Genomic DNA, 55,285 nt, shown 5'->3' with positions numbered 1-55,285 from the left:
CCCGGCTCCTGGACCGGATGGTCACTGCCGGTCTCGTGGAACGCGTTCCCTGCCCCACCGATCGGCGGGTCAGCTTCGCCGCCCTCACCTCGGCCGGGCGGCAGAAGCTCGAGGAGGCGGCCAGGATTCACGTGCGCAACCTCGAGCGCGTCTTCGCCGACCACACCAGCGACGAGATCAAGACCTTGGACGACCTGCTCGACCGGCTCCTGCGGCGCGACCGCGAGCGGCCGGCCCACGAGGCCGCACCGTGTCCCACGCCCGGCGACGCCGCAGCCCCGGCCGGCTGACCGACAATGCCCTGACCGGGCCCTTCGGTGTACGGATCACCTCGGGGGGACCGACGTGGTCCGGCCTCCGTCCTGCTCGACCGGCCGAGCGCAGTCCTGCGGGCGATCAGGACGTGGCGGGCTCCGGCAGCACGTAGACGCTTCCCTGGACGGTGAGGCGGACGCTGGTGCCCGAGGAGTAGTGGGTTGGCTGGCCGAGGATCCGTGCGGTGATCCGGGTGCCGTTGTCCAGTTGGACGTCGATGAGGGCGTCGTGGCCCTGGAACAGATGATGGCGGACGGTCGCGGGTACCCCCGGTGCGTCGGCGTCGTTCAGCCGCAGCTGCTCTGGCCGGATCAGGACCGTGACGTCCCCGCGGTGTGGGCTGGAGAGCGGGAGGGTGCCGAGTTCGGTTTCCGCAGCCTCGCCGCTGGCGGTGGCCCTGAGGAGGTTGGCATCGCCGATGAACGTTGCCACCCACGGGTCCGCCGGACTGCGGTAGAGGTCGGACGGGCTGGCCTCCTGCCGCACCCTGCCGTCGTGCATGACGACGACCTGGTCGGCGATGGAAAGGGCTTCGGCCTGGTCGTGCGTGACGAGGACGGCGGTGGCGTCGTCGGCGTGGAGCGCGGCGCGCAGGTCGGCGCGTAGTTCCGTGCGGAGGCTGGCGTCGAGCGCGGTGAACGGTTCGTCGAGCAGGATCAGCGGCGGACGTGGTGCCAGGGCTCGGGCAACGGCCACCCGCTGCTGTTGCCCGCCGGAGAGTTGGTGGGGCATCCGCCTGCCGTACCCGGCGAGACCGACGAGGCCGAGCACCTCCTCGACGCGGCCGCTGCGCCGGGCGGCGCGGTCGAGGCCGTAGCCGACGTTGCCGGCCACGTCCATGTGCGGGAAGAGCGCGCCGTCCTGGGCGACCACGGCGACCCGTCGCCGGTGTGGGGCGACGTGCAGGCCTGGCCCGGCCACCGGCGTGTCACCGACACGGACCTCCCCGCCGTCGAGGCGCTCGAACCCGGCGATGCAGCGCAGCAGCGTGGTCTTGCCGCAGCCGGACGGGCCGAGTACCGCGGTCAGGGTGCCGGCCGCCACGGTCAGGTCGGCGGCGCGGAGTGCGTGGACCGGCCCGTAGCTCTTGCTGGCGCCTCGGACGGTGAGTGTGGTCATGGTCGGTCTTTCGGGTTGAGGGTGCGCCGGGCCAGGATCAGGGCGGGGCCGGTGGACAACAGCACCAGCAGCGCCGCGTACGGTGCCCCGCCGGCGTAGGCGGCCACGGAGGTGTGCGTCCACAGTTCGGTGGCCAGGGTGTCGGTGTCGGTGGGGCGTAGCAGCAGCGTCGCCGGTAGTTCCTTCATGCAGGTCAGGAACACCAGTGCCGCGCCGGCGCCGATGCCGGGCAGGGTGAGTGGCACGGTGACGGTCCGCAGCACTGTCAGCGGCCCGCGTCCCAGTGACCGTGCGGCCTCCTCCAGGCTTGGCGGGGCTTGGGCGGCGGCTGTCGCGACGGCACCGACGGCGAGGGGGAGGAAGAGGGCGGCGTAGGCCAGCGCCAGCAGCCAGGTGGTCTGGTAGAGCGGGTACGCCACCTGGATGCCGAAGAACACCAGGGACAGGCCGATCACCAGCCCGGGCAGCGCGTGCGTGAGGTAGGTGAGCCGGTCGATGAGGATGGCCAGCGGTCCGGGAGCGCGGGCCGACAGCAGGCCGATCGGCAGGGCGAGGAGCATTGTCAGGGCGGTGCCGAGCGCGGACACGGTGAGGGAGTTGCCGGCAGCCGTGGCGATGTCCGTCAGCGACCCGGGCCGGGAGACGCCCTCGCCCACCCAGTGCAGCAGCGCTGCGGTGGGCACCGCGAAGCTCCCGGCGGCGACGGCGAGCAGCGCGAGGACGGCCGGGATCCGCCACGCGCCGAGTGGCAGCACGGCGGCCGGGCGGCGTACCCCGCTGCCGATCTTGGCGTAGCGTGCGTCGTGCCGCCGGGTCGCGAGTTCGGCGCCGAGGATGAGCAGCGTGACGGCTACCAGGGCGGTCGAGAGCACGAGCGCGCCCGTGCGGTCGAAGCCGAGGTTGAACGAGGTGAAGACGGCGCTGGTGAAGGTCGTGACGCGGAGCATCGCGACCGCGCCGAAGTCCGACAGCACGTACAGCGCGACCAGGAGGCCACCGGCGACGAGCGCGGGGCGGATCTGGCGCAGCGTGACCCCGGTGAAGGTCTGCCACTGGTTGCGGCCCAGTGCCTGCGAAGCCTCCTCGGCCGCGGGGTCGGTGCCGATCAGGGCGGCGGCGGTCGGCAGGTAGACGTACGGGTAGCAGCAGGACGTGAGCACGACGACGGCCGGCCAGAAACCGTAGAAGCCGTCCAGCATCGAGATCCAGCCGTAGCTGCCGACGTAGGTGGGGATCGCCAGCGGTAGGGCTGCGAGCACTCCGAAGAACCGTCGGGCAGGCAGGTTCGTGCGGGTGACCAGCAGCGCGGCGCCGGCGCCGAGGATCAGGCAGGCACCGGTGGTGACGGCGGTCAGGGCCAGGCTGGTCGCGGCCAGGCGCAGCAGCTCGGTGGTGAGCAGTTCGGCGCGTACCCGGTCCCAGCCCGCCTCGGCGGTGCGTACGCCGAGGTAGACCAGCGGGATGAGCGCGACCGCGACGGCGGCTGTTGCGGTCGCGAGCAGTGCCGGGCGGGGCGCCAGTCGATGCCAGCGGCGCCGCCACCGGTTGCGAGGGGACGGTCGGGCGGGCGCTACCGGCTGCGCCCGCCCGACCGGAGCGGTGGTGGTCAGGACGTCAGCCCCGAGGCCTGAATCATCTCGACCGACGCGGTCAGGGTGTCCAGATCGTTCAGGTCGATCTTCGGGGCGTGCAGGTCGGCCAGCGCGGGCAGGCCCGGAGCGGTCGGCACACCGGCGACCAGCGGGTACTCGAACGTCTTCTCCGCGAAGTAGGTCTGGCCCTCGGTGCCGAGCAGGTGGTCGACGAACGAGCGGACCTTGCTGTTTCCGGCGGAGCCGGACAGCACGCCGACGCCGGAGACGTTGAGCAGACCCCCGGTGTCGCCGTCAGCGAAGTAGTGCAGCTTCACCTTGAGCTGCTCCGGGCTGACCCCGAGCTCCTTGGCCTTCTCGAAGAGGTAGTAGTGGTTGACCAGGCCCGCGGCGAGCTTGCCGTCCTGAATCTCGCCGACGATCACGATGTTGTTGTCGCGGATCTGGGGGGAGTTGGCAGCGACGCCGGCCAGGAACTCGCGGGCCTTGTCGTCGCCGTGCTGCACCCGTAGCGCGGTGACGAACGACTGGAACGACGCGTTGGTCGGGGCGACGCCGAGCTTGCCCTTCCACTTCGGGTCGGTCATCTCCAGCACGGTGGCCGGCAGGTCGGCCGGCTTGACCTGGTCGGCGTTGTACGCCAGGACCCGCAACCGGCCGGTGACCCCCACCCAGTGCCCGCTGCGCGACCGGTACGCCGCGGGAACCTTCTGCAACACCTCGTCGGGCAGCGCGGTCAGCAGTCCCGCCTTGCTCACGGCCCCCAGGGCCCCGGCGTCCTGCGAGAGGAACACGTCTGCCGGGGACTTGGCACCCTCCTCCTGCAACTGCGCGGCCATCTGCGCGGTCGTGCCGTAGCGCACATCGACGGTGATGCCCGTCTTCTTGGTGAACTCGTCGATCAGCGGCTGCACCAGCGACTGGGTGCGGCCGCTGTAGACCGTGATGTCCTTGTCCGGCTCGCCGCTGCACGCGGTGAGCCCGGTGGCGAGGGTGGCCGCGGCGACGAGTGCTGCTGCGGCGCGCAGGCTGAGCATGATGGCTCCTAGCGGTAGGGCAGGTGTGCCTAACCTAATTTAGGCCACCCTGATTTCGTCGGGGCGGCGGCGCCCCGACTCCCGCTGGGATCGGCGCCGAGGGCGGGGGTCGGGCAATCTGCGGATAGGTTAGGGTAGGCCACCCTAACTTAGTCCACCCTAAGGTGCGCCGTGTCCCTCCTCGTCGACCATGCACTCACCGCCCGGGGCGTGCCCTTCGCATGCGGCCTGGCGCGGCACGGTGACCGGCCTGCCCTGCTCACGCCCGCGGGAGCCGTGTCGTACCGTGACCTCGCCGACCGGGTCCGGGAACGGGTCGCGACCCTGGGCCCCGGACGTCGTCTCGTCCTGCTGACCGGAGCCAACCAGGTCGACACGATCGTCACCTACCTCGCCGCGCTCGCCGCCGGTCACCCGCTGCTGTTGGCGCCGACGGACAATCCCGCCGCGCTCGCACGGCTGACGGCGACCTACGACCCCGACGTCACGTTCACGGACGACCACGCGCACCCGAGCCGGCGCCGCAGGCGCAGCGCCCACGACCTGCACCCCGACCTGGCGCTGCTGCTCAGTACCTCCGGCTCGACCGGGTCGCCGCGCCTGGTCCGCCTGTCCCACGACAACCTGCAGGCGAACGCGGAGTCGATCGCGGACTACCTGGGGATCACGTCGGCGGATCGGCCGGTCACGACCCTGCCGATGCACTACTGCTACGGGCTCTCCGTGATCAACAGTCACCTGCTGCGCGGTGCCTGCCTGATCCTCAACGACCTGTCGGTGGCCGATGCCGCCTTCTGGCAGCGGGTGCGTGACACGGGTGCCACCAGCTTCGCCGGCGTCCCGTACACCTTCGACCTGCTCGACCGGGTCGGCTTCGCCGACATGACCCTGCCCACGCTGCGCTACGTGACCCAGGCCGGCGGACGGCTCGCGCCCGAGCGCGTACGCCGCTATGCCGAACTCGGCCGCAGCAAGGGCTTCGACCTGGTCGTCATGTACGGCCAGACCGAGGCCACTGCCCGCATCGCCTACCTGCCCCCGGACCTGGCGGAGCGTCACCCGCACACCATCGGTGTCGCCGTGCCCGGTGGAAGCCTCCACCTGCATCCCCTGCCCGACGACGAGGGTGCACCGGACACCGGGGAACTGGTGTACCGCGGCCGCAACGTCATGCTCGGCTACGCCGAGCACCCCGCCGACCTCGGCCGTGGCCGCACCGTCACCGAGCTGCGCACCGGCGACATCGCTCGCCGCACACCCGAAGGCCTCTACGAGATCGTCGGCCGCCGCACGGACTTCCTCAAGATCTTCGGCCTCCGGCTCGACCTACGGCAGATCGAAAGCATGCTGCGGACGAACGGGTACGCCGCCTTCGTCACCGGCGACGACGAACGGCTGCTGATCGCCGTCGAGGGCGACGCCGACCGCGACCACCTGCACGCGCTCGTCAGCCGCCACTACGGGCTGCCGCGCCACGTCGTGGACGTCCACCTGTTCGACCGCCTGCCACGGCTCGCATCGGGCAAACCCGACTACCCGGCCATCCGGGCTCTCGCCGCGACCCCGCCGCAGCCCACTCCGGCAGCCGCTGCTCCGGACCTGACCGCGCTGTTCGCGGAGGTCCTCGGCCAGAAGGAGGTCACCGCCGGACACAGCTTCGTGGACCTGGGCGGCGACTCCCTGTCGTACGTCGAGATGTCGATCCGCCTCGAGCGGGCCCTCGGCCACCTGCCGCCGAACTGGCACACCACACCGATCCGCGACCTGCGGCCCGCGCCCACCCCTCCGCCGCCGCCAGCTCAGAAGGACGGGCCGAGTCCGACCGTGCCTGATCGCCGGCGCGGTTGGCGCAGTCGCGTCGACACCACCGTGGCGCTGCGCGCCATCGCCATCGTCCTCATCGTCGGCAGCCACATCCAGGTGTACGACCTACCCGGCGGCGCGCACCTCCTCCTCGGGGTGGCCGGCTACAACTTCGCCCGATTCCAGCTCACCCCGGCACCCCGACGCCAGCGCATCGCCACCCTCGCCCGCAGCACCTCCCGCATCGTGCTGGCCGCCACGACGTGGATCGGCGCGATGTACCTGCTCACCGACGACTACACCCTCGGCAGCGTCTTCCTCGCCGGCTATCTCACCGCCCCCGCGGACGGCACGAACTACTGGTGGCACTTCTGGTTCATCGAGGCGCTGGTCTACTACCTGCTCATCCTTCTCGCCGCGCTCAGTCTGCCGTTCGTCGACCGGCTGGAACGCCGCCGCCCGTTCGCTCTGCCGCTGACGCTGGCCGCTCTCGGGCTCGTCTCGCGCTACCAACTCGTGCCCGACGTGCACCTGCCCACCCCGGTCGTCGTGTTCTGGCTGTTCGCCCTCGGCTGGGCGGCGGCCAAGGCCACCAACGTCGCCCAGAAACTGTGCGTGACGCTCGCGATCGTCGCGACCGTGCCGACGTTCTTCGGGGACCCCGGACGCGAGGCCGTCATCATCGGCGGCCTGCTCCTCATGATCTGGGTGGCCGACCTGCCCAGCGTGCCCCTGCTCAACCGGGCCGCCGCGGCCCTGGCCGCGAGTTCGATCTACATCTACCTCACCCACTGGCAGATCTTCCGGCCCGTCGATGACATCTCACTGCCCCTGGCGCTGCTGGCCAGCCTGGCATTCGGCATCGCGTACGCCATGCTCGTCCCACGCCTGGCCGGCAAGGCGGGGACCGTGGCGGTGCGGTGGTGCACCCGAGCTGCTCACCGCGTATCGCAGCGCCGATCGTCGCCACCGGGCTCATGGGCACGTCGATCACCTCGGGCGGCGACGAGAACCGACTGGAAAGGCGCTCGCTCGGCGGGTGGTGCAAGGGTGGCAACGCGACCCTCTCATCCGGTGCGGCGAGGATAATCAGGCGACGGCGACGTGGCGGGTCCTCAGAATCGTCAGTCATGACCATCGCCGTCCCGGTCGGTGACTTCCTGGTGCTGCCGCCGCGCCTCGACAGGACCGCCGAGCTACTTGCTGAGTCGGCCCGGCGACGGGGCCTGGCAGTGGAGCATCTGCCCCACCCGTCAGTACCAGCTCAGCTGCGGCAGGCCCGGGGTGGGCACCTCTACGGCGGGCCGGCCTTCGCCGCTGCCGTCGCCGCGGACCTCGACCTGGCAATGCTCGAACCGACCGACGACTGGCTGGTGCAGCTGCCGTACGAGTACACCCGCCGCGACATCACCCTCACCACTCTCGGCGACGCACGCTGGTCCCGTACGCCAATGTTCGTCAAGCCGCCCCGAGACAAGACCCTGACGGCCGGCGTCTACGCCGACGGCTCCCGCCTGCCCCATGCCGAGCGCTACCCCGCCGACACTCCGGTGCTGGTCAGCGAGATCGTGACGTTCCTGGTGGAGTACCGGTTGTTCGTCCTCGACGCCACAGTGCACGCCGCCAGCCGCTACGCCACCAACGGCCGGCTCGACCCGGCCCCCCTCGCTGCCTGCCCGCACCGCGCCGCCGTGCTCGACTTCGCCGCCGGCCTGCTCGACGCCTGCGCTGACAGCCTGCCCAGCGCCGTCGTTGTCGACGTCGGCCTCGCCAGCAACGCCGACCGCGGCGACGAACACTGGGCCGTGGTGGAGGCGAACATGGCCTGGTTCAGCACAAGCTACGCCGCCAACCCCGACCAGGTCCTCGACGTGGTGCTTCGGGCGGCCGGACCACGCCACCGCCTGGCTCCCCGCGACCATGCGTTCACAAGACCGCGCATCCGCTCGGCGGCAGAAGCGGATGGGCCGCATCGCGCAGCCAAGGCGTAACGACCTGCGGCCGCGTTCGGCGGTGGTCTGTGGTCCGTCGTCCAGTGCCTCAGCACCAGCAAGCGCATGTTCTCCGTCGCGGGTCTTCCGGACGCAATTGGATTGTTCCATGAGGGCGTACGGGTGACGATGGTCGGCATGCTGGGGGACCGGTCGTGAGATCGCCGCTTCAGGGCGGGCTACCGCCGGCGGACGCGGTGGTTGGCGCCGTTGTGGAGATCGCCTGTGACGAGTCCGGATTCTCGGGCACCAATCTGCTCCATTCGACCGCCCCGGTGATCACGCACGCGAGTGTCGATCTGGGCGCGGACGAGGCCATCGGGCTGATCACAGCGCTGCGCTCCGGGTTCCGGTTCCCGCCGCACGAGTTCAAGTCCGGGCAGTTCCTTCGCGGCCCGGGCGCGGGTGAAGCGCTGGAATGGTTCCTGACGGAGCTGAAGGGCCGCGCGCACGTCCATCTGGTCGACAAGGAGTTCTTCCTCGTGACCCGGATCGTCGACCTGCTGCTGACCGAGCCGTCGTACGCGGCCGGTACCCGCCTGACTCAGGACCACCGTCCGGCCGCTCTCGCCTTGTACCGGGCCGGGCGCTCAGCCGGAAGCGACTGGGGTGTCTTCCTGGCAGCCTTCGTCGACCTGGTCCGGATCAAACGGCGGCGTCCGGGTCGCCGGACCCTGGAGCGGTTCTTCCAGGCCCGGGACGCGCTGGTACGACACGGGCTCGGCACGCAGGCCGATGGTGTCCTCAACGGGCTCAGTCCGACCCATGTGTGGGCTGTGTTGACCCGGCTCGACAACGACGACCGGTCGATCCCGCCACCGCTGGAACCGATGCTGCCGGCGCTGGCGGAAACGATCCTGACCTGGAGCGGCGGACAGCGGCAGGTGCTGGTGATCCACGACGAGCAGAGCGCCCTCACGGCCGACCGGTTGACCCGCCTCCAGCAGGTGCTGGCCAACGGCGGTGGACCATCGGCGGCAGACGCCGAGAAAGCTGGGGCGCTGCCGGCCGGCGTATCGCCCCTGGCCGGGCTGGTGATGGTCGACTCCCGCGACGATCCGCGGGTCCAGGTCGCCGACCTGCTCGCTGGGGTAGCCCGGCGGCTGCCGGCGATCATCAACCCCGCTCTACTTCAGCCGCTGCTCTCCCCGACCTCACTGCACGATCCCTGGGACACGATCCTGTCGTACCCGGACGGCATGATGCTGGCGTAGCGATCGCGACGGCTCCCGCCGTCGGCGCGAGGAGAGGACGAGCCGGATGAGGGTCGGACCGCCGCGCCGTCTCGCCATCGATCATGACGACTATCATGCCGAGCACGTGGGGCGCACCGCTGACGGCAGGCAGTTCTTCCTCACCACTCCCTTCGAACCAGCCATCCGAGGCGACGACGACGGCCAGGAGTTCGTCGCTCTGTACCTCTTCGACCCCGAGGGCCGGTTCCTGGAGGCCAGGATCGACGCCTTCGGTCCCAGAGCCCGGATGGACCGGATGGCGCGGCGGGCGGCGTGTGACGCTCGGTTGAAGGAGCTTGGGGAGGTTACGTTCACCCGCATCGAGGTCGAGCCCTTCGCGATTGATCGGTTCGGTACAACCTTCGGCCTGATTCCCAGGGAGCCGGAGGACGACGACGACACATGGTGGGTCACCGTCGAGCCCGGCGACTACATGGCCTTTACCGAGCCATGGGACAGCGGCGAGTACGACACCTGACGTCCATTCGCGGGTGCGCTCAACGCGGCGCGTCGGCACGGCATCGGGCCCGCTTGGCATGACGCTGCGTAGCCACCTTCGTCTTGCTCGGCCGCCTGTAGGTGGTCAGGGTTGAACTCTGCGGGGGTTCTCAGGGTCACGTGCGGGGGTTCCGCCGGAGGCACCATGATCCGGTGCGCGACGATGATCTTCAGCATGACGAAGGCAGCAAGGTTCGCTCTGATCGCCGGGCCGCTCGCGGTGGGCGGCTACGGCGTGGCCCGTAACATCGGCAGACTCGACAACATGTACGGGCCGGGTTTCGACTGGCAACTCGCCCACTTCCTCGGCTTGGCCGGCTTCCTCCTGTTCGTGCCGCTGGTCCTGGGGCTGCGGACGCTACTGCCCGCCGGAACGGTCCGCGAAGTGGTGGTCGGCGCGACTTTGCTCGGTCTGGCGACATCCGTGGTCCAGTTCGGGGCAGACATCGTGCAGGCATTCATGGCTGCCGACAAGGAAGAGCTGCGGAACCTGCAGCACGAATTTTCCGGCCTCCCCGGCGTGCGACCCGCAATCTACGACGTCGGTCCACTGTTCTTCTTCGTCGGGATCGTGGTGGTCGCCGTGCTGGCCGCCAGGGCCGGCCGGCTGCCGTGGTGGAGCCCGGTGGTCATGCTCGTCGGGGTGCTGCTGCCGTCGGTGAGCTTGGATCTGATGCCGTTGGCCGGGCTGTTGATGCTGGTGGCGTTGCTGCCGCTGCGGCGTTCGCTTCGGCCGGTGTCGGCGGGCTGAGCCCGCAGAGCCCTTGACGCTCTATCCCCACGATTAAAAGCCGGGGGTCTGCGCGCTACGCATTTCGATCAGGGGACGAGTTGGTGACGTCGTTGCGGTTGTCGCCGGTGAGGATCACGACAAGGGGGGATCCCGCTGGCGCGGCTGCTGCGGGGACGTCACTCAAGCTGTTTGATGCGTGTCAGACGATGAACTGCACTTCCGGGAAGGCCGGGTTCGGGCCGTTGAGCAGGTGTCCCCGGTGGCGTAGGTGCAGGTCGAAGAACGCGAGCGGGTACGCCTGCTGGATCCGCACCGCCCGGGCCGGGTCGAGGGTGCCGATCCAGCCCGCGAGGTCCTCCTCGCTCATCCCGATGAGCCTCGCCAGTTGCGGGATCAGCCACTGGTGGTCGCAGTACGACGAGTGCGCCGCGCCGGTGGCCTGCACGTTCAGCCGCCATCCGCGCAGGTACGACCAGAACTGCTCGACGCTCGGCTCGGCGGCCCGGGTGAACTCCGCGGTCATCAGCATGAACGGCCGGGCGATCTCGGCGACCGGTGGCACCGACTGCATCGGGCCGTCGAAGCCGAGCCCGGCCTGCACGCGTCGGTCCTGGTTCATGACGAGGGCGGTCGCGGTCGTGCCCTTCGACCAGCCGAACATGCCGATGCGCCGCAGGTCGAGCGCGGCGCCCAGGCCGGCCGGCAGCGGACGCTGCTCGGCGTCGGGGTTGCGGCCGGCGGCCAGGTCCTCGATGCGGTCGAGGACGAACCGGGCGTCGTGGGCGTGGTCCCACGGCGTGAACGACAGATCCTCGGGGACGGTGAGCCGGCCGTCGGGGAACTCGCTGAACCCGTCGTACGTGTGATCCACCGTGACCACGACGTAGCCGTGGCTGGCGAGTTCCTGAACCACGATGGTGGCCTCGGCGCGGTGACCGTCGTTGCCGTGGGAGAACACGATCACGGGCAGCCGTCCGGGTGCCCGGAGTGCCGGAGCGCCCTCGTGGCCGGCCGTGAGGGGCGCCGCCGCGGCACCGGCGTCGAACCCGGCGGACACGAGCAGCGCACGCAGCGGCGCGGCGGGCATCCACGGCACCACCGGATGACGCCGGACGTCCCGGACGGCGGGGTACCAGACGCTGGCCATCAGTTCGCGATAGTGCCCGGGGCCGGCGACCGGATCCGGGCGGGATCCGTCGACGAGGTGCAGCGACACGGTGCCGACACGGTGCGGCCCGGTGGGTGGGGGCAGCGTGAGCCGGGTCGGGCCGGGCGCGGCCGGCGCCGCCCAGCCGCGGCCGGGGTCGCCGAGCGGCACGGCGACCCCGGTCGCGAGCGCGGCTGTGAGCAGGTGTCGACGGGTCAGCGGTGGTCATCGGTCCTCCCGGGTGTCGGTGGTCTCGACCCGCGCGATGAGCTGCTTCAGCCGCCCGATCTCTTCGGCGAGCGCGGTGCTGCCGGCAGCGGTGAGCGTGATCCAGGTACGGCCGCGCCGGCCGGCGAACCCCTTTTCGACCTCTACCAGGCCGGCGGTCTCCAGCACGCCGAGGTGCTGGGAGAGGTTGCCGGCGGTCAACTGCAGCTGGGTGCGCAGGTAGCCGAACTCGACCCGGCGGGCCTCGTGTGCGATGGTGAGGATGCCCAGCCGGACCCGCTGGTGCACCACGTCGTTCAGGCCGTTGACCGGATGGGCGGACGGCGCGTGCGGGTCCGGCGTCCCGCTCTCGGCGGTCATCGGTGCCGGCGGCGGGCCATCGCGAAGCCGGCCGCGCCCAGCAGCAGTACGGCACCGTTGACGATTTGCGGCGGCAGGAATTCTCCCAGGATTCCCGCGTATCCCCAGGAGGGGTGCCAGAAGAAGTTGATCGGCACCAGCACCACCGCCAGATACCCGAGGGTGAACACCAGCAGCGCGACGTGGCGTTCCAGCCAGACCAGCACCAGCAGCGCGACCCCGATCGTGCCTGCCGGTGCGACCAGACGGTCCAGCAGCATAACCCAGGACGAGAGCGGATGGGTAGGCACCGGGTGGCTGGCCAAGTACAGGCGCGCCAGCAGCCACAAAACGGTGAACAGGACCGTCAGCGTGACGCCGGTGAGCACGTACGGCAGCACCCGGGCGCCCAGCCCTCGCGCCCGGGCGACCCGCACGGCGTACACGGCGATCGCCGTGTACGCCAGCAGCAGTGCCGACGGCCAGTAGAACATCGCGCCCTCACGCCGGACGTGGCACATGAAGCCGCCGTTCACGTCCTTGACCCACGCGCTCGCGGACCCGCAGTCGGCCTGGAGGGAGTACCAGTCGATCGGGATCGCCGCGAACGTCACCGCGGCCAGCACCAGCAGCGCGAGCCAGGTCACCCGCTGGTCAAGACGCACCCGGCGGGCGAGGGTGCGCACGTCCGACAGCAGTCGGCGGGGATCGCCGCTGGCGGGTACCGAATCAGTGGTCATGCCAATAGGTTTGCATAGCAAACCTGTTTCCGCTAGTACAGGATTCGGTGGTTACGCGCGATCAGCCCGCAGCAGTACCAGCCCGTGTGGGTCTCGGCTCCGCGCAAGGGCGCGACACTTTAGTCATCGCACACCGACACCGGGCCAAGATCAGATATCCGCTCATCGGCAAGATCGAACGCCGCCTTGCCCGACTGTGACCCTAAGTAACGCCCGGTCTGCGGCAGATTCGGATGCGGGTAGCGTCCGACACGTCAGGTGGCGGGCGCTACCGGCAGGGTGGGAGTCCGTCCCTGTCGTAGCGGATCACGTCTCCGTCCGTCTGCCGGAACGGTGGGTCAGCGCACGTGTTCGGGGCGTACGCCGATACCGACCAGCCGGGCGGGGAGGGCTTGCAGTGCCGGGAACCGCTTCGCCAGGCGTATCGGCGCCGGGGCGTCGATCCGGCCGGTGGCGTGCAGCAGCGGGTCGACGACGCGCCGCTGCGCGGCGCGCTGGATGTTCTGTATCAGCACCGTCGGGAAGTGCCGGCGCTTCTGCACCGCGGCGAGGTCGGCTTCGGTGACCGGCTGCCCGGCGGCGAGGTTCGGGCCCAGAATCCGGGCGGTGGCCGCGGCATCCTGCACCGCCAGGTTGATGCCGACGCCGCCGATCGGGGACATGGCGTGTGCGGCGTCGCCGATGAGCAGCGTGCCGGGCGCGTGCCAGCGCTGCAACCGGTTGACCTTCACCGTCAGCAGTTTGATGTCGTCCCAGGTGGCGAGCTCATCGACTCGGTCGGCGAGGACGGGATGCCGACGGGTCACCTGTTCCCGCAGTGCCTCCAGCCCGGCCGCGCGGATCTCGTCGTAGCCGCCCTTGGCGATGACGTACGCGCACTGGTAGTAGTCGCCGCGGTCGATGGCGAGCATCAGCCCGCCGGCGCCGACCCGCATCGCCAGGCCGTCGCCGTCGCCTGCGCGGCGCGAGATCCGGAACCACAGCACGTCCATGGGTGCGCCGTAGTCGACCGGCCGCAGGCCGAGTTCCCGGCGTACCACGGAATCACGGCCGTCGCAGGCGACGGTGAGCGACGCCTCGATCTCCAGTTCGCCCTTCGGGGTCACGGCGCGTACGCCGGTGACGGCGCCGGACGGGTCGCGGAGCAGGCCCGTCACGGTGGTGGAGCGAAGCAGCGTGAAGGTGGGGAACCTCGCCGCCTCGGTCGCGAGCATCTCCAGGAAGTCCCACTGGGGAACGAAGTACAGGTAGTTGTGTGGCGTCGGCAGGCGCGTGAAGTCCGCGACGGTGTAGGTGCCGTCGTCGAAGGTGACGCGCAACCCGCCGGCCTTGCGCCCGGGCAGCACCGCCATCCGTTCGCCGAGCCCGATCTCGTCGAGCATGTTCAGGGTGGAGGGATGCACCGTGTCGCCGCGGAAGTCCCGGAGGAAGTCGGCGTGCTTCTCCAGCACGGTGACCTCCACTCCCTGCCGGGCGAGCAGCAGCCCCAGGACGAGCCCCGCGGGCCCGCCGCCGACGACGCAGACAGTGGCCTTCATAGGTGCCTCCAATCGCAACTCGTGTTGCCTTTTGAGTCTGCCGAATGGGATGGTGTAACGCAACAGTCGGTGCGTTAAAGGAGGTGTCCGATGTCTGCCGGTCAGCGACCGGGCGGGCGCAGCGCCCGTGTCCGGGCCGCGGTCCTCACGGCCGCCCGTGGCCTTCTCGCCGACGGGTACGCCGAGCTGACCGTCGAACGGATCGCCCAGGCGGCCGGCGTCAACAAGACGTCGGTCTACCGCCGGTGGACCGACCTGGAAGGCGTCCTCGGCGACCTGCTCAGCGAGTACGCCAGTGAGGTCGTTCCGATCCCGGACACCGGCGACCTCGGCACCGACCTCGAGGAACTGGCGTTGCTGATCCGGCGCGGCATGACCGGCGAACCCGGTGAGCTGATCACGGCCCTGGCCGCGGCCGCGCCCCGCAACCCGCGCGCCGCGCAGATCGTCCGCGGCTTCTTCGCCGAGCGGTTCGGCCTGGCCGAGGCCGTCGTCGACCACGCCGTCGCCCGCGGCGAACTGGCTGAGGGCACCGATGCCCGGGCCGCGATCGAGGTCCTGGGCGCGCCCTTCTTCCTGCGGCTGCTCGTCATCGACGAACCCATCGACGAGGAGTTCGCCCGACGTGCCGCCGCCGCGGCCGCCGCTGCCCTCCGCGCCGGCGTCTTCAGTCCGGCGTGAGAACCTCGTCCCGCCATGGGTGCGAGTGCTCCGCGCTGTATCGCCTTCTCCAGCGGATCAACACCTACCTCCAGCGCTGGCTGCGGAAGAAGTTCGAACGACTGCGATACTTCAAGAAGGCCAAGGCGACCTGGCAGCGCGTAACCAGCCAGTACCCGAGAGCCTTCGCCCACTGGGCATGGGTCGCCACCTTCTGATGACCAGGATGGCAAGAGCCGCATGACGGGAGACTGTCACGTACGGATCTGTGGGGCGGCGGGTGAGACTCCCGCCGTCTACCCGGCGGTCTTGTTGCGTCCGGGAATCAGTCGCCTGTTTGGACCTCGCCGGTGTCCTCTGCCGGGAAGTCTGAGATTGTCGTCAAGAACTCGCTGGACACGAAGTACGGGTTGTCGGGATCGTTCAGGACTTCGATGAGGATCGCATCGGCGTCGCACTCCAGAACCCGGTACTCGTCACCAGCACGGAGCTTCAAGCCGCTGCTGTCCTCGCCGTCGGTGACGACCCTGAAGAGCTGGCCCTTCGTCGCGCACGGCGTGTTCCTCTTCTTGAGCGCGGCTACCCACGCCTTGAACGCCTTCTTGCCACCCGCTTCAGTGGTCCGACCGATGATGTATCCACTGGCGAGAGTCGCGATCAGAAGCGTCGCTGGGCCACCGACCTTCTTGGCGATGGTCGTCATCAGTTGGTAGTTCCCCAGATTGCCCATCCGCGCCTTCCGCTTCCCAGCCCTATCCGTGCGACTCTATCGACTGGCCTGAAGCTGATTGCCGCCGACGCGCTGCAGCGGCGTGAGCGTGCGGTCGGTCAACGTGCGTTGGGCTGCTGTCCGGATCACGGTAGTGACGTCGGCAGCGCGAAAGCCGGGAAGTGTTCCGCGCCGAGGAACGACGTGATCTCCGCGATGCGCTCATCCCTCAAGGTCAACACGGTGATCGACCAGCCAAGGTGCGGGCCCGTCTGGTCGTTGCCGAGGTAGAACCCGACGGCAGGCTGACCATTCGCAGTCGTCGGACGACACCGCCAACTCCCGCAACCGGTCAGCGGGACCTGAACGGCGAAGTCGGTGACCGCCTCGATCCCGCGATACCAGTGCGCCATCGGGGGCATCGACCACGTGACGTCGCTGGTGAGCAGGGCAACGAGCGCATCGGCGTCACCGCGTTCGAACGCGGTGGAGAATCCGGCGACGATCTGCCGTACGCGAGCGTCGCCGATCTTCCGTAGGGTCTGCTGCTGGGACTGCGGTGGCACCTTCTCCGCGATCACCCGACGGGCGCGGGCGAGGGCGGAGTTCACCGAGGTGGTTGAGGTGTTCATCGTGTTGGCTATCTCGGCCGCAGAGAAGCCGAGGACGTCGAAGAGCAGCAGCGCCGCCCGCTGGTTGCCCGGTAGATGTTGCAACGCGGCGGCGAAGGCAAGTTCGACGGCTTCACGCTGTTCGTACCTTGCGCTGGGAACTGATGGACCGTCGCCGAGGCCGGCGTCAGGGTAGGGGCCCAGCCAGGCGAACTCCGTCAGCGGCCGATCATCGAGCACCGCACGGTCACTGGAGGGGCCAAGGTCGACGGGTAGCGGCCGTCTACCACGGGACTCCACGACATTCAGACAGACCCGGGTCGCGATGGTGTAGAGCCACGAGCGCAGAGAGCTGCGTTCCTCGAATCGCGCGAGTCCTCGCCAAGCCCGCAGCAGGGTATCCTGCACCGCATCATCGGCATCATGGGTTGAGCCCAGCATGCGGTAGCAGTGGGCGTGCAACTCCCGGCGCAGCGGCTGGACCAAGCGGGTGAAGGCCTCGTCGTCACCCTCGCGCGCCCGGCCAAGATCGACATTCTCGTCGGGGACCGCGGCCGAGTCTCCAGCCAACCCAGAAGGATCTCTGCTCACGAGCGACGATTCTGCCCCGCAGCGGCGGTCTCCACTCCGACGGACCTCACCACCGCAGCCGGTTACCGCTGGACCGGCACCTGTCTCGCCCTGATGAACACCGACACTCGACACGATAGGAGACCTCGACATGACCGAGAAGGAAGCAACAGCCCGCATCGATCGTGGAAGCGACACCTGGTCTCGGATCCACGCAGAACGCGCGGCCCTGGCGGCCGACCTCGCGGGCCTGACTGATCAGCAGTTCGCGACGCCGTCGTTGTGCACCGGGTTGACGGTACGCGAGGTGCTCGCTCACCTCACCGCAGGGGCAAGCCTGAACTCCTGGCAATGGCTGGCAGGGGTCATCCGGTGCAGATTCGACTTCGACAAGCAGGTGACCATGCGGCTGAACGAGCAGCTGGGCGCAACTGCGGCCGAGACACTGGAAAGATTCCGCGGCATCGTCATGAGCAGGACCAAACCGCCACTGCCGACCATCGCGATGCTCGGCGAAACGTTCGTGCACGGGGAGGACATCCGGCGCCCCCTGGACATCCGCCGGCCCTACCCGATCGAGACCATCACGCAGATCGCCCGGTACTACCAGGGCTCCGACCAGGTGGTCCTGGCCAAAGGCCGCATCCGCGGCCTGCGACTCGTCGCGAACGACGGCCCCTTCACCACCGGCTCCGGGCCACTCGTGTCCGGCACCACCCTGGCACTGACCATGGCGATGACTGGGCGTACCACATACTGTGACGAACTCGAAGGCGACGGTGTCGCAACCCTGCGCGACCGCTGCACCCCTGCCTGATCGACATCCGTACGCGGCAACCCCACAGCAGCGCCCCACAGCCCTCGCGCACCGACCGCTCATCGGCCAGGCCGCGAGAGGCGCTGTGTCCCGGAGGCCATGTACGCCCTTGGCCCCAGCGAAGGCATCTCGCCTGATTTTCTGGTGGGGTGTCCATCTGGCGGGGTTTCGTCCGTAGAGATTGGGTGCGGCGGCCGCCGCACGAGGCGAGACGGACAGGAGACAGATCGTGAAGTACATGCTGCTGATCAACGCCGGTGCGGTGGACGCGAACGGCGTGAACACCGGCTGCACGGTCGAGGACTGGATCGCGTACGACAAGGAGGTCAAGGACGCCGGCATCTTCGTCTCCGGGGAGTCGCTGGCCGATCTGGTGACCGCCACGACGGTGCGGGTCGAGTCGGACGGCCAGCGGGTCGTGACCGACGGACCGTTCGCCGAGACGCGCGAGGTGCTCGGCGGCTTCTACGTGATCGACGTGCCGGACCTCGATGCCGCGTTGGACTGGGCCGCCCGCTGCCCCGGCGCCCGCGGTGACGGCTCGGTCGTGGTCCGGCCGGTGGCCGAGTTCGGGTTCTGACCGCCGGTGGAGGGACGGGCGGCCGGCGCTGGAGCGCCGGACAACGCATCGGCGCATGAGACGCCGGTGGCGTTGGTGGCGGCGGTGTTCCGCGAGGAACGCGGCCGGTTGCTGGCCGCCCTGGTCCGCCGCTTCGGCGACCTGGACCTGGCGGAGGAGGTGACCTCCGAGGCGGTCGAGGCGGCGCTGGTGTCCTGGCCGGTCGACGGGGTTCCGCCCCGGCCGGGAGCGTGGCTGATGACCACGGCCCGGCGCCGGGCGATCGACCGGTTGCGCCGCGACCAGGCGTACGCGGCGCGGCTGGCCATCCTCCAGGTGGAGGCGGACCGGGCCGGCCCCGTCCCTGCCCCCGAAGGCGGGGACCTGCCGGACGAGCGGCTGCTGCTGTTCTTCACCTGTGCGCATCCGGCGCTGGCGGCCGAGGACCGCGGCGCGCTCACGCTGCGTTTCCTTGCCGGGTTGACCACGACCGAGGTGGCGCGGGCGTTCGTGGTGCCGGCGGAGACGATGGCCAAGCGGATCACGCGGGCGAAGAAGAAGATCAGCCAGGCGCGGATCCCGTTCCGGGTGCCTTCCACGGACGAGTTGCCGCAACGGTTGCCGGGGGTCCTGCAAGCGGTGTATTCGATCTTCACCGAAGGGTACGCGGCGAGCGCCGGCCCGCGGCTGCAACGGATCGATCTCGCCGAGGAGGCCATCCGGCTGGCCCGGATACTGCGCCGGCTGCTGCCCGCCGAGCGTGAGGTGGCCGGGCTGCTCGCCCTGATGGTGCTCGTCCATGCCCGACGCGACGCGCGCACCGGCCCGGACGGCGAACTGGTCCTGCTCGACGATCAGGACCGCAGCCGCTGGGACCGCGCCATGATCGAGGAAGGGATCGGGCTGGTCCGGGTCGCGTTGACCGGCGGGCAGCCCGGCCGGTACGGGGTGCAGGCGGCGATCGCCGCGCTGCACAACGAGGCGGCCGACGTGGCAACCACCGACTGGCCACAGATCGTGGCGCTCTACGACGTGCTGCTGGCACTGACCGGGTCCCCGATCGTCGCGGTGAACCGGGCAGTGGCTGTGGCGATGCGCGACGGCCCGCAGGCGGGCCTGGCGCTGCTGGACGAACTCGCCGGCGAGGCGCTGCTGCGCGGCTACCGCCCCTACACGGTCGCCCGGGCGGACCTGTTGCACCGGGCTGGCCGCCACGCCGAGGCGGCCGTCGCCTACCGGAAGGCGCTCCACCTGGCCAGCACCGCACCCGAACGGGATCTCCTACGGCGCAGACTGAACACGATCGAGCAGCCGGGCACATTTGGGGGATGACAGCGGTGACCGTGAGTAGATGTCCGGTCACAAGACGACGCGACCCGGTCGGCGCACTCAATGCGGCAGTCCGAAACGTGCCCCCACTCGCTGGGTTGCCAACGCCCGATCAGCGGCAGATCTGGGCGATCCATGGTGCGCCGGATCGCTGTGTACTCCGTTCGTCCCTAAAGAGCGTCTCGTAACTCGGTGATGGCGTTGCCCGGCAACGGTTCTGGTGTCACCCGGCGAGGATGATGTTGTGGAGGTGGGCGATGCCGGAGGCGGTGTCGGTCAGTGTGTGGGCGGCGCGGCGGTAGTCGCGCAGGATCTTGAAGCACTTCATGCGGGCCAGTGCGTGTTCGACCTGCGCTTGGATGGTGCGGTGTTGTGTGTTCAGGTCCGCTTTCCACTGGGCGCTGCCGTCGGTGGGTTTGCGGTACGGGATGATCACCTCAGGGTTGCCGCGGTAGGCGCCGTCGGCCATGACCGGCCGCCCGTCGAGTTTCTGCTGGATGCCGCTGGTGCGGTAGACGACGGTGTCGTTGCGGTTGCCTGGTTGCGGGTCGCCGAGGGCGACGACGAGGCGGGTGCGGGCGTCGATGGCGACCTGCAGGTTCGTGCTGTAGCGGTAGTTCTTGCTCGGGGCGGCTAGGCGGTGGTCCCGGGTCGGGATGAGGGTGCCGTCGACGATGGTGATCTGGTCGACCCGACGTCGGCGTCCCGGCGCGAGAGCGAGCAGGGGGCCGACGGTGTCGATGACGCGATGCGCGGCGGAGTGCGATACCCCGAACAGTGGGCCGATCTGCCGCATGGTCAGGTTCGTGCGCCAGTACGCGGCGACCAGCAGTACCCGGTCGGCGAGGTCGAGAGACCATTGCCGGCCTGGTCGGCCGTCAGCGATGGCGTCACCGCCACGCTTGGCGACGAGCCGGACCAGCCTGCGGAACTGGGTGGGCTGCAGCCCGGTGAACGGGAAGATCCAATCCGGGCGGGCCGCCGAGATCACCTGCACCCCGACATGATCCACCATGGACCGACGCCGAGTTACGAGACGTCGTGCGCCACGAGCGCGGGAGGGAGCTGCGGTAGGAAGGGCTCTTGAACGCGGTGCATGGAGGTGGCGTGAGCCTGATCTGCCGCTCTCGTGCGGAACGTGGGAAGACACGACCTGACACCGCTGGGCGTGGTCGTCTTCGCCGTTGAACTCCCGCAGTTCCGCACCGAGCTTGGCGCACACGTCAGCCATGATCTGCCCGCACCGGGTGAGCATGGCGTCATCGCGCACGTCCCGCCGATACTTGGTGACGACAAGATGCACGTGCAGGTTGTGCACGACGCTCCGACCGTGTCGAACATTCGGAACTGGGGTCCATCGGGGTGACATAAACCAGAATGCGAGACTGTGGATGTGAAGATCGTCGTGCAGGTGCGCCTGTTCCCCGACGCTGGCCAGGAGGCGGCGTTGCGGAACACGCTGAGCCTGTGCAACGAGGCCGCCAATGTCGTCTCGGTGGAGGCGTTCCAGCGGCGAATCCACGGGAAGCAGGCGCTTCAGCGGCTTACCTACGGCCGTTTGAAGGCTCTGGGTTTGTCGGCTCAGCCGGCGATCCATGTTGCCCGTAAGGTCGCCGGCGCGTACGCCACCCTGAACGCCAACATTCGTGCCGGAAATCTCGGCAAGCCCGGGTCGAAACGTCGCCGCACGGCCGAGGGAAAGCCGATCAGGTTCCGTCGGGACGCCGCGCAGCCGTTCGACGACCGCTGTCTGTCCTGGCAGATGCGCCCCCGCACGGTCTCCATCTGGACCATCGCGGGGCGGCAGGCCGGTATCCGGTTCGGCTGCTCCGCGCAGCAGTACGCGGTGCTGTCCGCCCACCGCAAGGGCGAATCCGATCTGGTGCACCGTGACGGCAAGTGGTACCTGCACGCCACCTGCGACATCCCTGATGTTGAGGTGAAAGAGCCTGACGGGTTCCTCGGCGTCGATTTGGGCATCGCGAACATCGCCACCACCAACGACGGCACCCGGCACTGCGGCAAGGGCCTCAACCGGGTCAGGCATCGAAACCAGCGGCTACGGGCCAAGCTCCAACGCATCGGCACCAAATCGGCCAAGCGGCTGTTGAAGGCCCGCCGCCGTAAGGAAGCCCGGTTCGCGGCCGACACCCAACCATCGCATCGCCAAGCAGATCGTGACCGAGGCCGAACGCACCGGCCGCGGCATCGCCCTGGAGAACCTCACGGGCATCCGCGACCGGGTACGGCTCCGACGGCCCCAGCGGGTCACACTGCACACGTGGGCGTTCCACCAACTCGGCCAGTTCATCGCCTACAAAGCGACACGAGCCGGGCTGGCCGTCGTCCACGTCGACCCGGCATACACCTCGCAGGGCTGCTCCACCTGCGGGCACACCGCCAAAGCCAACCGCCCCCACCAATCCACCTTCCGATGCACGTCCTGCGGCTTCGCTGAGCACGCCGACGTGAACGCAGCCCGCAACATCGCCACACGCGGTGCCACGGACTGGGCAGCAGTCAGCCTGCCGAACGCGGCGTGACCGATACAGCCAGCATCGAGCACGATCTGCAAGCTCGGCCCTTCAAGGCCCGAGAAGCTGACGGAATACTGGGGTGAAGGCTCCCAGCGGGCCCGGAACGTCGCCCGCTACGACCAGGGCGAGACCGAGCTGCCGTTCGAGGAAGGCGTCGATGGCTATGTGCCGTATGCCCGGCAGGCTCTACCCCAACATTGCCCGCACGGTCGCGAAACTGCGCGCCACCATGGTCAGCTGCGGCGCCATCACATTGCCGGACTATCACCGTGACGCGGTGCTCGTCCAGGTGTCGCAGCAGAGCTACGAACAGAACGGCGCCGAAGTCCGGTTGCGCAGCGGCTCAGGCGGCAGCGGACAGGAGACGGCCGCTTCGTCATCCGCACAGGCAGCCTGACCTCTACATCCGAGTTCCAGGCACGGGACCGCGCCTCATCCCCGTCCCGGCAACGCGTTAGCGCCCGGTCCATTGCCCGGGGTGCGGCCCGGGCTCAGTCGTCGGCGGCCCCTGCGCTGACGAGGCTTGGCACGCGCACACGCAGGCGTTCACCCTGGCGGTCGGGCGACGCACTCACATCGCCAGGAGCGGCCCGCCCCCGCGGTGGTGCTCGTTACACAACGTCACCGATACCCCGGTGGCCGATCCAGGCCACCCGACGTTGCGCCAACTACTGATGAAGATCACGGCTGTGGCAGTGCCACGACGGGTGCGCGTCGGGGCGCGCCCGGACGCTCCGGCCGGGTCAACTCGGCGAACCAGCGGCGGCCGGAGCGGAACACCTCGCCGACCGCCAACCCGGCCGCCGCCGCCGTGCCCGCCACCGCGCACGTGTCGAGCCACGCCCAGCGGAAGGTCGGGCCCCGGTGCCGGCCGGATGCCACGTGGACCTGTCCCTGCCAGGTGCCGGATCCGGGCGGCTCCAGCTCGACCAGCACTGTTCCCGCCGGCCGCAGCAACGCCCGGCACCGGCGCAGCAGCGCGATCGGGTCGCCCCCGATGCCGATGTTCCCGTCCAGCAGGACCGCGTGTGCCCAGCGTCCCTCCGCCGGCAACGGGCCGAACAGGTCTGCCCGCACGGCGACCGCGCCCCGGGCCCGGGTCAGCGCCACCGCCCGGGCCGACACGTCCACCCCGAGGGTGGTCAGCCCGGCCACGGTCAGTGCCAGGGTCACCCGGCCCGGGCCGCAACCCAGGTCGAGGGTGGGACCGGTGCAGCGGGTGACCACCGCCGCCTCTGCCATCCCGGCGGGCCCGTGCCACCGGTGCACCGGCAGTCGGCGGCGAAGTCCGTCGGCGGGCACCAGCCAGTGCGCGTTGTCGCCCCGGTCGCGCAGGGCGGCGGCGAAACCGTCCCCGGTCACGCCCGCACCACCATGGCGCGGCGCACCGCCGCGACCTGGCGGGCGAAGCGGCCACCCGGGGTCGCCGCGGCCACCGCCCGCGCGTCCGACCAGTCGTCCACGTCCCGCAGCACCGGCAGCGGCATCGTGCGCAGCCCTCGCCCGGTCAGCGCGGACCACGTCGACCGGCCGGTGCGCGGAGTGGACATCGGCACCCCGCGCAGCGCCACCGCCTGCCGCGGGTCGCGTAGCCCCAGCGCCCACCAGCCGCCGTCGGCGGCCCGTCCCAGCACCGCTTCGGCGTCCGTCAGCCGGCGTACGGCGGCGGCCAGCCGCGCCGGCGTCAGCTGCGGGGTGTCCATCCCGATCTGAAGCACCTGACGGCCGGGGAACGCGTCGGCGACGTCGACGTGGGCGTTCGCGAGTCGGGCCGCGAAATCCACGCCCCGCTGCGGCAGGACCGGCCAACCGGCGACGGCGGCGGTCAGGTCGGCGGCGTCCTCGGCGTCGGTGAGGCGCCCGGCCAACGCCAGCACCGGCGTCACCCCGGGAGTGTCCCGGACGGCGTCCAGGGTGTCGCGCAGCGCGGCGGCGGCCAGTTGGGCGGCCTGGACCGGGGTCGCCGGTGGGCAGAGCCGGGTCTTGACCATGCCGGGCACGGGGGCCTTGGCGACCACCAGCAGCACGGTCACCGGGGGCGCTCCACGGTGCGCAGCACGGTCGCGAAGTCCCGGGTGGCGCGCAGGGTGCCCCGGAACGAGCCGGAGACCTTGGAGCGGGTGCCCGTGGCACGCGGGGCGTACGCGACGTCGAGTTCGTGGATGCGCCAACCTGCGGCGGCGGCCCGGATCAGCAGCTCCAGCGGGTAGCCGAAGGCCCGGTCGGTGACGCCGAGACCGAGCAACGCCTCCCGACGGGCCACCCGCATCGGGCTGAGGTCGCGCAGCGGGACCCCTCGGTGCCGCAGCAGCGCGGCGACCAGCGCCGTTCCGGCCCGGGCGTGCCAGGGCCAGACCCCGACACGGACCGGCCGGCGACGGCCGACGGCCAGGTCGGCGTTGCCCCCGGCGACCGGGGTGACCAGGGCGGGCAGCTCCCGAGGGGAGAATGAGCCGTCGGCGTCCAGGACGCACACCAGTTCGGTCTCGGCGGCCTCGATCCCGGCGTGCACGGCCGCGCCGTACCCCCGACGGCGCTCATGGACCACCCGGGCGCCGTGCCGGGCGGCCACCTCGGCCGAGGCGTCTCGAGAGCCGTTGTCCACCACGATCGCCTGGTATCCGGGCGGCAGCGCGGTCAGCACGGCGGGCAGCGCGGCGGCTTCGTCCAGGCACGGCAGCACCACGTCGATCGGTGTCGGCATACCCCGACGCTAAGTCCGCGCGGGGCCACTCGTTCCGCGTTCGGCCTTACGGAACGCCTACCGGACAGGCACTTCTTACCGTCCGGTGACGTAGCGGCGATTCGGCTGACAGGGGGCGGGGCAGACCGTACCGTCCGGTCGACATGAGACCCGGTGCCACACTTTCCCGCTCGCCCGTTTCCGACCGCGTCCCGGCGCGCGACGGGGGCGACCTGGTCGTGCTGGGCGTCGAGGCGGCGCTGCTGGCCACGGCCGTGGTGATCGGCGCGGTGCTGAACCATCGGGGCGTGGACCTGCACGCCGAGGCCGCCCCGCTCTACGCCACCTGGCGGCCGCACCTGGGCTGGGGCACCCCGGCCGCGCTGGTGGTCGCCGTGGCGGTGCTCGGGCCGGGGCTGCGGTGGGCTCGAGCGGCCCGGTGGGGTCCGCTGCTGTTCGCCGGCTACCTGGCGGCGGTGGCCTGGACGCTCGCCCTGGCGCTGGTGGACGGCTGGTCGGACGGGCTCGCCCGGCGGCTCACTCCGCAGGCGGAGTACCTGCACGAGGTGCCGCGGGTCACCGATGTCGGGCGGATGCTGGTCGGCTTCACCGACCGGATCCTCGACTTCCAGCCGGACTCGTGGTCCACCCACACCGCCGGCCATCCGCCGGGAGCCCTGCTGCTCTTCGTCGGGCTGGACCGGATCGGCCTGGGCGGCGGGACGGCGGCGGCGTTGGCCTGCGTCCTGATCGGCGCGACCGTGGCGGTGTCCGTGCCGGTCACGCTTCGGGCGCTGGGCGCAGGCGAGGCGGCTCGGGCGGTGCTGCCGTTCCTGGTGCTGCTGCCCGGGGCGGTCTGGGTGGGCGCCTCCGCCGACGGTGTCTTCGCCGGTGTGGTCGCCGCCGGCTTGGCCCTGCTGGCGCTACGGGGGCCCGTGATCGCGCTGGCCGGCGGGCTGCTGCTCGGCTTCGCGCTGTACCTGTCGTACGGCTTCGTGCTGGTTGCGGCACTGGCCCTCGCGGTGCTGGCGTTGCGGCCGGCGCGTCGGCGCGGCGCGATGTTCGCCGGTGCGGCCGGGGTCGTCGCGGTGGTGGTGGTGTTCACCGTCGCCGGCTTTCAGTGGTGGCGGGGGTACGACCTGGTGGTGGAGCGCTACTACCAGGGCTGGGCGGCCGACCGCCCGTACGGCTACTGGGTCTGGGCGAACCTGGCGGCGCTGCTGCTCGCTGCCGGACCGGTGGCCGGGCCGGCGCTGCGCCGCGCACTGCTCGCGGCTCGGGCGGGCCGGGGGGCGGTGACACGGGTCGGAAGTGGTCCGTCGGTCCCGGTGGCCGGCGGCCCGGAGCCGGGTGGTGCGGCGGTGCGCGGCCTCGTGCGGCACCACCGGCTCGTCGCACTCGCGGGGCGGGTCCGGGGGCGCGGACCGACCGTGCTGCTGCCGGCCGCCGCCGCGCTGGCCGTGGCCGCCGCCGATCTGTCCGGGATGAGCAAGGCCGAGGTGGAGCGAATCTGGCTGCCGTTCGCGGTCTGGCTGCTGGTCGCCGTCGCGCACCTGCCCGCGCCGGCTCGGCGTTGGTGGCTGGCGGGGCAGGCGCTGACCGCCCTCGCCGTGAACCACCTGCTGTTCACCGTCTCCTGACCGAACGCCGACCTCGTCGGGGAGCGGGTGGGGCCGCGACCCGGGACGGCCGGGGCGGTCCGCCGGCGGAGTCGCCGGGCGGGCCAGCGGGCGGCGGGTGCGGTGGGGTGGTCAGACCGCCACGGCGGCGGGCTCGCGCAGCGGGTCGGTAGCGAAGGCGGTCACCCCGTCGACGAAGCCGACCCGGGCGGTGTAGCCGAGCAGTTCGCGTGCGCGAGCGGGGTCGGCCACCACGTGCCGCACGTCCGCGGCCCGGGCCCCGCCGACCACCACCGGCGCCGGCCCACCCATCGCCGACGCCAGGGCGGCGGCCAGGTCGCCGACGGTGTGCGGCTCGCCGGAGCAGACGTTCACCGGCACCAGGCCGTCCGGCGCCGGCGCGGTCAGGGCCAGCAGGTTCGCCCGCGCCACGTCGGTGACGTGCACGAAGTCGCGCCGCTGCCGGCCGTCCTCGTAGACGCGCGGCGGCCGGCCGTCCGCCAGCGCCGACCGGAAGATCGACGCGACCCCGGCGTACGGGGTGTCGCGGGGCATCCGGGGACCGTAGACGTTGTGGTAACGCAGCGCCCACACCCCGCCCCCGGTCTGCCGGCCCCAGGCGGCGGCCAGGTGCTCCTGCGCCAGCTTGCTGGCCGCGTACGTGCTGTGCGGCTCCAGCGGGGCATCCTCGGGCACGAGCGCCGGGGTGAGGGTGCCGGTGCACTCCGGGCAGGTGGGGTCGTACCGGCCGGCGGCCAGGTCGGCCGGGCGCCGCGGGGCGGGCCGGACGACGCCGTGCCGGGCGCACACGTAGCGCCCCTCGCCGTACACCACCATCGAGCTGGCCAGCACCAGGCGGGACACTCCGGCCCGGTGCATCGCGGCGAGCAGCACCGCGGTGCCGTAGTCGTTGTGGCTGGCGTAGTCGGGGGCGTCCGACGGGTCCAGCCCGTGTCCGACCATCGCCGCCTGGTGACAGACGGCGTCGACGCCGCTCAGCAGGTCGTCGAGCAGCCTCGCGTCCCGGATGTCCCCGACCACCGGGTCGTGCCGGCGGGACCATTCGGGAAGGGCACCGCCGTGTGCCTGCGGCAGCAGCGCGTCCAGGCACACCACGTGGTGCCCCTCGGCGACGAGCAGGTCCGCGACCTGCGATCCGATGAATCCGGCGGCGCCGGTGACGAGTACGCGCATTCCCGTCACGCTAGGTCAAACCGATAGCCCCGCGGGCCGGTTCGGGTCGACGTCAGCATTTCCGAAAGGGACCGGCGGTGAGCCCCCCGGTAATGCGGACCGGCGGTGAGCCTTCGGTAATGCGGCAAAGCCAGCCGGCGGGCGGTGCTACCGGTTAGCGTGCTGCACGAGGGCCCGCCGCGCCGGGCTCGACGACCCGCTGCCAGGAGAAACGTGCCCGCCGATCCGCCGCCAGACCCGCCTCCGGGGCCCGACCCCGGAGAGCCGACGCGGGCATCCGGCCGGCCCGAGCCTGCCGCCGTGCCACCCCGGCCGCCCGCCGCCGGGACGACCGACAGCCAGGGGTACGCCTACCCGGCGCGGCTGTGGCGGGCGCTGGACCGGCACCGCCCACCGGGTGCCGAGGCTGCCGCCGGCGCCTGGCGCAGCCCGGTACGCGGCCCGTGGCTGACCTCGGTGTTCGGTGCCGTCCTGCTTGCCGCTCTACCGCTGGTGATCATCACCGGACTGTTGGACTGGATCGCCTACGGTCCCCGCCTCGGCCAGGCCCTTCCCCGCGACGTGGGCTGGCTGCACCCGCCCGTCTTCGACTGGCCGACCCGCCCGGCCTGGCTGTTCCGGGTCACCCAGGGCCTGCACGTGACACTCGGCATCGTGCTGGTGCCGGTGGTGCTGGCCAAACTCTGGTCGGTGGTGCCGAAGCTCTTCGACTGGCCGCCGGCTCGGTCGGCGGCTCAGGCTTTGGAGCGACTGTCGCTGTTGCTGCTGGTCGGCGGGATCCTCTTCGAGATGGCCACCGGCCTGCTCGACATCCAGTACGCCTACCTGTTCGGGTTCGACTTCTACACCGCGCACTGGTACGGCGCCTGGGTCTTCACCGCCGCCCTGGTCACCCACGTGGCGATCAAGTTGCCCCGGATGGTCTCCGCGTTGCGCGGTCCGGGCTTCGCGCGTACCCCGCCGGCCGGGACCCGACCGGAGCCGGCGGACCCGGACGGGCTGGTTGCCCGGCGCCCGGGTCCGGCGACGATGAGCCGACGCGGTGTCCTGGCCCTGACCGGGGGCGCCGCGTTGCTGCTCGCGGCGCTGACCGTCGGGCAGAGCATGGACGGCGTGCTGCGCCGCACCGCGCTGCTGCTGCCCCGGGGGCGGCAGCACGGCGACGGGCCGAACGGCTTCCCGGTGAACCGCAGCGCTGCCGCAGCCGGCATCCGGTCCGCCGACACCGGGGCGAACTGGCGGCTCAGCGTGCGGGGCGGCGGCCGCAGCGTGGAGTTGGACCGTGACGGCCTGCTCGCGATGGCGCAGCACACCGCGGACCTGCCGATCGCCTGCGTCGAGGGTTGGTCGACGGCGCAGACCTGGACCGGGGTGCGGCTGCGCGACCTCGCCGCCCTGGTCGGCGTGCCCGAGTCCGCCCCGGCGCGGGTCCGATCGATGGAACGGAGCGGCCTGTTCCGTCAGGCCCGGTTGCAGCCCAACCAGGTCCGTGACCCGGAATCGTTGCTCGCCCTGCGGGTCAACGGTGTCGATCTGTCCCTCGACCACGGCTACCCGGCGCGGATCATCGTGCCGGCACTGCCCGGGGTGCACTGCACCAAGTGGGTCCGGGAGATCGCCTTCGAGGAACATGCTGATGGTTGAGTTCCGGCGCGGCTACGGCGCCGCGCCCTGGCACCTGCTGCTCCTGCTCGGCTGTTTCGCAGTGACGGGCTGGATCGCGTTGCGGCTGTCCGGGGAACCGGCCGCAGGCGGGATGCTGCTCTGGTTCCTCGGCGCGGTCATCGCCCACGACCTGCTCCTGTTCCCGGTCTACGCGTCGATCGACCGGGGGCTGCGCGCCGCCCCGGGGCGCCGAGGCGCACCGTCGGCGCTGAACCACGTGCGGGTGCCCGCGCTTGCTGCCGGGCTGCTGCTACTCGTCTACCTTCCCGGCATCCTCGGTCTCGGCGACGAGACATACACAGCGGCGACCGGCCTGGCCCCGCGACCGCTGCTGGCCCGCTGGCTGGCGATCAGCGGGGCGCTCTTCGCCGCCAGCGCGGCGCTCTACGCGTTGCGGCGGCGCTGACCCTTCCGCAGGCCAGGCCTCACCGACGTCTGGCGACTTGGCTCGCGACGCCAGGCACACCGGAAATCGAGTAGACAGGGAACTTGTATCGAGTTACAAGTTGTACGCGTGTACAGGATTGGCCAGGAGGTGACGTCGTGCGGGTGATGAGCCGGGACGAGGTGCGCGGTGCGATCGCGAACCTGGACGCGGTCGAGAGCAAGGTCCGTCTGCCGGCCTGGTTCGACGAGGTCGCGTGGGGCAAGCTCGACTACCTCGGGTGGCGAGATCCCCGAGCGCCGTTGCGCGCCTACCTGGTCACCGACATCGACGGCACGGCGTCGGGCGCCTTGCTCCGCCAGAGCCCAAGCCGGGCTGAGCTCGGCGGGCGAGCGGTCATGTGCTCGCTGTGCCACTTCATGCGGCGCTTCAACGAGGTCGCCCTCTTCTCCGCGCCGCGCCCCTCTGCGGACAAGCGCCAGCGGCTGAGCACGCTCGGCATCCTCGTGTGCACCGACCTCGACTGCGCCACGAAGGTGCACAGCGCGCCCGTCCTCGGACCGTTCGACCCACCGGTCGACGAGATCATCCGGGAGCGCAGGGAGGGGCTGCGGATGCGTACCGTCGCGTTCCTACGCTCGGTGTCGAGCACTCCGAGAACCGTACGAGGGAGGAAGTGATGGCGTACCTGGCGCGTGCGGAGCGGCGCCGTTCGATCGTCGAGGCGGGGGCCGCCGTGGTCGAGCGCGACGGCTTGAGTGCGGTGACGGCCAGAATCGTGGCGGACGAACTTGGCGGGTCGCAGGGCCAGATCCACCACCACTTCGCGTCAACCGACGAGCTCGCCGCCGAGGCCTGGCGGCACTACGCCGCGCAGCAGATCGACGAGTACGAGCACAACGTCGACGGCCTCGAGGCGTACGACGCGCTCGTGCTCTTCTTCGCCGACCTCGTGAGCACCGACGGGGACGGGCACGCGCTGGCGCGGTGGGCCGAGGCGGGTGCACACGCACAGCAGCGCCCCCTCGTCGCGAGGAGCTACGTCGAGACGCTCTCACGGCTGACCGACGTCCTCGCCGCGGTCCTGGCCGGGGACTCCGAGGCAGCGCAGGCGCGAACGGCTGCCTGGCGGATCCTCATGCTCGGAGTCGGGCTCGCCGGGCTCACCCGCATCACCGAGGACTCACCCGTGCCGGCTCGTGACGTCATGCTGTCGGCGATCGGAGCCGAGACGGGCCGACGCTGAACCACACCCTTGCCGGCGACCGCGACGTGCTGGTCGCCGACGAGCGCCCCTGGCGACGCCGATCAGCGGCGGGCCGTCACCTGCGTCGCGAGACGTGGCGCGCGATCGGGCCTGGCGCCGCGGCCAGCGACCGGGCGCCGCCGGCGTGGTCAACCCGGCCATCCGCTGGCCCGGCGCCGCTGTCAGCCCGCGAAGGTGTGCTCGGGGAACCCCGGCACCTCGGGTCGGATCCGGAACAGCGCCCCGGCCGGGGAGCGGTCGTCGGCCGGCAGGCCCTGGCGGGAGGTGGTGACGTAGAGGTCAGCGTGGTCGGGGCCGCCGAACGCGCACGCGGTGGGGCGCCGAACCGGCAGCTCCACGACGGCGGTGAGGCGGCCGTCCGGGGCGTACCGGTGGACGGCGCCCCCGTCCCACAGGGCGACCCAGACACCGCCCTCGACGTCGAGGCAGAGCCCGTCCGGCGTGCCCGCGTCGGGCGGCACCGCGACCACCGGCCGCCGGTCGTGCAGCTCGCCGGTGGTCAGGTCGAAGGCGAAGGCGTCCACCCGGTGGGTGGCCGAGTCGACATACCAGGCGGTCCTGCCGTCCCGGGTCCAGGCCAGGCCGTTGGAGACGGTGAGCCCGGTGAGCACCGTCTCGACGGCACCGCTCGGGCTGAGCCGGTGCAGCGCGGCCCGACCCGGCGCGGCGTCGTACGCCATCGAGCCGCAGTAGAAGCGCCCGAGCGGGTCGCATCCGCCGTCGTTCATCCGGATCGACGGGTCCGACCAGAGCTCGGGCAGCAACTCCACCGAGTCGTCCCCGAGCAGCGCGAAGCCCCGCTCGACGGCGGCGACGAGGCCACCGCCGGATCGCGGGCGCAGGGCCGCGACCACCGGGGCGACGTGCCGGCGGCTGACCGCCCCGGTGGCCGGGTCCAGCGCCAGGACGTCCCCGACCAGCATGTCGACCCAGCGCAGCCGCTGGTCGTCGGGGCACCACACCGGCCCTTCGCCGTGTCCCGCGACCGCCGGCGTGACCTGTTCCGCGACGACCATCGGACCTCCCTGGTGTGCCGTACGTGGCGTGGGCCGCCCCGTGTCGCCGTCGCCGGCGGGGTGCGGCTCGTGCGGTGTTCACAGATAGTCGGCCGGCCAGTGGAAGGCCCCGGGCGCGCCGGTGATCGCGGCCAGGTGGTCGGGTGCCGCGTGGATCGGCCGGACCATGCCGGTGGTGTCGGCCTCGGTCACCGGGTCGGCCAGGAGACACGGTAGTGCCGCCTCGATCGCCGGGTCGGCCGGCAGCCGGGCCGTACAGTGCCGTACGTCGCGTTCGGCGGCGGTGCGGGCGACGGCGCCGAACAGGGCGCGCAGGGCGTCCGGCCGGTCGGGGCGGGCAGCGGCCTCGACCACTCGGACGCGCCCGGGAGACCACTGCGCGGCCAGGTAGCCCGCCGTGCGGTCGCGGTGCCGGGCCACCAGTAGCTCGGTGGGTGGGGCGTACCAGACCGGGACCCGGAGCCGCCAGTCGTCGGCGTCCCGCACGGTGCTCAGCGGCCGGTGCGCGTTGAACGACTCGTGCACGGGGGCGAGTTCCGCCCAGTCCACCGGGGATCGCGCCCGCACGGTCCAGTCCGGCGGCAGGGGAGTGCCCGCTGCCGGTCGACCGCTCGGGTGGCGCAGGGTGAACGTGTCGTAGCCGCTGCTCAGGTAGACGCCCGGTGTGCCGGTGAACAGCAACGACCAGGCGCAGCCGTCCGCTGCCATCGCCGCGACGGCCAGGTCGAGCAGGCGGCGGATGTGACCCCGACCGCGGGCCTGGACCCGGGTGGCGACGTTGGCGACGCCGCCGACCAGGTCGACGCCGCCGGCGGCGTTGCGTACCCGGCGGGGCAGGTAGTAGACGGCGGCGACGACCGCTCCGGCCTCCACCGCGACGAACGTGCGTCGGAAGCGGTCGCGGTCGTGGGCGTAGAGCCGGGTCACGTGCGCGTCCGTGAACGCCTCGGCCCACGTGGCGTAGAGCGACGGTACGTCCGCCGGCGTGGCCGGACGGTACTCGACGGGGGCGGTCACGCGGGCGCGAGCACGTTGCGCTGCCGGCCGAGCCCGTCGATCGCCGTCTCCATCACGTCGCCGGCCGCCAGGTAGGGGAACCGGCCGGACAGCGCCACCCCCTGCGGGGTGCCGGTGTTGAGGACGTCGCCCGGTTCCAGCACGGTGAACTGGGACAGGTGCCAGATCAGGTACGCCACGTCGAAGATCATGTCGGCCGTGCGGGAGTCCTGCCGGGGCTCGCCGTTGACCCACGAACGTAGCCGCAGTGCCTGCGGGTCGCCCACCTCGTCCGGCGTGACCAGCCACGGGCCGAGCGGGTTGAAGGTCTCGCACGACTTGCCCTTGGACCACTGGCCACCGGGATCCGCGAACTGGTAGTCCCGTTCGGACACGTCGTTGGTGACCGCGTAACCCGCCACGTGGGCCAGCGCCTGAGCCGGGGAGTCCAGGTAGCGGACGCGTCTCCCGATCACCACGGCCAGTTCCACCTCCCAGTCGGTCCTCGTCGAGCCACGCGGCACCAGCACCTGGTCGTACGGGCCCACCACGGTGTTCGGCGACTTGTGGAACAGGATCGGCTCGCCGGGCGGGGCGACTCCGGACTCGGCGGCGTGCGCGCTGTAGTTCTGCCCGATGCAGAGCACCGCCCCGGGCCGGGCGATCGGGGCGCCGATCCGCTCCCCGGTCACGTCGAGCAGCGGCAGCGGCCCCGCCGCTCGCACGCGCCCCACGGGGTCAGTGGCGAGGAACGCCGCGTCGATGTCGGCGGTGATCCCGCTCAGGTCGAAGTGGTTGGCGCCGTCGAACAGCACCGGCCGCTCGGCGCCGACCGGGCCGATTCGCATGAACTTCATGATTTCCTCTCTGCCGACAGCGGGCCGCGGGCGGGCCCGGGTCCAGCGCGTACGGATCGGGTGGGGGACGGCGGGTCAGCCGGTGTGGGCCAGCATCTCGGGCGTCACCGCGTGGGCGAGGGGTCGACCGGTCACGTACCGGATGATCTCGTCGACGACGATCTCGCCCTGCCGCCGGCGACCCTGCACGGTCCCGGCGGCCTGGTGCGGGGTGAGCAGCACGTTGGGCAGCGCCCGCAGCGGGTGGCCGGTGGGCAGCGGCTCCTCGTCGAAGACGTCCAGCGCGGCGTCGATCCGGCCGCGGGACAGCTCCACGACGAGCGCCGCCTCGTCGACCAGCCAGGACCGGGCGGTGTTGACCAGCCCGGCGCCGTCGGGCAGCAGCGCCAGCTCGCGGGCACCGAGCAGGTGCCGGGTCTCCGGCAGGGTCGGTGCGTGCAGCGCGACGATCCGGCTACCGGCGAGCAGTTCGTCCAGGCCGACCAGCCGGACGCCGAGCGCGGCGGCGTCCGCCGTGGTCAGCGTCGGGTCGTACACGCTGGTCTCCGCCCCCAGGGCCCGGACCAGCTCCAGGTACGCCCGCCCGGTGCGGGACGCGCCGACGACGCCGACCGGGCAGCCGAGGATCTCGTGCCGGGGTGGCGCCTGTTCCGCCCGGCTCCAGGTCGCGCCGCCGCGCAGCGCGTGGTCGAAGCGGGGCGTCTGGTGCAGCAGGGCCAGGGTGAACGCGAGCGCGACCTCGGCCACCGACCGGGCCATGCCCTGCCCCGCCTGGGTGACCGTGATGCCGCGGGCGAACACCTCGGGGGTCACGAACGGCTTGACCGACGCGCCGGTGTGCGCGACCAGCCGGAGCGCGGGGGCGCGGTCCAGCAGGGCCGCGTCGAGCCGAGGAACGCTCCAGGAGGTCACCAGCACCTCGGCCCGGGCCAGCAGCGGCGCCAGGTCGGTGCGGGTGAGTGCCGCGTGGTCGTCGACCAGCGTGGCATCGGTGACGGTGGTCAGCCGGTCGCCGACCCGGTCGGGGAAGAACTGGGCGCGCAGTGCGGCCGGTACGGACACCACGGTGACCGGACGGTGCCCGCCGGGGAGCGTGGTCACGGGTCGGCCGTCCGGCGGCCCGGGCCTGCCGGCCGCGCCGGCCCCGGGGGGCTCACCGGAGCCAGTCATCGCGACGCTCCGCGACGAAGTCGTCGTCCGTCAGCCACGGGTAGGCGGTGCTCACCCGGGTCAGCTCCTCGGCCTGGCCGGGCGACAGCCCCTCGGCCGGGTCGAGGCACCACACCCCGTCGAGCAGCCCCTGCCGGCGCAGCACCTCGTGGACCCCGGCGATGCAGCCGTCGAAGTCGTTCGCCGCGTCGAACACCGCCGCGTTCGCGTCCGTGAGCGCCGCCGCGCGGGCGGTCAGCTCCGCCAGCGCCGCCGCGTCGCCGGAGCGGGCCGCCCGCACCCGGTCGAACATCGCCACCGCCGCGCGGGTCCACACCGCCCACTGGCCGAGCAACCCGCCGACGAACCGGCGGCCGGCGAACTCGCCGAGCAGGTCGCCGAGGATGTTGTCGTCGTTGCCGGTGTACAGGGCCACCTCCGCGCCCCGGTCGGCGGCGGCGATCCCGCGCACCGCCTCCAGGGTGCGGTACCTGTCGAACGGGGCCAGCTTCACCGCGACCACCGACGGCAGGTCGGCGAACGCCCGCCAGAACGCCGGGGACAGGCGCGGGCCGCCGATGGCCGGCTGGAGGTAGAAGCCGATCACCGGCAGCACGTCGCCGACGGCGCGCGCCCGCTGGAGCAGGTACGCCTCGTCGGCGCCCGGCACGACGGGGGACAGCAGCACGGCGTGGTAGCCCAGCCCGGCCGCCAGCTCGGCCTCGGCGACGGCCTGGACGGTGGGGCCGCACGCCCCGGCGACCTTCACCACCGGCCGGCCGGCCTCGGCGTCGACGGTCTCGGCGGCCAGGGCGAGCACCGGCCGCAGCAGTCCGGCCTCCCGGACGGCGAACTGGGTGGTGTGCACGCCGACGGCGAGTCCGCCCGCCCCGGCGGCCAGGTAGTAGCGGGTCAGCGCTCGCTGCCGCCGCTCGTCGAGGCGACGGTCGGCGGTCAGCGCCAGCGGGTGCGCCGGGATGACGGTGCCTTCGCGCAGCAGTTCCGGGGACACGGTCAGAACCTCCCGTCGCGGACGGCGAACTTGGTGGGCTTGCCGGAGGTCGGCAGCCCGGAGGCCAGCCAGTCGGCCTGCCAGTCGATCAGGGTGCCCAGCGGGACGTCCGGGTAGCCGAACAGCGCGTGGCAGCGGGTGGCGTCGTTGAGCAGCGCCGTGGGCGCCTCGGTGCCGGCGTACGTCACCGGCCTGCCCAGGCGCGCGCCGAACCGGGCGGCGATCCGGCGTACCGGCGCGGTCTCCGGGCCGGTCAGGTTCAGGGTGCACACGTCGGCGCTGGCGTGCCGCAGTGCCCGCAGGGCGACCTCGTTGGCGTAGCCCTGCCAGACCACGTTGACGTGGCCGGTGGTGACGTCGACCGGGTCGCCGGCCAGCACCGCCTGCCCGATGTCGGCGAGCACCCCGTAGCGCAGGTCGACGGCGTAGTTGAGCCGCAGCACCGCGACCGGGGTGCCCCGGGTCGCGGCGGCGTGCGCGAAGACCTGCTCGCGGCCGAGGCAGCTCATCGCGTAGTCGCCGACCGGGCCGGTCGGGTCGGTCTCCACGCAGCCGCCGGAGGTCACCGGCACCATCGGGTAGACGTTGCCGGTGGAGAACGCGGCGATCCGGGCGGCCGGGTAGCGGCGGGCCACCGCGGCGGGCAGCACCGCGTTGACCATCCAGGCCAGGTGGGGGGCGGTGGCGGTGCCGAACTTCGCGCCCACCATGAAGATCACGTCGCGGGCGTCGGGCAGGCCGCCCAGGTCGCCGTCGCCCAGCAGGTCGAACGCCACCGGCTCCACCCCGTCGGCGGCCAGCGCGTCGGCCGCCGCCCGGTCCGACCAGCGCGACACCGCGTACACCCGGTCGCCGGTGCGGCCGGCGGCGTCGAGCCCCCGGCGGGCCAGCCGGCACAGCGACGGGCCCATCTTGCCCCCGGCGCCGAGCACCACCAGGTCGCCGGAGTCGCCGGCCAGGTCGGCGACGAGCGCCGCCGACGGCCGGGTCAGCCGGTCCTCCAACTCGGACTCACTGTTGAACACTGGTCTTCTCATCCCTTGATTCCGGACATCGTGACGCCCTCGGTGAAGTACCGCTGGCCGACGAGGTACGCGGCGAAGATCGGCACGAACGCGACGACCGAGCCGGCGAGCATGACGTTGAGCGGCACGTTCTCCTGCTGGAGGGAGGCGATGCCGACGGTGAGCGTGCGCATGTCCCCGCTCTGCCCGATGATCAGCGGCCAGAGCAGGTCGTTCCAGTGCCACAGGAAGACGAACACGCCGAGGGTGGCCAGGATCGGCTTGCACAGCGGCAGCACGATCTGCACGAACATCCGCCACTCCGACGCGCCGTCGATGCGCGCCGCCTCGAACAGTTCGTCCGGCAGGCCCTGGATGAACTGCCGCATCAGGAAGACCGCCTGCGCGTTCGCGAGCGTCGGCAGGATCAGCCCCCAGTAGGTGTCCACCCCGCCGACCTTCGCGATCAGGATGAAGGTCGGGATGAGGGTGACGTGGTAGGGCACCATCACCATCGCCAGGAACGACCAGAACATCGTCTCCCGGCCGGGGAATCGCTTCTTCGCGAACGCGTACCCGGCCATCGCGGCGAGCAGGAGCACCGCGACGACGCTGACCACCGAGTAGATCGTGGTGTTCAGCAGCCACCGCAGGATGCTCCGCGAGTCGAGCACGGTGGCGTACGCGTCGAGGTCGATCGGCCAGGGCAGCAGGCTGCCGGGGAACTCGACGGCAGCGGTCGGCTTCAGGCTCAACACGACCATCGCGTAGAACGGGAACAGGGTGACCACGCTGGCGACGGCGAGCAGCACGTACCGCAGCGCGGTGCCGGCCGGTCCGGGCTGCAACGCCCGGTACGACCGACGCCGCCGCATCGCCGGCGGGGGTGGCGTGGTGGGCGCGGGCGTGGGGGCGGTGCTCGTGGCGGTCACTTGTTCCTCCCGAGGGCCAGCCGCTGGACCAGGGCGACGACCAGGGTCATCACGAACAGGGCCACCCCGATCGCGCTGGCGTAGCCGAGGTCGAAGTACTTGAAGCCCTGGTCGTACAGGGCCATGACGAGGGTGTAGCTGGCGCGGGCCGGGCCGCCGCCGGTCATCGCGTACACGAGGTCGAAGACCTGGAAGGAGGCGGTGGTCTCGATCACCAGCAGGAAGAACAGGACCGGCTTGAGCTGGGGCAGCACGATCCAGCGGAACCGCTGCCACGGGCCGGCGCCGTCGGTGAGCGCCGCCTCCTCCTGCTCGCGGGGCAGGTCCTGGAGCCGGGCCAGCACGATCAGCATGCCGTACCCGAAGTGTGACCAGACGCCGACCAGCGCCAGCGCCGGCACCACCAGCGTGCTGGAGGCCAGCCACGAGTCGTCGGGCAGGCCGAGCCAGCCCATGATCCGCGACCACGGGCCGTCGGAGGAGAACACCCAGGAGAAGACGGTGGCGACGAGGACCAGGCTGGTGACCACCGGCAGGAAGAACACCGACCGGAAGAAGCCGACGCCGCGGAAGCCGCGCCGGACCAGCAGCGCCAGCCCGACCGACACGGCCACGGTCAGCGGCACGTACAGCAGGGTGTAGGCGACGGTGACCCGCAGCGACTGCCAGAACACCGGGTCGTTGACCAGGTGGCGGGCGTTGTCCAGCCCGGTCCACTCGGCGTCGCCGCCGATCGTGTACTCCATGAAGCCGAGCACCAGCCCGGCGATGGCCGGGCCGAAGCGGAACGCCAGGAACAGCAGGAACGCGGGGAGGACGAAGAGCAGACCCCATCGTGCCTCGCGCCGGGCGATCACCCGCCGGGCCCTGCGGGCCGGCAGCTGAGCAGGTACGGCCATCTCGCCATCCTCTTCGCGGGTACGACCGGCCGACGTGGCCGGTCTGGTGGTGCCCGGCCCGCCGCCGCGACGCGGCGACGGCGGGGCCGGTGTGGGTCAGAGCAGCGCGTCGGCGGCCTTGGCCGCGTCGGCGAGGGCCTGCTCGGGGGTCTTCTTGCCGATCAGCGCGGCCTGGATCTCGGGGCCGAGCACGCCCATCACCTCGCGGCTCTTCTCGTTCAGCGAGCCGACGGTCATGCTCGGCAGGGTCTTTTCCAGCTCGCCGTTGACCGGGTCCTGGGCGTAGAGCGAGCCGGCGGACTTCTTCGTGGAGAAGTAGCCGCCCGCCGTGTCGTACGCGGTGGCCACGGACGGCTGGGTGGCGAAGGTGATCCACTCGCCGGCGGCCTTCTTGGCCTTGCTGCCCTTGAGCATCGACAGGCTGCCCACCGCGCCGTAGCCGACGCTCCTGACGTCGGTCAGCGGCGGGAAGATCTTGATGTTCTCCTTGCCCCAGAACGTCTCGACGTCGGCCGGGACGTGCTGCCAGGTGCAGGCCACCTTGTTCTTGGCGACGTTGGTCTGCTCGAAGGCGGGGATGTTGGTGAGCAGGTCCTTCTCCACGTAGCCGCCGTCGACGAGCTGCTTGAGGAAGGTCAGCGCCTTGACGCCCTCGGGGCCGTCGAACGCCACCGACTTGCCGTCGGCGCCGAACACGTCACCGCCGGCCTGCCACAGCAGGGGGTAGAAGGACTGGTTCAGGGTGGCGTTCGGGTCGGCGTAGTAGTTGGTCACGTCGAAGCCCTTGGCCTTGAACGTCGGCGCGAGGGCGAGCAGGTCCGCCCAGGTCCTCGGGTAGTTGGTGACGCCGGCGGCGGCGAACACCTTCGCGTTGCACATCAGCGGGTTGGCGCTGGTGAGGATGGGCGCGCCGAGCATCTTGCCGTCCTGGGTGACCGCCTCGCGGAGGTTGTCCAGGTAGTCGGCCTTTGCGTCGGCCGGCAGGTACTCGTCGACCGGTTCGATCATCTTGCCGAACTTCCCGAGCTGGTCGGGGATCAGGTAGACCACGTCGGGGCCCTTGCCGCCGGCGATCGCGGCGGTCAGCGACTCCTCCCGCTTGGCCCACGGGAAGATCTCGACCTTCACGTCGACGTTCGGGTGGTCGGCCTCGAACGCGGCGACCTGCTTGTCCCAGAAGCCCCGGTGGGTGGCCTCGTCGGGGATCACCGGGTAGATCCACATGGTGACGTTCTGCTTGTCGCCGCCGGCGTCGGATCCGCCGCCGCACGCGGTGAGCAGCCCGGCCGCCAGCGCGGCGACAGCGACCGGCGCGAACCTGCGAACTCGCATCTGTCCGTTCCTCTCTGAAGGGTTCACTGCGCGGGCACGGTGACGACCGTGCCGGTGTGCCGGGCCGCCTCGGCGGCGAAGACCGCGAGGTGGCTGGCGAGGGTCTCGTCCAGTCCGGACCGGATGTGCCGGCCGTCGCCGGTGGCGACGGCGCGGACGAAGGCGTCCATCAGCCCGGTGTCGCCGCCGCCGTGGTCGTCGGCGGCGGTGGACCCGCCGACCGTGCCGGCGTCGAGGACCTCGATCCGGTCGGTGCGGAAGTCGTGCACCCGGACCCGCTCGCCGTCGCCGGAGAGCGAGCCGTGGGTGCCGAACAGTTGGGTCTGGCGGTGGGTCTGTTCGGTGAAGGCGGCCATGGTGAAGGTGGCGGTGACCCCGCCGGTCAGCTCCATCGCCACGACCTGGTGGTCGACGACGTCGTTGTCGCCGGCGTAGACGCAGCGCCCGTACGGGCCGGTGCGCAGCGCCTCGACCAGCGCGGCCTCGTCGGTGCCGTCGGTGACCACGCTGACCGGCCAGATCGGCCCGTGCTTACGCAGCACCGGCAGGTACAGCTTCGGCGCCGAGTACGGGCAGTCCGGCTCGACCGGGCAGTCCAGGCACCGCTGCGCGGCGCCGGCCGGGGCCTGGTCGGGCCGGAAGTGGCGCAGCCCGCCGAAGCTGGCGACGCGTTCGATGCGCCGGCCGGTGACGTAGCCGAGCCAGTCCAGGTCGTGGCTGGACTTGGCCAGCAGCATCGGGGTGGCCAGGTCCTCCCGCCGCCACGGGCCGCGCACGTAGGAGTGGGCGTAGTGCCACCAGCCGACCGGTTCGAGGTGCTGGACGCTGACGATCTCGCCCAGCACCCCGCTGTCGACCACCCGCTTCACCAGGTCGGTGTAGGGGGTGTAGCGCAGCACGTGGCAGACGGCGAACAGCACCCCGGTGGCGCGGACCGCGTCGACGATCTCCCGGCACTGGTCCGCCGTCGGCGCGAGCGGTTTCTCCACCAGCAGGTGCCGGCCCGCCTTGGCGAACGCGACGGCCGGCTCCACGTGCATCCGGTCCTGGGTGGCCACGACGACCGCGTCGGCCGGCGCGTCCGCCGCCAGCAGGTCCCGCCAGTCGGCGTACTCCGCCGCGCCGGGGTGGGCGGCGCTGATCAGCCCCCGCTGGTGGGGGCGCGGGTCGGCGACCGCGACGAGCCGCGCGCGTGCGGGGTTGGCGGCCACCCACCGGGCGTACGTCTGTCCCCGGTTTCCGGCGCCCACCAGCGCCACCCGCACCGGCCGGTCCTGCTGTTCCACCTGTTCCTCGCCTTCTCTCTCGCTCGCCGTCGCCGCGTTCAGACCGTCAGGTTTCCGGCGTCGCGCACCCGGGGCGATGCGGCGGGCAGCTCCCGGGCCACGCCCTCCTCGACGCACCCGGTGTGGTGCAGGTACGACCCCTCGCCGAAGCCGGCGTCGGCCAGCCGCAGCTTCCCGCCGGTGAACTGCGCCCCGACGGCGGAGTACCGGTTGGTGCCGGCGTCGACGCTGACGTGGGCGGTGCCGGCGTCGACGGTGCTGCTGCGGTAGCCGCCCAGTTCCCACCGCACGACGCCGGTCGCCGCGGCGCGGGACAGCAGCGCCTTCGCCGCGTTCGTCCCGCTGAACAGCGCCCCGGATCCGACGCTGATCCGCTGGTCGGCGGCGCCGGCGAGGCGGATGCCGGTGTCGGTGAACGTGCCGCCGGAGAGGCGCAGGTCGGCGGACTTCACGGTGACCGGCGCGGCGTCGGGGGCGCCGACGAACGTCACGTCGGTCAGGTGCAGCCGCCCGGTGCCGCTGAAGGTGTGGCCGTTGACCCCCCGGAGCGTGGTGCGGACCAGGTGCACCGGGGTGGTGACGCTGGCCTGCACCACGTCGGTGCCGGCGGTGGCGAGGGTGAAGGAGCAGCCCTCGATGACGTTCGGCCGCTGCGACCGGGTGGACTGCTGGGAGATGATCAGCGTGTCGTCGGCGGAGCAGCCGCGCAGTTGCACGCCGTCGGCGTTGACCCACATCATCCCGGAGCCGGCCAGCCCGGCCTTGCGGATGACCTGCACGTCCTCGAGGGTCAGGTCGGTGACCTTCACCCGGGCCACGAACCAGGAGCAGACGTGCTTGCGCACGGTGATCCGCTTGGCCACCGAGCCCCAGGCCGCTCCGGAGTTGGCGAAGGTCATCAGCCCGGAGTTGCCGGTGTAGACGAGGTCGTGCTCGTACTGGCCGTGGGTGACGAAGGGACCCTGGTCGTCGCCGTCGCCGTGACAGTTGGTGACGTAGCAGTACGCCGAGGCGGTCCAGTCGTTGAGGTGCCGGGCGTTGGAGGTGCGGCAGTCCTCGACGTGCCCGTACAGGCAGTAGATCTGCTGGGTCAGGTAGCCCGCGCCGCCCCAGGTGACCGAGGTGGGGTTCTTCAGGGTGCACCGGGTGGTGTGGAAGTACGTGCACCAGCGGCGCATGATCACCGGCCAGAACGTGCCGGTGGCGTCGACGTCGGCGACGTCGCAGTGCACGGCGTACTCGTAGGCGATCGGGTGGGAGCCGGTGTACTGGTCGCCACCGTTGCCGGTGAACACCAGGTCGCGTACGTGCACCCGGCTGACCGGCTCGACCCGGGTCCAGGTGAGGGTGCGTCCGGGGGCCAGCTCCCAGCCGTTCTTGTAGTTGACCCGGATGTGGGTGCCGTCGACGATCTGGGTGACCTGGACGAGCTTCTGCAGCTCCTTCTCCCAGCGGCCGGCGAGCTGGTTGACCTCGACGGCGTACCACTGGCCGACGGCGAACGCGCCGGAGTCGGCGACCTGGAAGGAGTCCCAGCCCTCCCGGACCGGCTCGGTCAGGGTGTGGGTGCGCACCTCGTCGGTGACCGTGCCACGGAAGAACAACACGGCGGCGAACGGGTCGTCGCGGCCGGCGTCCTCGATCCCGTCGGTGGACATGGTGTGCCCGCCGAAGTCGAGCACGAGGTCGCTGCGGGTGAACCGGTGCCGCTTGACGAAGTGCAGGTCGGAGTGGGCCTCGATGCGGTGCACCGACGGGTCGTTCACCATGGCGTCCAACGCGGCGTCGGCGGGGGTCTTCGCGTCGAAGATGCCGAAGTGCCGGAACTCGACGACGCCGTCGTGCAGCTGGAGCCAGCGTCCGGGGCCGGGCCGGTCGCCGTGCGGGTCGAGCACGGTGCCGCCGTTGCCCGCGGCGGTGCTGGCCGCGTTCCAGCGGACGAAACGGGCGCCGCCGTCGCCGGCGGCGTAGTGCCCGTCGACGTGCACGACCCGCCCGTCGTGCAGGGTGCCGGGATTCAGGCTGAGCAGGGCGGCGACGGTGCCGACGTGCAGGACCGCGTCGAGGCCGGGGGCCAGGGGGTTCGCCGTGCTGTCGGGCTCGGGGGCGGCGGACGCGGCGGTCGCGGGGGCGAGGGTGAGGGCGGCGCCGGCTAGGGCGAGCCCGCCGACCCCGGTGGCGCGCAGCAGGGTGCGGCGGGAGGTCGGTTCGGAACGGTCCATGGGGGTGTCTCCTCTTCCAGGGGGGGGGGCGAGGCGATCAGAGGGTGAGGTTGTCGCCGGTGGCGACGCGGGCGGAGTCGGCGGGCAGTTCGCGGGCGACCCCCTCCTCGACGCACCCGGTGTGCAGCAGGGTGGAGGCGGCGCCGAAGGCCGCGTCGGCGAGCGCCAGCCGCCCGCCGGAGAAGCGGGCGCCGACGGCCCGGTACCGGTTGACGCCGGTGTCGATGCGCACGTGCGCGGTCTCCGCGTCGGCCGCCGCGCTGCGGTAGTCGCCCAGCTCGATCCGGACCGCGCCGGTGCCGGCGGCCCGGGTCAGCAGCGCCCGGCGGGCGTTGCTGCCGGTGACCACCGCACCGCCGTCGACGACGAGGCGCTGGTCGCGGACGGCGGACAGCTCGATGCCGGTGTCGGTCAGGGTGCCGCCGCGTACCACCACCTCGGCCGCGCCGATCAGCAGCGGTGCCGCGCCCGGCGCCCCGGTCAGGGTGCAGTCGGTGAAGTGGACGGGGCCGGCGCCGCGCATGATCGCGCCGTCCAGGCCGCGGAAGGTGGTTCGGACGAAGTGCACCGGGTTGCTCACCGGGGTCTGCACGATCACCGTGCCGGCGGGCTGGTCGAAGTCGCAGTCGGCGATGACCGTGGGCCGGCGGGAGCGGGTCGAGCGCTGGGCGATGCTCAGCGTCCGCGCCGAACAGCCGCGTAGCTGCGCGCCGTCGGCGTTGACCTGGAGCGTGCCGGCCGGGTCGAAGGTGGAGCGGGCGACGACCCGCACGTCCTCCAGGGTCAGGTCGGTGATCTTGGTGCCGGCGACGAACCAGGAGCAGACGTGCCGGCGGACGGTGATCCGCTTGGCGCTGATGCCCCACTGGCCACCGCTGTTGGCGATGTCCATCAGGCCGGAGTTGCCGGTGAAGACGAGGTCGTGCTCGTACTGGCCGTGGGTGGTGAACGGGTTGCCTCCGGCGTCGTCGCCGTCGCCGTGGCAGTTCTCCACCGTGCAGTACGCCGAGGCGGTGAGGTCGTTGAGGTGCCGGGCGTTGGAGCTGCGGCAGTCCACGACGTGCCCGTACAGGCAGTAGATCTGCTGGGTGAGGTAGCCGGCGCCGCCGTACATCACGGTCGGCGGGTTCTTCAGGGTGCAGTTGGCGGTGGTGAAGTGGGTGCACCAGCGGCGCATGATCACCGGCCACCAGGTGCCGGTGGCGTCGATGCCGGACACGTCGCAGCGCACCGCGTACTCGTAGGCGACCGGGTGGGAGCCGCTGTACTCGCGGTCGTCCGGCCCGGACCCGGGGTACTCGCCGGTGAAGGCGACGTGGCCGAGGAAGACCATGTTGCGTACGTGGGCGCGCTGGACCGGCTCGACCCGCCGCCAGGTGATCGTGCGTCCGGGCTCCAGCGTCCAGCCGTTGAGGTAGCCCACCCGGATGTGGGTGCCGTCGACGATCCCGGTGACCTGGACCATCTTCTGTAGTTCGCGCTCGTCGGCGCCGGTGAGGGCATTGCTGGTGGCGGTCCACCACTGGCCGACGGTGAAGCGCCCCGAGTCGGGCACCGGGAACACGTCGGTCAGCTCGGGCACGGTCTCGGTGAGGGTGTGGGTGACCGTCGTGTCGGTCACCGCACCCCGGAAGTAGAGCACCGCGCCGAACGGGTTGTCGCGGGTGTTGCGCTCGATGCCGTCGGTGTGCACCGTGTGCCCGCCGAAGTCCAGCTCGATGTCGCTGCGGCCGAAGGTGTGCCGCTTGACGAAGCGCAGGTCGGTGTGGGCCTCGATCCGACGGATCGCCGGGTCGGCGACCATCGCGTCCAGCGCGGCGTCGGCGGGGGTGTCCCGGCCGAAGATCCCGAACATCCGGAAGTCGCCGACCCCGTCGTGCACGGCCGACCACCGGCCGCGCCGGTCACCGCGCCCGCCCGGGTACGGGTCGTGCACGGTGCCGCCGTTGCCGGCGGCGGTGCTGGTGGGGTCCCAGCGCAGCAGCATGCCGCCGCCGTCGCCGGGGGTGTGGTAGCCGGCGACCCGTGCCAGCGTGCGGGCCGTCAGCGCGGCGGGGGTGAGGTCGGCCAGGTCGGCGACGGTGTCGACGCGCAGGACCTGGTCGTGGGGGGTGGGAAAGGACGTGCCGAGTAGACCCATGGAGAGCCTCAACCTTCGCGGTCCCGCCGGCCGGCGGGTGCGCCGGACGGCGGTGCTGGGGGTCTGTGGGCGCCGCGGGGCGCCACAGGACGGGGGGAAGGTCGGGCAAACGCGCGAGGCGCGCAGGCGGCGGAGCTGCTGACCGGAACGCCCGGTGCCGGGGCTGCGGCACGACGGGAGTCAGCTGGTTCGCCCGAGACGGTCGCGGCCGGGCCGCGACGCTGGCGGAACGTTAAACAGCAGGTGAACCCGCTGTCAAGGGGTCTGTTCCGCCGGGACGTGGCCGAGCCGGACGGAGATGGCGTCGGCGGCCTGGCGCACCTGTCGTCCCAGCTCCTGGTATCGCCAGCTGGGTAGGCCGAGCTTCAGCCCGGTCACGCTGATGGCTCCGCAGCACGCGCCGGTGTGGTCGCGCAGGGCGCTGCCGATGCAGAACACCCCCTCGGCGTCCTCCTCGTCGTCGAGGGCGTACCCGGCGCGGCGGACGTCGGCCAGGTGGGCCAGCAGGGAGTCCAGGTCGCAGATGGTGTGGTCGGTGCGCCGGGGCAGCCCGACGCGGCCGATCAGCTCGGCGACCTGCGGCGGGGTCATCTCGGCCAGCAGGGCCTTGCCCAGCCCGGTGCAGTGCGGCAGCTCGCGCGTGCCCATCCGCAGCTCGATCTGGATCCGCTCGCCGTTGCTGACCTGGTCGACGACGACCGCGTGCGCCCCCTCGGGGACGGCCAGCCGGGAGCTGAGCCCGGTGTCGCGGGTCAGCCGGGTCAGCACCGGGCGGGCGATGTCGCGCAGCGAGAGCTGCTCCTGGGCGCGGACGCCGAGGCGCGCCAGGGACATCCCGAGCCGGTAGCGCCGGTTCATCCCCTCGCCGTCGTCGGCGGCCAGGCCGTGGTGGCACAGGGTGTGCAGGGTGGCGAACGCGGCGCTCTTGGACAGGCCGCAGACGCGGGCGACGTCGGTGACGCTGAGCCCCTCGCCGGGGGTGGCGGCGGACAACGCCTCCAGCACCTCGGCCGCGCGGCTGACGCTGCGCACCAGGTAGCGGGAGCTGTCCCCGTCTTCGGTGGTGGTCATGGTCCTTCTTTCGGGCAGGGGGAAGCCGGAGCTGTTCGCCACGGCCGAACAGCGTAACAAAGCTGTTCGAGATTCGGCATCCCGGCGTGTTGACCGTGGCGAACAAGCGTGCTTAGTATGCCGAACAGCGTTTGGCAATGCCGAACAGTGTTCCGAAACTTCGTAATGTTCCTCCTGCGGCGGACACCCCGCGGCGCCGCGACCGGGCTGGGTCGCCGCGCCGCACCGATGAGGAGAAGGTGTGAATTCACGATCGGCCCCGACCGGCGCCACGCTCGCCGAGCGGGCGCGTCGGGTCATCCCCGGCGGCGTCAACAGCGGACAGCGCAGCATCCCCGGCCTCACCGAGCTGGTGATCGCCCGGGCCTCCGGAGCGCACTTCTGGGACGCTGACGGACGCCAGTACACCGACTACCACGCGGCCTTCGGGCCACCCCTGCTCGGCCACAACGACCCCGACGTCAACGCCGCCGTCACCGAGGCCGGCAGGCGGCTGGACCTGTGCGGCGTGGCCGTCACCGACGGCGAGGTCCAGCTCGCCGAGACCCTCGCCGAGCTGGTGCCCAGCATCGAGAAGGTGCTGCTCACCAGCACCGGCAGCGAGGCCACCTTCCACGCCCTGCGGGTCGCCCGCGCCGCCACCGGCCGGCGCCTGGTGGTCAAGTTCCAGGGCTGCTACCACGGCTGGCACGACTCGGTCAGCCTCAACGTCATCTCCGCCCCGGACAAGGTGGGCGTGGCCGACCCGATCTCCACCGGCATCCTGCCCGAGGTCCTCGACGCCACCCTCGTGCTGCGCTTCAACGACGTGGCCGCCGTCCGGGCCGCCTTCGCCGCGCACGGCGACGACATCGCCGCCGTCATCGTCGAGCCGGTGCCGCACAACGTCGGCTGCCTCCTGCCCGACCAGGAGTTCCTGCGCACCCTGCGCGAGGAGTGCACCCGGGCCGGCAGCGTGCTCGTCTTCGACGAGGTGATCACCGGCTTCCGGCACGACCTCGGCGGCTGGCAGAAGATCAGCGGCGTCACCCCGGACCTGACCACCCTCGGCAAGGCCATCGCCAACGGCTACCCGATCGGTGCCCTCGGCGGCCGGGCCGACCTGATGGACATGTTCAGTACCCACCCCGGCGCGCCCGCGTTCTTCGCCGGCACCTACAACGGCCACCCGGCCGTGGTCGCCGCCGCCATCGCCACCCTCGGCAAGCTGCGCGCCGAGCCCGTGCACGAGCACGTCTACCGGCTCGGCGAGCGGGCCCGCGCCGGCATCACCGAGGTCCTCGCCGACCTCGGCGTCCCCGCCGTGGTCACCGGCCACGGCTCCGTCTTCGTGACGTACTTCATGGCCGGCCCGGCGCCGCGCAGCTACGACGACCTGCTGCGCAACGATGCCGGCATGTTCATCGGCTACCGTCGGCGGATGCCCGAGCACGGCATCTTCGAGCTGCCGCTGAACCTCAAGCGCAACCACATCTCGTACGCCCACACCGACGCCGACATCGACCACCTCGTCGACGCCACCCGGGCGGCCGTCCGCGACACCCTCGCCGCCGGCGGGGTGACCGAGCTGGCCGGCACCGCCACCATGGGCGGCGCGACCCCCACCGGGGGAGGGCGGCGGTGATGCTGACCGTCGACAAGACACGCCCGGTCGGCCCGGCCGGTCGGATCAGCCGGGTGGAGACCCTCACCCTCGGCACCGCCTGGCGGGACTTCTCCTACGTACGCGTACACACCGACGCCGGGCTCTCCGGCGTCGGCGAGATCACCCACCCGTACCGGGCCCGGGAGACCTGCCAGCTCGCCGAGGCGATGGCCGGGCGGCACCTGATCGGCGCCGACCCGTTCGACGTCGAGGAGATCTGGCTGCGCATGTACCAGGGCGACTTCCTGCGCGGCGGCGACGTCGGCGGGATCGTCGTCTCCGGCGTCGACCAGGCCCTCTACGACATCATGGGCAAGGCCCTCGGCGTGCCCGCGTACCGGCTGACCGGCGGGGCCTGTCGCGACCGCGTCCGGGTCTACGCCAACGGCTGGTACACCGGCGACCGGGAGCCCGCCGCCTTCGCCGAACGGGCCGTCGCCACCGTCGCCAAGGGGTACACCGCGCTGAAGTTCGACCCGTTCGGCGCCGGTCTCGGCGAGCTGTCCCGCGCCGAGCTGCGCCGATCGGTCGACATCGTCGCCGCCGTCCGCGAGGCCGTCGGGCCCGAGACCGAGCTGTTCGTCGAGGGCCACGCCCGTTTCGCCATGCACACCGCCGCCCGGCTCGTCCGGGAGCTGGAGCCGTTCGACCTCGGCTGGTTCGAGGAACCGCTGCCGTGGACCCACATCGAGCGGTACGCCGAGCTGCGCGCCCGCGCCACCATGCCGATCTCCGGCGGCGAGCACTTCCACAACCGTTACGAGTACGCCCGGCTGTTCGCCACCGACGCGGTCGACATCATCCAACCCGACCTGTCCATGGCCGGCGGGTTCACCGAGGTACGCAAGCTCGCCGCCATCGCCGACCAGCACGCCATGGTGGTCGCCCCGCACAACTCCAACTCGCCGCTGTGCACCACCGCCTCGGTGCACGCCGTCCTCGGGATGCCGAACTTCAAGATCCTCGAGACGTTCGACGGCCTGTTGGAGGAGTACGTCTTCGACGCCGTGCGCGGTGCCCTGCCCGTGGTCGACGGGCACATCGACCTGCCCACCGCGCCCGGCCTCGGCGTCGAGCTGGTCGACGAGGTGTTCGTCGAGCACCCGCCGAGCCACGGCTTCTGGAACATGTTCGCCGAGGGTTGGGAGAAACGGGACCGCCGATGATCGTCGACGTGCACTCGCACCTGTTCGACTGCCCGGACCACGTCGGCGACCCGTTCGCCGCCGAGGCGGCCCGGGCGCACGGCGGCGAGGTCGACCTGACGGTGCGGTGGTCGGAGTACGCGGCCACCGCACCGGAGGACACGAAGACGATCGTGGTCGGCGGCAAGGCCCGCCGCTCCGGGCTGTGGGTCGACGACGCCGCCGTGGCCGCGTACGTCGCCGCCCAGCCCGACCGGCTCGTCGGCTACCTCGCCCTGGACCCCACCCAGCCCGGCTGGCGCGACGAACTGGAGCACGGGCACCGCGACCTCGGCCTGCGCGGCATCAAGCTGATGCCGATGTACGCCGGGTTCGACCCCGCCGACCCGGCCCACGACGACCTGTACACCTACGCCGTCCGGCACGGACTGCCGCTGCTCGTGCACACCGGGACCACCTTCGTCTCCACCGCACCCCTGCGCTTCGCCCTTCCGGTGCACCTCGACGAGGTGGCGATCCGCCACCCGGAGCTGCGGATGGTGCTGGCCCACCTCGGCCACCCGTACGAGGGGGAGTGCATCGCGGTCATCCGCAAGCACCGGCACGTCTACGCCGACGTCTCCGCGCTGCACTACCGACCCTTCCAGCTCTGGCACAGCCTCCGGCTCGTCCAGGACTACGGGGTGTGGCACAAGTTGCTGTTCGGCAGCGACTATCCCTTCACCACCGTCGACGCCTCGATCGAGGGGCTGCGGGCGGTGGGTCGGGTGCCCGGCATCCCCGGCCTCGACCCGCTCGACACCGAGCAGATCGAGCAGCTCATCCACCGCCCGTCGCTCGACCTGCTGGGGTTGGCATGACCATCGTCCCGTCCTCCTTCGACCTGTCCGGCCGGCTGGCCGTGGTGACCGGTGCGGCGCGCGGGCTCGGGGCGGCCTTCGCCACCGGGCTCGCCGCCGCCGGCGCCGACGTCGTGGTCGTCGACCGGCCCGGCGTCGACCTCGGCGCGGTCGCCGCCGCGGTCGCCGACCACGGCCGCGCCTGCCACCCGTACGCCTTCGACCTGGCCGACACCGAGGCGATCGCACCCTGGGTGGACGACCTGCGGCGCGCCCACGGGCCGGTGCACGTCCTGGTCAACAACGCCGGGGTGGCCCGGTTGGAGCACTTCAACGAGATCACCGTCGCCAACTGGCGGGAGGTGATGCGGGTGAACGTGGACGCCGTCTTCTTCCTCGCGCAACGCGTCGCCGAGCACATGATCGCCGACGGGGTGGCTGGCCGCATCGTCAACGTCTCCTCGAAGAACGGGCTGATGGCCGAGGCCGGGCTGGCCCACTACAACGCATCCAAGGGTGCCGTCGAGCTACTCACCCGGTCGCTCGCCGCCGAGCTGGGGCCGCACGGCATCACCGCCAACACGATCGCTCCCGGGATGATCGCCACCCCGATCGACGGTGAGTTCTCCCTGGACCGGCAGGCGTTCGAGGCAGCCTGGGAGGAGCGGATCCCCCTGCGGGGCGGCTACGGTACGCCGGCCGACTGCGTCGGCGCGCTCCTGTTGCTCGCCTCCGAGGCCGGCCGTTACATCAACGGCACCCACCTGGTCGTCGATGGGGGAGTGCTCGCTGACCAGATGCCCCGACTGCGGTTCATGCCGCCGTACCGCAGCACTCTCTGAGGGACGCTCGCGGGCCCGGCCGGCGTCCTCGGTGGGGCAGGCCCCACCGAGAGAGGGTGTGGACGGGCCGCCGTCAGGCCCTGAGGTAGGCAAGGACGGCGAGCACCCGACGGTGCTGGGCGTCGTCAGGCGGCAGGCCGAGCTTGGCGAAAACATTGCCGATGTGCTTTTCCACCGTGCTGGCGGAGACCACCAGCCGCTCGGCGATGGCCGTGTTGGAATGACCCTCGGCCATCAGCGCCAGGAGTTGCCGTTCACGCGTGGTCAGCGCCCCCAGGGCGTTGTCCCGGCGCTGCCCGGCCAGCAACTGCGCAACGACCTGCGGGTCGAGCACCGTCGCGCCCCGGGCGACGCGATCCAGGGCATCCAGGAACTCCTCGACCCTGGCGACCCGGTTCTTCAGCAGGTACCCGACCGCACCGGAACCGTCCGCGAGCAGATCGCCGGCGTAGGACGCCTCCACATACTGGCTGAGCACCAGCATGGGGGCGCCGGGCAACTGCGAGCGGGCGGTGATCGCCGCGCGCAAGCCCTCGTCCGTATAGGTCGGCGGCATCCGCACATCGACGATCGACACGTCCGGGCGGTGTCTGAGCACCGCCTCGACCAGGGCCGGGCCATCACCGATCGCGGCCACCACCTGGTGACCGTCCTCGGCGAGCAGGCGGACCAGGCCCTCACGCAGCAGTACCGCGTCGTCGGCCAGGACGATCCGCAGCGGACCGCGGGCCGCGCGGTCCGGTGGTGGTTCGTGCGGGTTCAGCAGCACGGCAGCTCCGCGGTGATCGCCGTCGGGCCGCCGTAGGGACTGGTGACCCACAGCCGGCCGCCGACCGCGTGCAGCCGGTCTTCCAACCCGCGCAGCCCGTGTCCCTTGTCCAGCGCGGCGCCGCCCACCCCGTCGTCCGTCACCCAGACCCGCAAGGTTCCCTCACTGTGGCGCAGCCCGATCGCGCACCGGGCGGCGCGGCTGTGCTTGGCCACGTTGGTCAGGGCCTCGGCGATCACAAAATACGCGGCCGTCTCGACCGCCGCGTCCAGCCGGTCGCTCAGGGGGTCGGCATCGAGCTCAACCGGTACGGTCGAGCGCGCGGCCAGGGCGGTGAGCGCCGCGCGCAGGCCACGGTCGACGAGGATCGGCGGGGCGATGCCACGCGACAGGGCCCGTAGCTCGTCCAGCGCCTCCTCGGTCTGGACGATCGCGTCGGCGAGCGCCGCGCGGACGGCCTCCGGCCTGCTGTCGAGGTGGTGCTGGGCGCGGCCCAGTTCCATCGCCAGGCGGACCAGCCGCTGCTGGGGCCCGTCGTGGATGTCGCGTTCGAGCCGGCGCAGCGCGGTCGCCTCGGCCGTCACCGCGGCGACGGTCCGTCCGCGGGCGGTGTCCCGCTCCCGCTCCAGTCCGCTGATCCTGCGGTGCAACGCGGACGCGTCAGACAGCAGCGTCTGCCCCAGTCCGGCCTGGGCGGCGACGCACGCCCGGGTCACCAGCGGCAGGGTGAACAGCAACAGCAGGCCGACCGCGGTCCCGAAGGCGAGCCGCTCGGTCGGCGACGTCAGTCCCAGGGTCACGGCGATGTGGGACCGGGGGCTGCCCACGGTCAGGGTCGTCGGCCGCATGGGCCCCGCGGAGGAGTAGGGGCTGCGCAGGGCGGACGTGCCGGCACCGAGCCCGACGAACCACCACAGCACCGTCACCACCGAGGTGACCAGGGCGACAGGGAGCACCGCCACCGCGTGCGCCACGCCGAGCCACAGCCCCGGGCCGGACGCGGCGGCTGTCTTCTTCGGTCTCCGCCGCTGGCCCACACCCTCCACGCCGGCGGCCGGGGGACGCACCTTGGCGATCCGCCACCGTTCCACGTCGGCGAACCACCGCACCAGCGCCAAACCGCCGGCCACGACCGGCGACCGGCCCGGCAGCAGCAGACCGACCGCTCCGATACACAGACCAGTGAGCACCAGCAACAGGCCGGCCACGGCGGTCACCGGCGCGGTGAGCAGGTACAGCGACTCCACGACAGTGCGACGCCCCGTACGGAAGACGAACCTGACGCCCGACCGCCACCGACGCCCGCGGGTCGCCACCGCTCGGCCTGGACCGACCACGACGGCGGATTCCCCACCGTCGAGCGCACGCCGATCCGCCTTCAGGTCGACCATCTGCCCGGTGGAGGTGACCCGGTGCCGGTCCGGCTGTGGTCCTCGAAGAGCAGGATGCACAGCGCCGACGTGCGCTGGCGGTAACTCGTCGCCCGGCCCGCTGGACCGTGTTCATGCCCCATTGTTCCCTGTTCTGGCGCAGCGGTTCTGACATCGTGGTGCTGCCGTGGCGGTTCAGGCATCACGGCGGGTGAGAGCCCAACCCCGGCCGCTGGCGCGTCCATCGTATACGGGCGCAGCAGGCCGGAAGCTCAGCCGGGCGACGGCATGTGCGCGACTGGCTTGACCGCGGTCAGCGAGTTCGGCATCGCGTTGGGCAGGAACTTCTGCGCCGTGTCCAGGATCGAGGGCGTGCCGGAACGGACAGCAGCGGCAGCACGAACAGCACGCCGACCAGGGCACAGATGACGCCCGCGGCGTGCCGGATGATCGCGCCGACGCCCAGGCCGATGAGCGCGATCAGCGGGGGATGCGCCGGGCATCACACCGCGCGCCGTACGCCAGGCTGACCGAGCGTGGGCTGCGGGGCCGACGCCGGTCGCGGCCGACTCTCTGCGCCCGCCCTGCCCTGAGAGGTGGGGCAGGCCCCACCTCCAAGTGTCCGGCGCACCCCCGTGACCGGGCGACCGCCGGTGCGGGATGGTGATCGGAACGAACGACAGCATCACAACCCGCCGGCGCGCACGAACGATCCCGAACACGATCCGCTCACCGCCGACGCGGTAACCGACTCATGGTGGCGGCGGCCCTCCTGGCTGCGGCCGGGCCGTCTACACACACTCGATCGAGCCGAAGGAATCTCCTTGCGCAGTCCCGCAACCCCGTCGCGATCCGCAGGCATCTCCGGTCGCATCCTCGCTATGCTCGTCGCCCTCGCTGTGGCCCTCACCGCCGCCTTCGTCGTCGCCCCGCGCACGCTGGCGGCGAGCGGGTCGGGCGGCGGCTTCGTCGACAGGCGCGACCTCGTAGAAGCCCTGGGCGAAGAATTCGTCAAGTACTGGCGTTCCGGCGACCGGGATCTTTCCCCGGGAATGCAGAGGGTTGTCGATTACTGGTTCCGTTACCACCTGGCCAAGGCCGTGATCGCTGCGATCTTGCTGATCGTGCTCGTCGCACTCGGCCTTCTTCTCTGGAAGGCATTCCTGAGGGCCGGCGGTATCGGGGCGGGAAGGAGGGCCGCCCTCACGTCGGGCGGCGTTCTTGTCACGATGCTCGCGCTGTTCTCGTTGGCGATGGTGATGGCCAACGTGCAGGGTGCGGTAGCGCCCTACGCCTCGCTGTTGCCGATGTTGACGGCCGGCGAAACCGACGGAGAGCTCGCCGACACGCTCGATCAGGTCAGGCAGCGACTGGCGGATTCCCTGAGCGCGGGTGACCGGACCCCGCCGGCCCTCGAGGTGATGATCAGCGACTTCTCCCGATATCACGTGGCGATGGCCGTGGTTGCTGCGATCGTGGCGGTCGTCCTCGTCGGCACGGGCGTGGGGTTGTGGAAGAGGGTTGCGAGGACAGCGCCGTCCGACAGGCGGACGAGGCGCGTGTTGGGGTCCTTCGGTGTTCTCTCGGCGTTGTTGTCGCTGGTCGTGATCGTTGTCGCTGTGGCGAACACGACCACCGCAGCGGACCCGGCGCCGGCACTCCTGGCCTTCTTCGACGGCGGATGGTGACGCACCTCGTGGGCGATCAGCTGCACGCTTTCCGGCGAGAAGACACCTCTCGTGCTGCCTGGGTTCCACAGATGTGCTGGTCGGCTAGTACACGAATCTTGGGGTTGAGCTGCGGAAACACGGCTTTGGACGCCTAGCAGGCGTGTCACTA

52 protein-coding genes and 1 pseudogene (1 of these 53 cut by a window edge) are annotated in these 55,285 nt (G+C 71.7%); 23 read left to right on the top strand and 30 right to left on the bottom strand.

The genetic code is table 11. From position 1 onward, the window contains the following. Positions 1-290, top strand: the 3' portion of a protein-coding gene (locus ACZ6O2_RS19030) for a MarR family winged helix-turn-helix transcriptional regulator (protein ID WP_466023720.1). Its footprint begins 217 nt before the window's first position; 290 of the gene's 507 nt are visible here — the last part of the coding sequence; its start codon lies beyond the left edge, outside the window; its stop codon occupies positions 288-290. A gap of 106 nt (positions 291-396) precedes the next feature. Here ACZ6O2_RS19030 and ACZ6O2_RS19025 read toward each other — a convergent pair whose 3' ends face one another. The 3 genes from ACZ6O2_RS19025 to ACZ6O2_RS19015 form a co-directional block, all read right to left on the bottom strand. Then, positions 397-1,434: an ABC transporter ATP-binding protein gene (locus tag ACZ6O2_RS19025; protein WP_466023719.1), complete on the bottom strand. Its 1,038-nt coding sequence runs from the start codon at positions 1,432-1,434 to the stop codon at positions 397-399. Then, positions 1,431-2,954 carry an ABC transporter permease gene (locus tag ACZ6O2_RS19020; protein WP_466023772.1) on the bottom strand — a complete coding sequence of 508 codons (1,524 nt, stop codon included), beginning with the start codon at positions 2,952-2,954 and terminating at the stop codon, positions 1,431-1,433. The genes ACZ6O2_RS19025 and ACZ6O2_RS19020 overlap by 4 nt, the downstream gene beginning before the upstream one ends. 86 nt (positions 2,955-3,040) lie before the next feature. Then, the gene (locus ACZ6O2_RS19015; RefSeq protein ID WP_466023718.1) at positions 3,041-4,063 is read right to left on the bottom strand and encodes an iron ABC transporter substrate-binding protein; all 1,023 of its coding nucleotides are present in this window, start codon (positions 4,061-4,063) and stop codon (positions 3,041-3,043) included. 171 nt (positions 4,064-4,234) lie between these two features. Between ACZ6O2_RS19015 and ACZ6O2_RS19010 the strand changes: the two genes are divergently transcribed. The 5 genes from ACZ6O2_RS19010 to ACZ6O2_RS18990 all read left to right on the top strand — a co-directional run bounded on the left by ACZ6O2_RS19010 (position 4,235) and on the right by ACZ6O2_RS18990 (position 10,341). After that, positions 4,235-6,955: an AMP-binding protein gene (locus ACZ6O2_RS19010; protein WP_466023717.1), complete on the top strand. Its 2,721-nt coding sequence runs from the start codon at positions 4,235-4,237 to the stop codon at positions 6,953-6,955. Positions 6,956-6,996: 41 nt separating this feature from the next. Then, positions 6,997-7,857, top strand: a complete 861-nt coding sequence (locus ACZ6O2_RS19005; RefSeq protein WP_466023716.1) for an ATP-grasp domain-containing protein — start codon at positions 6,997-6,999, stop codon at positions 7,855-7,857. 275 nt (positions 7,858-8,132) lie between these two features. Beyond that, positions 8,133-9,071, top strand: coding sequence for a DUF3800 domain-containing protein (locus ACZ6O2_RS19000; protein ID WP_466023715.1), 939 nt, complete (start codon positions 8,133-8,135; stop codon positions 9,069-9,071). Positions 9,072-9,117: 46 nt separating this feature from the next. Then, the gene (locus ACZ6O2_RS18995) at positions 9,118-9,570 is read left to right on the top strand and encodes a hypothetical protein (RefSeq protein ID WP_350705876.1); all 453 of its coding nucleotides are present in this window, start codon (positions 9,118-9,120) and stop codon (positions 9,568-9,570) included. Positions 9,571-9,753: 183 nt separating this feature from the next. Beyond that, positions 9,754-10,341 (top strand): hypothetical protein, encoded by a 588-nt coding sequence (locus tag ACZ6O2_RS18990; RefSeq protein WP_466023714.1) that lies wholly within the window; start codon positions 9,754-9,756, stop codon positions 10,339-10,341. A 181-nt stretch (positions 10,342-10,522) separates the two neighbouring features. Here the strand turns inward: ACZ6O2_RS18990 and ACZ6O2_RS18985 are convergent, their stop codons facing one another. The 4 genes from ACZ6O2_RS18985 to ACZ6O2_RS18970 form a co-directional block, all read right to left on the bottom strand. Next, complete coding sequence (locus ACZ6O2_RS18985; protein WP_466023713.1) at positions 10,523-11,641, bottom strand: alpha/beta hydrolase family protein; 1,119 nt, start codon at positions 11,639-11,641, stop codon at positions 10,523-10,525. A gap of 54 nt (positions 11,642-11,695) precedes the next feature. Continuing rightward, positions 11,696-12,058 (bottom strand): transcriptional regulator, encoded by a 363-nt coding sequence (locus ACZ6O2_RS18980; RefSeq protein WP_466023712.1) that lies wholly within the window; start codon positions 12,056-12,058, stop codon positions 11,696-11,698. Further along, positions 12,055-12,777 (bottom strand): hypothetical protein, encoded by a 723-nt coding sequence (locus tag ACZ6O2_RS18975; protein WP_466023711.1) that lies wholly within the window; start codon positions 12,775-12,777, stop codon positions 12,055-12,057. Before ACZ6O2_RS18975 ends, ACZ6O2_RS18980 begins: the two co-directional genes overlap by 4 nt. A gap of 338 nt (positions 12,778-13,115) precedes the next feature. Continuing rightward, complete coding sequence (locus tag ACZ6O2_RS18970) at positions 13,116-14,315, bottom strand: FAD-dependent oxidoreductase (protein ID WP_466023710.1); 1,200 nt, start codon at positions 14,313-14,315, stop codon at positions 13,116-13,118. A gap of 90 nt (positions 14,316-14,405) precedes the next feature. Between ACZ6O2_RS18970 and ACZ6O2_RS18965 the strand changes: the two genes are divergently transcribed. Both ACZ6O2_RS18965 and ACZ6O2_RS18960 read left to right on the top strand, forming a co-directional pair. Next, positions 14,406-14,996, top strand: coding sequence for a TetR/AcrR family transcriptional regulator (locus tag ACZ6O2_RS18965; protein ID WP_466023709.1), 591 nt, complete (start codon positions 14,406-14,408; stop codon positions 14,994-14,996). After that, positions 14,993-15,193 (top strand): hypothetical protein, encoded by a 201-nt coding sequence (locus tag ACZ6O2_RS18960; RefSeq protein WP_466023708.1) that lies wholly within the window; start codon positions 14,993-14,995, stop codon positions 15,191-15,193. Before ACZ6O2_RS18965 ends, ACZ6O2_RS18960 begins: the two co-directional genes overlap by 4 nt. A 107-nt stretch (positions 15,194-15,300) precedes the next feature. On the opposite strand, the gene ACZ6O2_RS18955 is transcribed toward ACZ6O2_RS18960, so the two are convergent. After that, on the bottom strand, positions 15,301-15,678 hold the full coding sequence (locus ACZ6O2_RS18955) for a hypothetical protein (RefSeq protein ID WP_466023707.1): 378 nt from the start codon (positions 15,676-15,678) through the stop codon (positions 15,301-15,303). A 152-nt stretch (positions 15,679-15,830) separates the two neighbouring features. Then, a complete protein-coding gene (locus ACZ6O2_RS18950) occupies positions 15,831-16,865 on the bottom strand; it encodes a sigma-70 family RNA polymerase sigma factor (RefSeq protein ID WP_466023771.1) in 1,035 nt (344 codons plus the stop codon). A 151-nt stretch (positions 16,866-17,016) separates the two neighbouring features. Between ACZ6O2_RS18950 and ACZ6O2_RS18945 the strand changes: the two genes are divergently transcribed. The 3 genes from ACZ6O2_RS18945 to ACZ6O2_RS18935 all read left to right on the top strand — a co-directional run bounded on the left by ACZ6O2_RS18945 (position 17,017) and on the right by ACZ6O2_RS18935 (position 19,573). Next, positions 17,017-17,682, top strand: a complete 666-nt coding sequence (locus ACZ6O2_RS18945; RefSeq protein WP_466023706.1) for a maleylpyruvate isomerase family mycothiol-dependent enzyme — start codon at positions 17,017-17,019, stop codon at positions 17,680-17,682. Between the two features lie 238 nt (positions 17,683-17,920). Then, on the top strand, positions 17,921-18,262 hold the full coding sequence (locus tag ACZ6O2_RS18940) for a YciI family protein (RefSeq protein WP_466023770.1): 342 nt from the start codon (positions 17,921-17,923) through the stop codon (positions 18,260-18,262). A gap of 75 nt (positions 18,263-18,337) precedes the next feature. Further along, complete coding sequence (locus tag ACZ6O2_RS18935) at positions 18,338-19,573, top strand: RNA polymerase sigma factor (RefSeq protein WP_466023769.1); 1,236 nt, start codon at positions 18,338-18,340, stop codon at positions 19,571-19,573. 220 nt (positions 19,574-19,793) lie between these two features. Here ACZ6O2_RS18935 and ACZ6O2_RS18930 read toward each other — a convergent pair whose 3' ends face one another. Together ACZ6O2_RS18930 and ACZ6O2_RS18925 are read right to left on the bottom strand one after the other, a co-directional pair. Next, on the bottom strand, positions 19,794-20,567 hold the full coding sequence (locus ACZ6O2_RS18930) for a transposase family protein (RefSeq protein ID WP_466023768.1): 774 nt from the start codon (positions 20,565-20,567) through the stop codon (positions 19,794-19,796). 228 nt (positions 20,568-20,795) lie between these two features. Continuing rightward, positions 20,796-20,939 (bottom strand): annotated as a pseudogene (locus tag ACZ6O2_RS18925) (hypothetical protein); the annotation flags it as partial. 808 nt (positions 20,940-21,747) lie between these two features. Here ACZ6O2_RS18925 and ACZ6O2_RS18920 point away from each other — a divergent pair. Together ACZ6O2_RS18920 and ACZ6O2_RS18915 are read left to right on the top strand one after the other, a co-directional pair. After that, positions 21,748-22,113 (top strand): RNA-guided endonuclease InsQ/TnpB family protein, encoded by a 366-nt coding sequence (locus tag ACZ6O2_RS18920; RefSeq protein ID WP_466023705.1) that lies wholly within the window; start codon positions 21,748-21,750, stop codon positions 22,111-22,113. A gap of 166 nt (positions 22,114-22,279) precedes the next feature. Beyond that, on the top strand, positions 22,280-22,504 hold the full coding sequence (locus ACZ6O2_RS18915; RefSeq protein WP_466023704.1) for a hypothetical protein: 225 nt from the start codon (positions 22,280-22,282) through the stop codon (positions 22,502-22,504). A gap of 284 nt (positions 22,505-22,788) precedes the next feature. On the opposite strand, the gene ACZ6O2_RS18910 is transcribed toward ACZ6O2_RS18915, so the two are convergent. The 3 genes from ACZ6O2_RS18910 to ACZ6O2_RS18900 are packed head-to-tail and all read right to left on the bottom strand — an operon-like array spanning position 22,789 to position 24,811. Continuing rightward, positions 22,789-23,469 (bottom strand): methyltransferase domain-containing protein, encoded by a 681-nt coding sequence (locus tag ACZ6O2_RS18910; protein WP_466023703.1) that lies wholly within the window; start codon positions 23,467-23,469, stop codon positions 22,789-22,791. Continuing rightward, positions 23,466-24,140 carry a TIGR04282 family arsenosugar biosynthesis glycosyltransferase gene (locus ACZ6O2_RS18905; protein WP_350705897.1) on the bottom strand — a complete coding sequence of 225 codons (675 nt, stop codon included), beginning with the start codon at positions 24,138-24,140 and terminating at the stop codon, positions 23,466-23,468. The genes ACZ6O2_RS18910 and ACZ6O2_RS18905 overlap by 4 nt, the downstream gene beginning before the upstream one ends. Next, on the bottom strand, positions 24,137-24,811 hold the full coding sequence (locus ACZ6O2_RS18900; RefSeq protein WP_466023702.1) for a glycosyltransferase family 2 protein: 675 nt from the start codon (positions 24,809-24,811) through the stop codon (positions 24,137-24,139). The genes ACZ6O2_RS18905 and ACZ6O2_RS18900 overlap by 4 nt, the downstream gene beginning before the upstream one ends. A gap of 143 nt (positions 24,812-24,954) precedes the next feature. Here ACZ6O2_RS18900 and ACZ6O2_RS18895 point away from each other — a divergent pair, with 143 nt between their 5' ends. Next, complete coding sequence (locus ACZ6O2_RS18895) at positions 24,955-26,430, top strand: hypothetical protein (RefSeq protein ID WP_466023701.1); 1,476 nt, start codon at positions 24,955-24,957, stop codon at positions 26,428-26,430. Positions 26,431-26,541: 111 nt separating this feature from the next. Here the strand turns inward: ACZ6O2_RS18895 and ACZ6O2_RS18890 are convergent, their stop codons facing one another. Beyond that, on the bottom strand, positions 26,542-27,603 hold the full coding sequence (locus ACZ6O2_RS18890) for an NAD-dependent epimerase/dehydratase family protein (protein WP_466023700.1): 1,062 nt from the start codon (positions 27,601-27,603) through the stop codon (positions 26,542-26,544). A 300-nt stretch (positions 27,604-27,903) separates the two neighbouring features. On the opposite strand from ACZ6O2_RS18890, the gene ACZ6O2_RS18885 reads away from it, so the two are divergent. From ACZ6O2_RS18885 to ACZ6O2_RS18870, 4 genes are all read left to right on the top strand, one after another. Then, a complete protein-coding gene (locus ACZ6O2_RS18885) occupies positions 27,904-29,247 on the top strand; it encodes a molybdopterin-dependent oxidoreductase (protein WP_466023699.1) in 1,344 nt (447 codons plus the stop codon). Beyond that, entirely contained in the window at positions 29,240-29,674 is a 435-nt protein-coding gene (locus ACZ6O2_RS18880; RefSeq protein WP_466023698.1) for a hypothetical protein, read from the top strand. The genes ACZ6O2_RS18885 and ACZ6O2_RS18880 overlap by 8 nt, the downstream gene beginning before the upstream one ends. A 146-nt stretch (positions 29,675-29,820) precedes the next feature. Next, the gene (locus ACZ6O2_RS18875; RefSeq protein ID WP_350706183.1) at positions 29,821-30,333 is read left to right on the top strand and encodes an FBP domain-containing protein; all 513 of its coding nucleotides are present in this window, start codon (positions 29,821-29,823) and stop codon (positions 30,331-30,333) included. Further along, positions 30,333-30,899, top strand: a complete 567-nt coding sequence (locus tag ACZ6O2_RS18870; RefSeq protein ID WP_466023697.1) for a TetR family transcriptional regulator — start codon at positions 30,333-30,335, stop codon at positions 30,897-30,899. Before ACZ6O2_RS18875 ends, ACZ6O2_RS18870 begins: the two co-directional genes overlap by 1 nt. Positions 30,900-31,081: 182 nt before the next feature. Here ACZ6O2_RS18870 and ACZ6O2_RS18865 read toward each other — a convergent pair whose 3' ends face one another. The 13 genes from ACZ6O2_RS18865 to ACZ6O2_RS18805 form a co-directional block, all read right to left on the bottom strand. After that, on the bottom strand, positions 31,082-31,936 hold the full coding sequence (locus ACZ6O2_RS18865; protein ID WP_350705908.1) for an SMP-30/gluconolactonase/LRE family protein: 855 nt from the start codon (positions 31,934-31,936) through the stop codon (positions 31,082-31,084). 78 nt (positions 31,937-32,014) lie between these two features. Continuing rightward, the gene (locus ACZ6O2_RS18860) at positions 32,015-32,953 is read right to left on the bottom strand and encodes a GNAT family N-acetyltransferase (protein WP_466023696.1); all 939 of its coding nucleotides are present in this window, start codon (positions 32,951-32,953) and stop codon (positions 32,015-32,017) included. Beyond that, the gene (locus ACZ6O2_RS18855; RefSeq protein WP_466023695.1) at positions 32,950-33,789 is read right to left on the bottom strand and encodes a fumarylacetoacetate hydrolase family protein; all 840 of its coding nucleotides are present in this window, start codon (positions 33,787-33,789) and stop codon (positions 32,950-32,952) included. Before ACZ6O2_RS18855 ends, ACZ6O2_RS18860 begins: the two co-directional genes overlap by 4 nt. A 75-nt stretch (positions 33,790-33,864) precedes the next feature. Then, positions 33,865-34,890: a hydroxyacid dehydrogenase gene (locus ACZ6O2_RS18850; protein ID WP_466023694.1), complete on the bottom strand. Its 1,026-nt coding sequence runs from the start codon at positions 34,888-34,890 to the stop codon at positions 33,865-33,867. A 52-nt stretch (positions 34,891-34,942) separates the two neighbouring features. Further along, the gene (locus ACZ6O2_RS18845) at positions 34,943-35,950 is read right to left on the bottom strand and encodes a dihydrodipicolinate synthase family protein (protein ID WP_466023693.1); all 1,008 of its coding nucleotides are present in this window, start codon (positions 35,948-35,950) and stop codon (positions 34,943-34,945) included. A gap of 2 nt (positions 35,951-35,952) precedes the next feature. Beyond that, positions 35,953-36,975 (bottom strand): NAD-dependent epimerase/dehydratase family protein, encoded by a 1,023-nt coding sequence (locus ACZ6O2_RS18840; protein ID WP_466023692.1) that lies wholly within the window; start codon positions 36,973-36,975, stop codon positions 35,953-35,955. An 8-nt stretch (positions 36,976-36,983) separates the two neighbouring features. Beyond that, a complete protein-coding gene (locus tag ACZ6O2_RS18835; RefSeq protein WP_466023691.1) occupies positions 36,984-37,886 on the bottom strand; it encodes a carbohydrate ABC transporter permease in 903 nt (300 codons plus the stop codon). Then, positions 37,883-38,785, bottom strand: coding sequence for a carbohydrate ABC transporter permease (locus ACZ6O2_RS18830; protein ID WP_466023690.1), 903 nt, complete (start codon positions 38,783-38,785; stop codon positions 37,883-37,885). Before ACZ6O2_RS18830 ends, ACZ6O2_RS18835 begins: the two co-directional genes overlap by 4 nt. 96 nt (positions 38,786-38,881) lie before the next feature. Further along, positions 38,882-40,117: an ABC transporter substrate-binding protein gene (locus ACZ6O2_RS18825; protein ID WP_466023689.1), complete on the bottom strand. Its 1,236-nt coding sequence runs from the start codon at positions 40,115-40,117 to the stop codon at positions 38,882-38,884. A 23-nt stretch (positions 40,118-40,140) separates the two neighbouring features. Further along, positions 40,141-41,403: a Gfo/Idh/MocA family protein gene (locus ACZ6O2_RS18820; RefSeq protein ID WP_466023688.1), complete on the bottom strand. Its 1,263-nt coding sequence runs from the start codon at positions 41,401-41,403 to the stop codon at positions 40,141-40,143. A gap of 38 nt (positions 41,404-41,441) precedes the next feature. Beyond that, positions 41,442-43,625 carry a hypothetical protein gene (locus ACZ6O2_RS18815; protein ID WP_466023687.1) on the bottom strand — a complete coding sequence of 728 codons (2,184 nt, stop codon included), beginning with the start codon at positions 43,623-43,625 and terminating at the stop codon, positions 41,442-41,444. A 37-nt stretch (positions 43,626-43,662) separates the two neighbouring features. Then, positions 43,663-45,765, bottom strand: coding sequence for a hypothetical protein (locus ACZ6O2_RS18810; protein WP_466023686.1), 2,103 nt, complete (start codon positions 45,763-45,765; stop codon positions 43,663-43,665). 255 nt (positions 45,766-46,020) lie between these two features. Next, entirely contained in the window at positions 46,021-46,836 is an 816-nt protein-coding gene (locus ACZ6O2_RS18805) for an IclR family transcriptional regulator (RefSeq protein WP_466023685.1), read from the bottom strand. Between the two features lie 241 nt (positions 46,837-47,077). Here ACZ6O2_RS18805 and ACZ6O2_RS18800 point away from each other — a divergent pair, with 241 nt between their 5' ends. The 4 genes from ACZ6O2_RS18800 to ACZ6O2_RS18785 are packed head-to-tail and all read left to right on the top strand — an operon-like array spanning position 47,078 to position 51,307. Then, on the top strand, positions 47,078-48,460 hold the full coding sequence (locus ACZ6O2_RS18800) for an aspartate aminotransferase family protein (protein ID WP_350705935.1): 1,383 nt from the start codon (positions 47,078-47,080) through the stop codon (positions 48,458-48,460). Beyond that, complete coding sequence (locus ACZ6O2_RS18795) at positions 48,460-49,647, top strand: mandelate racemase/muconate lactonizing enzyme family protein (RefSeq protein WP_466023767.1); 1,188 nt, start codon at positions 48,460-48,462, stop codon at positions 49,645-49,647. The genes ACZ6O2_RS18800 and ACZ6O2_RS18795 overlap by 1 nt, the downstream gene beginning before the upstream one ends. Then, a complete protein-coding gene (locus ACZ6O2_RS18790; RefSeq protein WP_466023684.1) occupies positions 49,644-50,486 on the top strand; it encodes an amidohydrolase family protein in 843 nt (280 codons plus the stop codon). The genes ACZ6O2_RS18795 and ACZ6O2_RS18790 overlap by 4 nt, the downstream gene beginning before the upstream one ends. Continuing rightward, positions 50,483-51,307 carry an SDR family NAD(P)-dependent oxidoreductase gene (locus ACZ6O2_RS18785; protein ID WP_466023683.1) on the top strand — a complete coding sequence of 275 codons (825 nt, stop codon included), beginning with the start codon at positions 50,483-50,485 and terminating at the stop codon, positions 51,305-51,307. The genes ACZ6O2_RS18790 and ACZ6O2_RS18785 overlap by 4 nt, the downstream gene beginning before the upstream one ends. 73 nt (positions 51,308-51,380) lie before the next feature. Here ACZ6O2_RS18785 and ACZ6O2_RS18780 read toward each other — a convergent pair whose 3' ends face one another. After that, complete coding sequence (locus tag ACZ6O2_RS18780; RefSeq protein WP_466023766.1) at positions 51,381-52,025, bottom strand: LuxR C-terminal-related transcriptional regulator; 645 nt, start codon at positions 52,023-52,025, stop codon at positions 51,381-51,383. A gap of 41 nt (positions 52,026-52,066) precedes the next feature. Then, on the bottom strand, positions 52,067-53,323 hold the full coding sequence (locus ACZ6O2_RS18775) for a sensor histidine kinase (RefSeq protein ID WP_466023682.1): 1,257 nt from the start codon (positions 53,321-53,323) through the stop codon (positions 52,067-52,069). A gap of 1,004 nt (positions 53,324-54,327) precedes the next feature. Here ACZ6O2_RS18775 and ACZ6O2_RS18770 point away from each other — a divergent pair. Next, the gene (locus ACZ6O2_RS18770) at positions 54,328-55,134 is read left to right on the top strand and encodes a hypothetical protein (protein WP_466023681.1); all 807 of its coding nucleotides are present in this window, start codon (positions 54,328-54,330) and stop codon (positions 55,132-55,134) included. Positions 55,135-55,285: the final 151 nt, after the last annotated feature.

This window comes from Micromonospora sp. NPDC048040, from assembly GCF_055587185.1.
This window is presented reverse-complemented; position numbering and strand designations above follow the sequence as displayed.

Coding starts and splice junctions, on each gene's coding strand:
- ACZ6O2_RS19025 (WP_466023719.1), bottom strand. CDS start 1,434: ATGACCACACTCACCGTCCGAGGCGCCAGCAAGAGCTACGGGCCGGTC.
- ACZ6O2_RS19015 (WP_466023718.1), bottom strand. CDS start 4,063: ATGCTCAGCCTGCGCGCCGCAGCAGCACTCGTCGCCGCGGCCACCCTC.
- ACZ6O2_RS19005 (WP_466023716.1), top strand. CDS start 6,997: ATGACCATCGCCGTCCCGGTCGGTGACTTCCTGGTGCTGCCGCCGCGC.
- ACZ6O2_RS18995 (WP_350705876.1), top strand. CDS start 9,118: ATGAGGGTCGGACCGCCGCGCCGTCTCGCCATCGATCATGACGACTAT.
- ACZ6O2_RS18990 (WP_466023714.1), top strand. CDS start 9,754: ATGATCTTCAGCATGACGAAGGCAGCAAGGTTCGCTCTGATCGCCGGG.
- ACZ6O2_RS18980 (WP_466023712.1), bottom strand. CDS start 12,058: ATGACCGCCGAGAGCGGGACGCCGGACCCGCACGCGCCGTCCGCCCAT.
- ACZ6O2_RS18975 (WP_466023711.1), bottom strand. CDS start 12,777: ATGACCACTGATTCGGTACCCGCCAGCGGCGATCCCCGCCGACTGCTG.
- ACZ6O2_RS18970 (WP_466023710.1), bottom strand. CDS start 14,315: ATGAAGGCCACTGTCTGCGTCGTCGGCGGCGGGCCCGCGGGGCTCGTC.
- ACZ6O2_RS18965 (WP_466023709.1), top strand. CDS start 14,406: ATGTCTGCCGGTCAGCGACCGGGCGGGCGCAGCGCCCGTGTCCGGGCC.
- ACZ6O2_RS18955 (WP_466023707.1), bottom strand. CDS start 15,678: ATGACGACCATCGCCAAGAAGGTCGGTGGCCCAGCGACGCTTCTGATC.
- ACZ6O2_RS18945 (WP_466023706.1), top strand. CDS start 17,017: ATGACCGAGAAGGAAGCAACAGCCCGCATCGATCGTGGAAGCGACACC.
- ACZ6O2_RS18940 (WP_466023770.1), top strand. CDS start 17,921: ATGCTGCTGATCAACGCCGGTGCGGTGGACGCGAACGGCGTGAACACC.
- ACZ6O2_RS18915 (WP_466023704.1), top strand. CDS start 22,280: ATGCCCGGCAGGCTCTACCCCAACATTGCCCGCACGGTCGCGAAACTG.
- ACZ6O2_RS18900 (WP_466023702.1), bottom strand. CDS start 24,811: ATGCCGACACCGATCGACGTGGTGCTGCCGTGCCTGGACGAAGCCGCC.
- ACZ6O2_RS18895 (WP_466023701.1), top strand. CDS start 24,955: ATGAGACCCGGTGCCACACTTTCCCGCTCGCCCGTTTCCGACCGCGTC.
- ACZ6O2_RS18890 (WP_466023700.1), bottom strand. CDS start 27,603: ATGCGCGTACTCGTCACCGGCGCCGCCGGATTCATCGGATCGCAGGTC.
- ACZ6O2_RS18880 (WP_466023698.1), top strand. CDS start 29,240: ATGGTTGAGTTCCGGCGCGGCTACGGCGCCGCGCCCTGGCACCTGCTG.
- ACZ6O2_RS18875 (WP_350706183.1), top strand. CDS start 29,821: ATGAGCCGGGACGAGGTGCGCGGTGCGATCGCGAACCTGGACGCGGTC.
- ACZ6O2_RS18870 (WP_466023697.1), top strand. CDS start 30,333: ATGGCGTACCTGGCGCGTGCGGAGCGGCGCCGTTCGATCGTCGAGGCG.
- ACZ6O2_RS18865 (WP_350705908.1), bottom strand. CDS start 31,936: ATGGTCGTCGCGGAACAGGTCACGCCGGCGGTCGCGGGACACGGCGAA.
- ACZ6O2_RS18855 (WP_466023695.1), bottom strand. CDS start 33,789: ATGAAGTTCATGCGAATCGGCCCGGTCGGCGCCGAGCGGCCGGTGCTG.
- ACZ6O2_RS18830 (WP_466023690.1), bottom strand. CDS start 38,785: ATGGCCGTACCTGCTCAGCTGCCGGCCCGCAGGGCCCGGCGGGTGATC.
- ACZ6O2_RS18825 (WP_466023689.1), bottom strand. CDS start 40,117: ATGCGAGTTCGCAGGTTCGCGCCGGTCGCTGTCGCCGCGCTGGCGGCC.
- ACZ6O2_RS18815 (WP_466023687.1), bottom strand. CDS start 43,625: ATGGACCGTTCCGAACCGACCTCCCGCCGCACCCTGCTGCGCGCCACC.
- ACZ6O2_RS18810 (WP_466023686.1), bottom strand. CDS start 45,765: ATGGGTCTACTCGGCACGTCCTTTCCCACCCCCCACGACCAGGTCCTG.
- ACZ6O2_RS18805 (WP_466023685.1), bottom strand. CDS start 46,836: ATGACCACCACCGAAGACGGGGACAGCTCCCGCTACCTGGTGCGCAGC.
- ACZ6O2_RS18795 (WP_466023767.1), top strand. CDS start 48,460: ATGCTGACCGTCGACAAGACACGCCCGGTCGGCCCGGCCGGTCGGATC.
- ACZ6O2_RS18790 (WP_466023684.1), top strand. CDS start 49,644: ATGATCGTCGACGTGCACTCGCACCTGTTCGACTGCCCGGACCACGTC.
- ACZ6O2_RS18785 (WP_466023683.1), top strand. CDS start 50,483: ATGACCATCGTCCCGTCCTCCTTCGACCTGTCCGGCCGGCTGGCCGTG.
- ACZ6O2_RS18770 (WP_466023681.1), top strand. CDS start 54,328: ATGCTCGTCGCCCTCGCTGTGGCCCTCACCGCCGCCTTCGTCGTCGCC.